The sequence below is a fragment of the Aeromonas sp. R7-2 genome, from assembly GCF_040908105.1.
Classification (GTDB): Bacteria; Pseudomonadota; Gammaproteobacteria; order Enterobacterales; family Aeromonadaceae; genus Aeromonas; species Aeromonas caviae.
The window spans coordinates 1-55,164 of record NZ_JBFODC010000019.1; the positions used below are offsets into that span (position 1 = coordinate 1).

Here is a 55,164-nt window from a genome sequence, read left to right on the forward strand (position 1 = left end):
GGCCTTGGCCCGGGCGATGGCGGCGGCAATGGCCGCCTTCTTGGGGTCCACCTCTGCGGCGGGTTCGGATGCGGCGGCCGGGGCCTCAACGGCGTGTTCGGTTGTGTTCACAGATGTCTCACCTGCGACCACCGGCCCGTCACCTTGCGCCTGGGCGGCCTTCTTGGCCTTGGCACGTGCCAGGGCGGCGGCGATGGCGGCCTTCTTGGGATCCAGCTCTGCCTTGGGATGTTGCTCCCCAGGTGCCGGGGTGTCAGCCAGCCCATTGCCCTCGCCATTGGCGGCCTTGGCGGCACGACGTGCGATGGCCTCCTGCTTGCGTGCCTCACGGGCGGCAATCATGGCCTCGTTGTCCGGTGCGGGTTCACTCACGGCCACCTGGGCCGTCTCCTGTTTGGCCTTGATGCGGGCCAGGGCGGCGGCGACCGGATCTTCGCCCCCGGCCGTCGTCATGGCCTGGCGACGCTGGGCTGCGGCCTCGGCGTGGCGGGCTTCGCGGGCCGCCTTCTCACGCTCGAAGCGAGCCTGCTTGGCCTCGAAGCGCTGCTTGGCACGTTCGGCCTTCTCGGCCTCGGCACGGGCCTCACGGATGTCATCCTTGGCGATCTTGTAGTACTGCACCAGGGGGATTTCGCTCGGGCAGACCCAGGCACAGGCGCCGCACTCGATACAGTCAAAGAGGTTGAGCTTCTCGGCCTTGTCGTACTCCTTGACCCGGCTGTACCAGTAAAGCTCCTGGGGCAGCAGGGTGGCGGGGCAGGCATCGGCGCATGCACTGCAACGGATGCAGGCCTGTTCCGGGCCGGGGGGCGGCAGTTCGGCGCGGGTGGGGGAGAGCAGGCAGTTGGTGGCCTTGACCACGGGGACCATGGCGTGGGGCAGGGTGAAGCCCATCATGGGACCCCCCATGATCACCCGCTGATCCGCCTCCGGTTGCAGCTCGAAACGCTGGAGCAGCCAGCGTACCGGCGTGCCCAGACGCACCCAGGCATTGCCGGGCTTCTTGAAGGCGTCGCCGGTGAGGGTGACGATGCGCTCGATGAGCGGCTCCCCATCGATGATGGCGCGCTTGATGGCAAAGACGGTGGCGACGTTGAGCACCATGATGCCCATGTCCACCGCCCGGCCTCCCTTGGGCACCTGGCGTCCGGTGAGCAGCTCTATGGTCTGTTTGGCGCCGCCGGAGGGGTACTTGGTCGGTACCGACTTGACCAGCACGTCGGCGTCGCTGGCATGGCGGGTCAGGGCCTCGATGGCCGCCGGTTTGTTGTCTTCCACCCCGATCAGGGTGAGCTTGGGCTTGAGCAGGTGCTTGAGTACCCGGATGCCGTCCATGATCTCGTCGGCGTACTCCTGCATCAACCTGTCATCCGTGGTGATGTAGGGTTCGCACTCCAGCCCGTTGACGATGAGGATCTCGGTGAGCTGGCCACGGCCGTCGAGCTTGCTGTGGGTCGGGAAGACGGCGCCGCCGAGCCCGGCGATGCCGGCCTGCTGGATGCGCTCGAGCAACGCCCCCCGCTCCAGGTTCCAGTAGTCAGTCTGGGGTGTGCGCTCGCCCCAGGCATCGTCTCCGTCCGGGGTGAGGAGGATGCAGAGATCGTCAAGACCGGAGGGGTGCGCCACCGTGTGCTGCTCGATGGCGGTGATGGTGCCCGAGGTGGAAGCGTGCACCGGCACGATGCGTCCCTTGTCAAAACGGGTGAGGGGTTGCCCTTTCTTGACCTTGTCCCCCACCCGCACCAGCAGTTCGCCGGCCGGACCCGCGTGCTGGCGCACCGGAATGATGAGCTGTGGGGGAAGGCCCGCGTCAACGACGGGGGTCAGGCTTGACTGGTGCTTGTTCTCGGGGGGATGGATGCCGCCGTGAAAATCCCACAGAGTGCCGGCTTTGATGCGTTCGAGCAGATGCTGCATGGTTACTCCGCTGTTTATTCCACTATCTTGACCGGAATGGCGACCTTGGCCAGATCCCATTTCCAGTTGTCGACCGTGGTCGGCACCGGGATCATTTCAATACAGTCGGTCGGGCAGGGGTCGACGCAGAGGTCGCACCCGGTGCACTCGGCCGCGATGACGGTATGCATCGCCTTGGTGGCACCCAGGATGGCGTCGACCGGACAGGCCTGGATGCACTTGGTGCAACCGATGCACATGTCTTCGTGAATGAAGGCCACCTTCTTGACGGGGATTGCCGCGTCTTCACCGCCGTCCAGAGACTGGGGCTCGACCCCCATCAGGTCGGCAATCTTGCGCATGGTGGCGTCGCCACCGGGCACGCACTTGTTGATCTTGTCGCCATTGGCCAGGGCTTCGGCGTAGGGTTTGCAGCCCGGGTAACCGCACTGGCCGCACTGGGTCTGGGGCAACAGGGCATCGAGCTGATCGACGATGGGATCGGCCTGCACATGAAACTTGACGGCGGCAAAGCCGAGAATGATGCCGAAGGCCAGGGCAAGCAGGGCCAGCACCAGAATGGCAAAGAGTATGTGAATCATAGCGTTATATCTTGATGAGGCCGGTAAAGCCCATGAAGGCCAGCGACATCAGGCCAGCGGTGACCATGGCGATGGAGACGCCACGAAACGGTGCCGGCACGTCGGCGGCCACCAGCCGCTCACGCATGGCGGCAAAAAGGATCAGCACCAGGGAGAAGCCGACGGCGGCCCCGAAGCCGTAGATGATGCTCTGGATGAAGTTGTGGCGCTCGTTGATGCTGAGCAGCGCCACGCCGAGCACGGCACAGTTGGTGGTGATGAGCGGCAGGAAGATGCCGAGCAGGCGATAGAGGGTCGGGCTGCTCTTGCGGATCACCATCTCGGTGAACTGGACCACCACGGCGATCACCAGAATGAAGCCCAGGGTGCGCAGGTAGGCGATCTCCAGCGGGATCAGGATGTAGTGCTCCATCAGATAGGAGCAGGCGCTGGCCAGCGTCATGACGAAGGTGGTGGCCAGACCCATGCCGATGGCGGTTTCCAGCTTGCCGGAGACACCCATGAAGGGGCAAAGGCCGAGGAACTTCACCAGCACGAAGTTGTTGATCAGCACGGTGCCGACCAGTAAAAGCAGGTACTCAGTCATTGAAGATGGGTTATCCGGTATGAAGGCGGCCGTATTATCTGATGTTAGGTGCCTTTAGACAACCGCAAGGCCGTATGGTTATTATTCGAATGCCCAATTCATGGAGGCATTGTGCGCCCTTTACCCGTCTTGACGCTGACCCTGGCCATGCTGCTCTGGTCCAGCTCCTTCATCGCCCTCAAACATGTGCTGGAAATCTGGTCCTTCGGTCAGGTGCTCTTCATGCGGATGGGGGTGGCGTCCTGTTGCTGGCTGCTCTGCTACCGCCAGCTTGGCCGCGTCACTTACCAGAAGGGGGATTGGCGCTGGTTGGCCCTGATGGGGGCGCTTGAGCCCTGCCTCTACTTTCTTCTTGAAGTCAACGCCCTGCGTTACACCAGTGCCGGCCAGGCCGGTATGGTCTGTGCCCTGCTTCCCCTGATGGTGGCTCTGGTGGCCTTCGTGCTGCTTGGAGAGCGGGTGAGTCGCCGCCAGCTGCTGGGCTTTGCCATCGCCATCGTTGGCATCGCCCTGCTGGGGTTGGGGGAGGGCGCCGACGAGTTCGCCCCCAACGCCCTGCTCGGCAATAGCCTGGAGATGGGCGCCATGCTCTGCGCCGCCACCTATTCCGTGGTATTCAAGAAGCTCTCCAGCCGCTACGGCGTGATGACACTGACAGCGTTGCAGGCCTTCGTCGGCATGCTCTTCTTCGCGCCCTTTGCCTTCAGTGCGCCCTGGCCCGCGAGCTGGGCCTGGCAGGACATGGGGGTCATCCTCTTCCTCGGCGCCTTCGTGACACTTGGTGCCTACCTGCTCTACAACTGGTCGGTGACCCAGGTGAAGGTGACCCTGGCGGCTGCCTATGTGAACCTCATCCCGGTCTTTACCCTGCTGCTCGCCTATCTGCTGCTGGGAGAGACGCTCACGGCCCTGCAATGGGTGGCCTGTGCCGCCGTGCTGGCCGGCATCGGGGTGGGCCAGCTGCCGTCCGGCAGGAAGCGTGCGCAGGCCGTCGCCGCCGGGGGATGAGTCGCCGCCATTGGGCTACAGTCTGGGCAGGGAAACACGCTGTCGAAGAAGGAGCCGACCGATGAGCGACATGCACTTGCTGGCCGCGGCCAAAAGCCTGTTGAGCCATCCCCCCTTTACCCTGGCCGATGCCAGAGCCCTGGAGGCGCTGGAAGAGGAAGCGGTGGGGGAGGAGGGGCTCTGCATCGCCGCGCTATGGGACATCGCCCTCGCGCTGGCGGACGAGGAAGCCAGACACTATCTCCTGGGGGATGGCTGAGCGGGTTTCGGGTGGGCGGACAGCAATGACAACGGGGGGCCTGGGCCCCCCGTTGTCATTGGCAGCTGTCGCTCAGATGGAGAGGCTCTTGACGGTGTCCGACACCGAGTTGGCGTCCTCGATGATCTCCTTGATGACGTCGGCGATGATGGTGGCCTGCTCCTGACCTGCCACCGCCTTGTCGGAGACGACGGAGACGGTCTGGGTGATCTGTGAGGTGATCTCCGAGTTGTGCTTGATGACGGTGACGATCTCGCTGGTGGAGCTGGAAGTGCGCGCCGCCAGTTGCCTCACCTCGTCGGCCACGACCGCGAATCCCCGTCCCTGTTCCCCGGCGCGGGCCGCCTCGATGGCCGCGTTGAGGGCCAGCAGGTTGGTCTGATCCGCGATGCCGCTGATGGTGGAGATGATGGATTCGATGCTCCTGGATTGCTGGTTGAGCTGCTCTATCTGCTTGCTGACCGCATTGACCGAGGTGTTGATGTGAGAGGAGGTGTCGAGCACCCTGTCGATGACCTCCCGCCCCCTGGCGGCGCTCGCGACGGTTTCGCTGGCGATGGCACACGCCTTCTGGGCCGCTTCCCGGGTGGAGATGGATTTCTCCACCCGCTCGGTGATGTCGCTCGCCAGCTTGATGATTTTGACCACCTTGCCCTCGTGGTTGAAGATGGGGTTGTAGGTGGCCTCCAGCCATATCTTCTCCCCCCGGTGACCCAGACGCATGAAGAGCCCGGATTTGATGTCACCCGAGCCGAGATCCTGCCAGAAATGGGGGTTGTTCTGGTAGAACTCGGTGTCACAGAAGAGGCGATGATGCTTGCCGACCACCTCTTCCAGCCGGTAGCCAAAGCAGTTGAGGAAATTCTGGTTGGCGGTGATGACGGTGCCATCGGGTTGGAAATCGATGACCGCCAAGGACTTGTCCAGGGCTGCCAGCAGGGCCTGGGTGCGCTCCAGGGTGGATTGCTGCTGGGTCACGTCGGAGGCGACCTTGGCGATCCGCACCACCTTGCCGTCGATCACGATGGGGAAATAGGTCGCCTCCAGCCACACGGCCTTGCCGGATTTCGACTGGCGAATGAAGCGACCGCTGCGGGAGACGCCGTGGCGCAGATCCTGCCACAAGGTCTCGTAATCCCGGGTATTGACATCGTCGGGGAAGCAGAGGGTGCTGTGATGCTTGCCAATCACCTCGTCACGTTCAAATCCCACGATCTTGAGAAACAGCGCGTTGGCGAAGGTGACCACTCCCGCCGGGGTGAACTGGACGAAGGGGACCTGCAACTGGATAGCCTGTTCAAATGCCCCCAGTTCCACCACCCTTGCCGCTTGCTCACTGGCTTCCTTGCTTGCTTTTTGATTCCAGAACATGACAGCGCTCCTCCATGAGACCCTTGAATGGGATAACGACCAAATATGAGTAAATTAACAATAGCATTGCGTCCTGATGAGTCGTCATCGTACTCAAATTAACTTTTTATTTTTCAATGTTGATAAATAGCTTCTTAATTGTAGGGTCTCGTACCAAGGTTATTTATCTCGTGGACCACTTTGGGCCCCAGGGAATATTGGCATGAAGGCGCCTCTTTTGGCACTGACAATTGTCACGATGCCCCTATATATCGCCCTCATATGAACCCTGTGGCACGTCAGGGATCTCGGTGGGGATAACGTGAGTCTTCTGGAACGCGGTGAAATTAGGTGGCTACGGGGATCGGGAAAAAGCCGCTATCTGATCCTCTGGTGTGAGAAATAAACGGCCAAGGATGTGATGTTCTGGATGTGCGGCATGTGTGAACCCGTGACGACATTGCCACTTCGGTATATTTTCTGTCCCGAAACAGGGAGTGTTTATTTTGCCTGCAAGGTGGAGAGTTTCTGGTTCAGGGACTCAATCTCTTTCTGATATCGGGTAGTGACCGACTGCATCTCTGCCGAGACATTGCGGGATCTTGCCTTGTTCTCCGTGATCTGGGTCATCTCGTTGTTCATCTTCTGCTTTTTGGCCTCGATCTCGGTGCGCAGCGCCTCTGCCTGGCGTTGTTTCTGGCCGTTTGCCAGGCTCTGCTCTATCTCCCGGGTCTGGTTGGCCGCCTGCTCCACCGCCTCGGGGGAGGGGGTATAGACATTGAGTGCCATGGGTTTGGCGTCGCTGCTGCAGGGGATGTCGCTGAAGGTGATCCGCCCGTCGCGGGCGCATTGATAGACAGCCGCCTGGACAACGGGGACGGTGGCAAGCCCCAGGCAGGCGAGAGAGATGACCAGCATGCGTGACATAGACTCCTCCTTGAATCCTCTTCCTTGCACACTAGTACATGGCGCAAGGTCAGACAACGGCCCCGTTTCGGGAGCGACATTCCGGTCCTCACGTTGCCTCTCTCTGGTCCATGGCGGGGAGATCTCCTGCGTAATGGGTGTGCCATGGCGGCATAAAGCGACGGATCCCAGCCTGTTTCCCCGCAGTTCAACACATCAGAGCACCATAACGGGCCGCAATGAGGTATCTTATGCCCCGATTTCATCCATCAAACGGATAAGAGACAACACATGATCATCAAACCCAAGGTTCGCGGCTTTATCTGCACCACCACCCACCCGGTCGGTTGTGAAGCCAATGTTCGTCGCCAGATCGCTTACACCCAAGCCAAGGGCGCCATCGAGAATGGCCCCAAGAAGGTGCTGGTGATCGGCGCTTCCACCGGCTATGGTCTGGCCTCCCGCATTGCCGCAGCCTTCGGCAGCGGAGCTGCTACCATCGGTGTCTTCTTCGAAAAGCCGAGCTCCGAGACCAAGACGGGCTCCGCCGGCTGGTACAACTCCGCCGCCTTCGACAAGGCCGCCAAAGAGGCCGGCCTCTACGCCAAGAGCATCAATGGCGATGCCTTCTCCCACGAGTGCCGTGCCAAGGTGATCGAGCTCATCAAGCAGGATCTGGGTCAAATCGATCTGGTGGTCTATTCCCTGGCCTCTCCGGTGCGCAAGCTGCCGGATACCGGCGAAGTGGTGCGCTCCGCCCTCAAACCCATCGGCGAGGTCTACACCTCCACCGCCATCGACACCAACAAGGATCAGATCATCACCGCCACCGTCGAGCCGGCGAATGAGGAAGAGATCCAGAGCACCATCACCGTCATGGGCGGCCAGGACTGGGAACTGTGGATGGCGGCTCTGCGCGATGCGGGTGTGCTGGCTGACGGTGCCAAGTCCGTGGCCTACTCCTACATCGGTACCGACCTGACCTGGCCCATCTACTGGCACGGTACTCTGGGCCGTGCCAAGGAAGATCTGGACCGCGCCGCCACCGCCATCCGTGGCGATCTGGCTGCCAAGGGGGGGACCGCCCACGTGGCCGTGCTCAAATCCGTGGTGACCCAGGCCTCCTCTGCCATTCCCGTGATGCCGCTCTACATCTCCATGGCCTTCAAGATCATGAAGGAGAAGGGCATTCACGAGGGCTGCATGGAGCAGGTGGACCGCATGATGCGCACCCGCCTGTACGGCGCCGACATGGCGCTGGACGAGCAGGCCCGCATCCGCATGGATGACTGGGAACTGCGTGAAGACGTGCAGCAGACCTGCCGTGATCTCTGGCCCTCCATCACCACCGAGAACCTCTCCGAGCTGACTGACTACACCGGCTACAAGCAGGAGTTCCTGCGCCTGTTCGGTTTCGGCCTGGACGAGGTGGACTACGATGCGGACGTGAATCCGGACGTGCAATTCGACGTGGTCGAGCTGTAAGTCGGTCGCCAGCACAGACAGGGCCCTGCGGGGCCCTGTTTTTTTGCAGCAGACTCAACCTGTTGCCTCAGGTTTATTATCCGCGATCACCTTTTTCCCCGAACAAACCCGCTAGGCTTGCGCTGTCCGGATCACAGACGGCACCGCCGAGGTACGAAAGTCATGACCACATCCCATGAGGCGCCTAAGAAGCGCCAGCTCCCCACGGTTTATACCCTGCTTTTCATCATCATCGCCCTGATGGCGGCCCTCACCTGGGTGCTGCCGGCGGGAAAATACAACTATGTGACGGCCAAGACCCAGCAGCCGGTGGCGGCAGCCGCCGTGGCCGACTACAGCGGTGACGAGCGACTGCTGCCGGTACCCGGCAGTTACACCGAGCTCCCTTCCCAACCGCAGGGGGTATTCGATGTGCTCAAGGCGCCCATCCAGGGCTTTCACAAGGCGGCGGACGTGGCACTCTTCGTGCTCATCATCGGCGGCTTTCTGGCGGTGACCATGCAGAGCGGGGCGCTGGATGCCGGGGTCGGGGCCATAGTGCGTACCTTCGCCGGGCGCGAGCGGCTGCTCATACCGGTGCTGATCGCCCTGTTTGCCCTGGGTGGCTCCACCTTCGGCATGGCGGAGGAGACGGTGGCCTTCTGGGCGCTCATCGTGCCGGTGATGATGGCGGCGGGCTTCGATCGCATGGTGGCGGCGGGGATCATCCTGCTCGGCTCCGGGGTCGGGGTGCTCGCCTCTACCGTCAATCCGTTTGCCACCGGCATCGCCTCCGGTTTTGCGGGTATCCCCATCGGTGAGGGGATAGGGCTGCGGGTCATCCAGTGGCTGCTGCTGGTGATCTTCGCCTCCTGGTTCGTGATGCGCTACGCCAGGCAGGTGCAGCAGGACAAATCCCGCTCCGTGCTGGCTGACATCGTTTATGACGACGAGTTCTCCCAGATGAAGAGCGGCAACCTCGCCTTCAGCGGCAAGCAGAAGCTCACCATGCTGGTCTTCTTCGGCACCTTCCTGCTGATGATCTATGCGGTGGTGCCCTGGTCGGATCTGGGCATCGATCTGTTGCCCACCCTGGGCTGGTGGTTTGACGAGCTCTCCACCCTGTTCTTCAGCGCCTCCATCCTGATCGCGCTGATCAACCGGATGCCGGAGTCCAACTACGTGGCGACCTTCCTCAACGGGGCGCGAGACCTCATCGGGGTGGCCCTGGTGGTGGCGGTGGCGCGCGGCATCTATGTGGTGATGGAGCACGGCGTCATCATCGACACCATACTGCACTGGGCCGAGGGGCTGGTGAGCGGGCTGTCGTCGTCGGTCTTCATCCTGATGGCCTATCTGGTGCACATCATCCTGAGCTTCTTCATTCCCTCCACCTCGGGGCTCGCGACCGTCTCCATGCCGCTGATGGGACCGCTGGCGGACTTCTCCGGTATCTCCCGGGATCTGGTGATCACCGCCTATCAGTCCGCCTCCGGCTGGATCAACCTGTTCGCCCCCACCGCCGCTCACCTGGTGGCGGGGTTGGCGCTCGCCAGGATCCCCTACGATCGCTTCGTGCGCTGGGTGCTGCCCTTCATCATCGGGGTGGCCCTCATCACCATGGCGGTGCTGGTGGCCGGTGCCCTGCTGCACGGCTGATGGCACGGATAGAAAACGACAGACAACAAAAAGGCTCCCGCGGGAGCCTTTTTCATGAGCCTTGCTTACTGCTTGTAGCCCTTGAGGAAGCGGGCGAGGCGACCGATGGCCTCTTCCAGCTCCTCTTCCCGGGGCAGGAACACCAGGCGGAAGTGATCCGGTGCCGGCCAGTTGAAGCCGGTGCCTTGCACCAGCAGGAGCTTCTCCTGCTGCAGCAGGTCGAACACCATTTTCTGGTCGTCGCGAATGTCGTACACCTTGGGGTCGAGGCGCGGGAACATGTAGAGCGCCCCCTTGGGCTTGACGCAGGAGACCCCGGGGATCTCGTTCAAAAGCTCCCAGGCCTTGTCCCGCTGGCGACGCAGGCGGCCCCCCGGCAGGATCAGCTCGTTGATGCTCTGGTAGCCCCCAAGGGCGGTCTGGATGGCGTGCTGCATGGGCACGTTGGCACACAGCCGCATGGAGGCCAGCATCTCCAGTCCCTCGATGTAGCCTTTGGCGCGGCCCTTGGGTCCGGTGATGACCATCCAGCCCTGGCGGAAGCCGCAGGCGCGGTAGGCCTTGGAGAGGCCGTTGAAGGTCACCACCATCACATCGTCGCACAGGGTGCAGACGCTGGTGTGGGAGATGTCGTCGTAGAGGATCTTGTCGTAAATTTCGTCGGCGAAGATGATGAGGTTGTGCTGACGGGCGATCTCGATCACTTCAAGCAAAAATTCGCTGCCGTAGACGGCGCCGGTCGGGTTGTTGGGGTTGATCAGCACCAGGCCGCGGGTGCGCGGGGTGATGCGGGCGCGGATGTCGTCGAGATCCGGATACCAGTCAGCTCCTTCGTCACAGCGGTAGTGCACCGCATGGCCGCCGGAGAGGGTGACGGCCGCGGTCCAGAGCGGGTAGTCGGGGGAGGGCACCAGCATCTCGTCGCCGTTGTTGAGCAGCGCCTGCATCGCCATCACGATGAGCTCGCTCGCACCGTTGCCGATGTAGATGTCGTCGATGTCGACCTTGCGCATCCCTTTTTGCTGGTAGTACTGCATCACCGCCTTGCGGGCCGAGAACAGCCCCTTGGAGTCGCAGTAGCCCTGGCTCTGTGGCATGTTGAGGATCACATCCTTGATGATCTCCTCCGGTGCTTCGAAGCCAAACGGGGCCGGATTGCCGATGTTGAGCTTGATGATGCGGTGACCTTCGTCTTCGAGACGGCGAGCTTCTTTGTGCACCGGGCCGCGGATGTCATAGCAGACATCGTCGAGCTTGTGCGACTTGTCGATTGTGAACATGGTGAGCGTGATTCCTTCCCCGTGGGGCGCGTTGGCAGAAAAGCTGTTTTTAGTATCAAATTTCTCTGCCCCTATTCTTCACAGAATTGAATGCTAGAACAATCTAATTTATGGAATAAATCCCTGATATTTACCCCTGAAACAGGGTTGTTGAAATGTTAAATTCAGCATGATCGTTTGCCTCTCTTTGGTAGATCAGTGAAAGATGAGGAGCAGATTCATAAAGCAACATGAGTGTATTGAAATATCTCCCCCATCTGGCACGATTGGCTGGGGTAAAAAAGGCCCCGACCCGTCGGTCTGCCAGGGGAGCACGCAGGCACGGGGGCTCATCTTTCCGCTCTCGAGGTTCACTCATGCAGGCACCCGCCACCGGTCGCTACCGCCATTTCAAGGGGGGCTATTACCAGGTTCTGGCCCTGGCCTTGCACACCGAAACCCAGGAGCAGCTGGTGATCTATCAATCCGAACAGGATGGTCAGGTCTATGCCCGCCCCGTCGCCATGTTCATGGAGTGGATTGAACATCAGGGACAGGTGGTGAGCCGCTTCACGCCGGTGGCCTGAGGCAGACTTGGCGACATGAAAAAAGGCGCCAGAGGCGCCTTTTTTCATGGTGTCGGGGCTTACAGACCCAGATTGGCTCTGGCATAGGCCTCAAAATCGGTGCAGCCGCCGATGTGCTGCTCATCCAGGAAGATCTGCGGCACAGTGGTGACCGGCTTGCCCGCCTTGGCGGCGAGATCGTCCTTGGTCAGCCCGGCCACGTTGATATCCACGTAGCGGAACTCGAAGTCATCGCGCTCCTCGGTCAGCTGCTCGGCAATCTGCTTGGCACGCACGCAATAGGGGCAACCGGGACGACCAAAAATCTCTACAAACATCTTTTCTCTCCATTAAACAAGCCGTTGAAGAAGGCCATTGAGATGAGGCTGGGCACAGCATAGCCGTGGCGCCCTGTCAGTCAAAGCTGAAAATTGCGATGCTTCCGTTCGCCATCTCCGATTGCGCCCGCTGCTGATGATGGCGCCAGCGTCCCCCAAGGCCGGGGAATCGGGCCGCCTTGCCGGCAAGGCAGCCCGTCTATCACTGCTCGACGATCTGGATGGGTTGCTGCTGGTAGATGCTCTCCAGCACGCCTTTTTCGAAGACGGTCCAGGGCCAGGGCGCCTTGCTGGCGCGGTAGCGCTCGTGGGTTGCCGGATCCTGGGAGAGACCGCGCTGGAACATCACGAAGGCCTTTCGCTGGCCACCGGCGGTGTCGATGAAACCGGCGAGGTTCGAGGTACCTGTGATGGTACCGGTCTTGGCGTGCACCTTGTTCTTCATCATGGGGGCGGTGACGCTGCGTCGCCAGGCCAGGGTGCCGTCTACCTGGGAGCTTGGCAGCAGCTTGATGAAGTCGAGCTCGGCATCGTTCTTCTGGATGAAGTTAAGCACCGACAACATCTGGCGCGCGCTGATGAGATTGTGGGCGGAGAGGCCGGAGCCGTCGGCCAGGGTGGCGTTGCCAAGGTCAATGCCGTGCTTGGTCAGGATGGCGCGCACCGCCATGGTGCCGCTGCGATAGCTGCCCGGCTTGTTGTAGTAGTGACGCCCCACGGTTTTGAGGAAGGTATCGGCGTAGAGGTTGTCGGACTTTTTCAACATCTTGGCGAGCATCACCGGCAGGGAGACAGAGTAGTGGGTCGCCAGGGTCTGGGCACCGACAGGGGCCTGATGGGTGACCCGCAGCAGGCCGTCGTGGCTGATCCCGGCGCGGTTCATGGCCCAGCGGATGTTGTCCCAGCCCCAGGCCTCCACGTCATGGATGGCAAAGCGCAGCCCTTGTGGCTCCTTGTTCGGGGTGATGCAGCCCTTGAGCTCGTAGAAGTTGCCCTTGGCCATGTCTACTTCCAGAGCGCAGAACTGACGCGCCATGTCGCCATAGCTCATCACCTCCACGTTGTCGGCGCCGATGCCGATGGGCACGCCGGTGGCCACGTTGCCCACCGCAGGCTTGCCAATCTGGGTGGCGGTGATGGTGCCGTAGGCGCAGTTCTTGTCGATGATGACCGAGGAGACGGGAGCGGCGAAGCAGAGGGTCTGATCCCCCCAGGACCAGCCGTTGCCACGCTCATAGCCGTTGTAGGCACCGGTGTTGACATAGACGTTGCCCTGAATGCGGGTGACGCCCAACTGTTTGAACAGGGCAACCAGATCCATGCGCGACAGGGTCGGGTCGCCGACGAAGTTGATCCAGATGTCGCCGTTGATGGTGGTGCCCTGTTTGGCGCCGGGCTGAGCCTGGATGTCGGTGGCGAAGCGGAAGTCGGCACCGAGTTCGAGGCGTGCAGCGAGCGCGGTGAGCACCTTCATGGTGGAGGCGGGGGCTATCATGTCATCGGCGTGACGGGCAAATTCCACCCCGTTGTTGCCCTGTACGATGACGGCGTACTGGCCCCCCTTGGGCGGGGTCAGCGGGGCGGCGTGGACCGCCAGAGAAAAGAGAGCACAAAAACCAATCAACAGCCGCTGCATAGGATCCTCTAACTGAACGAAAGGGCGGCATCAGAAACCGCCCCGATAATCAAACCGGGTGACTGCCGGGTATCGCCTGCCATGGGGTCAGGCCGGGGCGTTGGCAGTCCGGTAACGCCCCTCGTAATCGAATATTTTTTCCTTCACCTGCCAGAAGCGTCCCGACTTGCGGGCGATGACGAAATCCGGGTGACGGAACTGGTCTGCCGCGAGCATCACGCTCGCCAGGGTCGTGAATTCGGGCTCCAGGCCCGGGGCGGGCCAATGATGACGCACAAAGCGTTGTTGAAACAAGCGCTGTGCACCCCGGGAGTGAAAGGGGAAGTACTCCGTCAGGGTCAGGCCATCCTCGTCGTGGTAGGTCACCTCCAGCCGCTCCCCCTGCTTGCCGCGCCCGGCACTCAGGGTCAAACCGGCGCAGCGGATCACCATGCAGTCCTTGAGATTGAGGGCCTCCTTGAGCTTGTCGTCAGGGTCCACCAGCAGCTGGTCACAGCTTTGGCAGCGGCGGGCGGCGATGTCGTTTTCAGCACCGCAACCTGGGCAGATCTTGGCGCGAAAGCGGTAGTCGCACTCCTCGCGGTTGCCCTCGTCATCTTCAAACAGTCCCTGACAGCGGCGGCCGTAGTGTTCGACCACCTTGCCATCCTCGTCGGTCTTGCCCCAGAAAGTGTTGGCAAAGCCGCAGGCGGGGCAGGGCACCTGAACCGGCTCGGTGCCGGCGTGGGGCCTGGGTTCCCCCACTTCGGGGGCAAACAGGTTGAAGTTGTTGCCTGCGTAGTCGAGCACCAGGCAATCGCTCTTGCCGGGTGAGAGGCGCAGGCCCCGTCCCACAATCTGCTGATAGAGCGACACCGATTCGGTGGGACGCAGCATCACGATAAGGTCGACGTGGGGGGCATCAAAACCGGTGGTGAGCACCGCTACGTTGACCAGAAACTTGAGCTCGCGCGCTTTGAAGGCACTGATTAGAGCGTCGCGCTCCGGTCCCGGTGTCTCGCCGGTGACGAGGGCGGCCTGCTGGTCTCTGGCATCGAGCAGGCCATGAATTTCCCGGGCATGTTCGACTGTGGCGGCGAAAATCATCACCCCCTGCCGGTCGGCCGCATACTCCAGCACCTGGCTCAGGATATGGGGGGTGACCCGCTCCTGGCGCTTGATCTCGCCGTTGAGCTGCGCCTCGCTGAACAGGCCGTTCTCCCGCGGCACCAGCTTGCTGAAGTCGTAATGGACGATGGGGGCGTCCACCAGGCGCGGCGGGGTCAGGTAGCCGTTTTTCACCATGAAGCGCAGGGGCAGTTCGAACACGCAGTCACCAAAGAGCCGCTCGCCGTGGCTCTTGACCATGCCGTGGTAGTGGCGCCGGTAGATCCAGCCCAGCCCCAGCCGATAGGGGGTGGCGGTGAGCCCGAGGATCTTGAGGGCCGGATTGGCGGCCTTGAGATGCTCGATCACCTGATGGTATTGGCTGTCGTCATCGAGCGAGACCCGGTGGCACTCGTCGATGATGAGCAGCGAAAAAGCGCCGTCGAAGGCATCCAGATTGCGCGCCACCGACTGCACCGAGCCAAACACCACCTGGGCGCTCGCCTCCTTGCGTGCGAGCCCGGCGGCGAAGATGTCGGCCCGGAGTCCCCAGGCTTCGTACTTGGCGTGGTTCTGCTCCACCAGCTCCTTGACGTGAGCCAGCACCAGCACCCGGCCACGGGCCTTGCGGGCCAGTTCGGCGATCACCAGGCTCTTCCCGGCCCCGGTGGGCAGCACCACCACGGCGGGATCCGGGTGTTTGCGAAAGTGGCTGATGACGGCGTTGACCGCGTCGGTTTGATAGGGTCTGAGAACGAACATGGGGAACGGCTGTGGTGCAAGATGGCGCCATTATAGGGATCTTGCGGGGAAAATGCAGCGAGGGGGCGTGCTGACAGGAAGCGGGCCGGCAGGATGCCGGCCCGTGCAGGTCAGGGACCTCAGTGGAAGGGGAACAGGTAGTTGAGCCAGCTACCCATGCGCATCAGGATCTTGCGCATGATGGCCACGTGGTGGAAGTGCTCGGTATAGATGGCGGCCTGACCGCTGGAACCCGCGATCACCTGGTAGTTTGCCCACTCGGGATCGGTGATCTCGAGCACGATGGGCAGGCGACCCGGTACCTGTGCCGAGGTCTGATCGATAAGACCCGCCTGTGCCTGGATATTGCCCGGTGCCATGGCCGGGATAACGGACTGCACCTTGGCCTTGAAGATGCGACCCGGAATGCCGTCGAGCACGACTTCGGCCTCGTCACCCGCCTTGAGCCGCTGCATGCTGTTCTGCCAGAACCAGCCGACATAGGCATTGGCATCTTCATGAATGAAGGTCATCACGGGGCGGAACATGAAGGGGGCGGCAATCATGCCCGGGCGCAATGCCAGTTGTACGACATGACCGTCACTCGGGGCGTAGACCACGGTCTGCTCCAGATCGTACTTGGCGATGTTGAGCTGGGCACTCAGGTCATTGAGGGTCGCTTTCTGCTGATCTATCTGGGCGACGATGTCATCCACGTTGGCTTGGGTGACGTCGAGGTCGCGCTGTTTGCCGATGCCCCGTCGCATCAGCTCCTGGGCGCGATCCCTGTCCAGGCTGGCGGAGCGCAGGCGGGCGTCCAGAGCCTTCAGAAAATCGGTGTTGGAGGCGAGGCGCGCCGTCAGGCTGGCGACCTTCTCCTGGAAGGGCTCAGCGTCGATGCGAAACAGCACATCCCCTTTCTTGACCGGTTGGTTGGGCTTGACCGGGACGTCGGTGACTCGTCCCTTGACCAGGGGCACGACCGGGGTGGAGACATAATAGTTGCGAGCCAGCTCGGAATAGGGGTGGTTGTAGTTCATCAGCATGATGAGTGTGCCGATGATGATGACGCCACCCAGCACGGCGGTCGGCACGGTCCACTTGTTGAGCGGGATCTTGAAGATCTTGAAAATACCTATGCAGAGGGCTGTATAGGTGAGAATAAGTAGCAGGTCCATGGGGCGTTACCTATTTGTCGGTCTGTTCGAGCGTGGTCATGCGAGCCTGCAGTGCTGCCAGCTCCTCTTTGAGTGCGCTGATCTCTGTTTCGTCATGTTGTAGGCGTTGCGAGAAGCCCCAGCCGCGATCGGGGCGATAAATCGTGGCCCAGATCCAGAGGAAGGGCCAGAGCACGTGCAGGGTGAACAGGCTGACCCAGCCTGCCACGTGAATGGCGTCCTGGTGGGGGTGATTACGGTGCTTGGCAATTTCATATGGAATATCGTGAATGACGATAATGCCATAGAACATGACCAAGACGACAAACACCAGGATCCCCAGGGCAATGTAGTCAAGTACCATCGATTTCTCCCGTCTGAGTCGCTAACAATGCTTCGATTGTCGAGTCGAGGCTTCGGCAATAATGACAGCATATGCCGTCGGTGCAAGTCTGCAATCGGAGAGTTGGTGTGGCGGTACAGGCATGGTTCATCGGTTGCTCATTTAACACACAAAATTGATTTGGTTAGATAAAATCAAACAGCAATGGATGCCCGGGCAAGGTGAGAGGTGAACCTGATGAACGAATGGTGCAGTGGCAAAGGATGGCGGCTTGGCCTGTTGCTGATCTGCCTGTTGTGGTCCCGCCTCGGCTGGACCGCCGAACCCAGAATGGAGCCCAATGAGCAGGAGCGGGCACAGACCCTGGTCCTGCTTCATGAACCCATCGTCATGCTGACGGCTAAATATGGCAACCTGGATGGGGCGGCCAGGGTACGGCTGGCCCATGAGCGAGTTCAGCGGATGGAGCCAAGCGACCTCATGACGCCTGTGACCGTGACGAAAGGCAGCCGGCACGGCCAGGAGAGCCGGGAGTTTCTGGTCAATGGCAAGCGCATTCTGGTGCTGTTGGAAGGGGACCTTGATGAATTCGACGAGCTGACCCTGGATCAGGCGGCCGAACGCGTCCTGCATCGGCTCGACGGCGTGCGCATCAAGTATCTCGAGCTGCACTCGACCCCCTATTTGCTCAGAGCCGTCGGCTTGGCGGTGGTGGTCAGCCTGATCTTCTTCGGTCTCATCTGGCTGTTGCAGCGGGGGCATCGGCGAGTCAGAAAGTGGCTGGCCAACCGCCTGTTGCTGCAGAAGGGGCTGGTCCCCCACTCCTGGCGCCAGGTCACCGGGAATGTCGAGGTCCGCTTGCTCGGCCTCATTACTCTGCTGCTCATCTTCATGCTCACCTATGGCTGGCTGACCTATGTGCTCGGCCTGTTCCCCCAGACCCGGGCCTGGAGCTATCAGCTTGGGGAATCCCTGTTTGCCCTGTGTGGCGACATGCTGGAGGGCATGATTGCCGCCATGCCCGGTCTGGTAACCGTGCTGCTTATCGTGGTCATCACCCGTTTCTTCATCAAGATGCTGGCCATCCTCTTCGACCGCATCGAGCGTGGCCAGTTTCGGGTGCAGGGTTTGCACGCCGAGACCATAGGCGCCACCCGGCGACTGCTGTCAGTGGTGATCTGGCTGTTTGCCCTGACCGTGGCCTACCCCTATCTGCCGGGTGCGGATTCCGATGCCTTCAAGGGGATCAGCGTCTTCTTCGGTCTGATGGTGACACTGGGATCGGCCGGTATCATGAACCATGCCATGAGCGGCCTGGTGCTCATTTACTCCCGCGCACTGCGGCCAGGGGATCTGGTGCAGATCGGCGAGGTGGAGGGGATGGTGAGCGAGCTCAACGCCCTCTCGACCAAGCTGGTGACGCGACAGGATCACGAGGTCACGCTGCCCAATGCGGTGGTGGTGGGGGGCAAGGTGGTGAACCTGACACGGCTGGCGGGCGAGAAGGGGGTGGCCCTGCTGACCAAGGTGACCATCGGTTATGACACCCCCTGGCGTCAGGTACATGCCATGCTGGAGCTGGCCGCGCGGCGCTGCACCCGGCTCAATCAGGATGAAGCTCCCCTGGTGCGGCAGTTGAATCTGCAGGATTGGTATGTGGAGTACGAGTTGCAGGTAAGAATGAAGGCGAACGAACTCCCTGCGGTGGTCAAGACGGAACTCCATGGCCATATTCAGGATGTCTTCAACGAGTTCGGGGTGCAGATCATGTCCCCCAACTTCATTGCCCAGCCGGAGCAGGCTGTGCTGGTGGCCAGGGAGCAGTGGTATCAGGCGCCAGCCCGGGCGCCCGATTCCGCCGAGCCCCCCGTCAGGGAGTGACCACAAAAAGCAGAGGCCCGGCAGCAATGCCGGGCCTCTTGTCATGAAGAGAAGCTGACGCCTCAGCTCTCCTTGGCCTCTCTCAGTTGGGAGGGCCTGAATTTCACCAGGAAGGCGAGGGTGATGAGGGCGGTGCTCACCAGACCGATGATGGTGGAAACATTCATCTCGAGGCCGAAACCGATGGGGGCGTTGGCCAGGTAGGTGATGACCACTGCGGTCATGAAGATGGCGGGAATGGTGCATACCCAGTGCAGCTTGCCTTCCTTGATGAGGTAGGCGGCCGCAGCCCACAGCATGATGACGGCGGTGGTCTGGTTGGCCCAGCCGAAGTAGCGCCAGATCACCCCGAACTCGGCTTTGGAGATGATGAAGCCAAGGATGAACATGGGGATGGCGATGAGCAGACGCTTGGCCATGGGCTTCTGGGTCAGGTTCAGGAAGTCCGCCACGATGAGGCGGGCGCTGCGAAACGCGGTGTCACCGGAGGTGATGGGTAGGATCACCACACCGAGGATTGCCAGGATGCCGCCCACGGTACCGAGCAGGCTGGTGGAGACTTCGTGCACCACGGCAGAGGGGCCGCCGCTGGCCAGGGTGGCGTTGAGTGCCTCGGTGCTGTCGTAGAAGGAGAGACCCAGGGTGCACCAGATGAGGGCGATGACCCCTTCCCCTATCATGGCGCCGTAGAAGATGAAGCGACCGGAGCTCTCGTTCTGCATGCAGCGCGCCATCAGCGGGGACTGGGTGGCGTGGAAACCGGAGACGGCACCACAGGCGATGGTGATGAACAGCAGCGGCCAGAGCGGCAGGTCCGTCGGGTGCAGGTTGGAGAAGTCCATCCCGGTGTTGTAGAAGCCCTTGCCGGAGACGATGAGGCCGATGATGAGGCCGACGGACATGAAGACCAGCAGCGCGCCGAAGATGGGGTAGAAGCGACCGATGATCTTGTCGATGGGGACGATGGTCGCGAGGATGTAGTAGGCGAAGATGGCCGCAATCCAGTAGACCAGATCGGTGGAGGTGAGGTTGGCGAGCAGGCCCGCCGGGCTCAGGACAAAGACCACGCCCACCAGCATCAGGAGCACCACGGCAAAGAGGTTCATGAAGTGCTTGGCGGCGGTGCCGAGGTGCTCACCGACCACGGTCGGCACCGAGGCGCCCCTGGCGCGTACCGACAGCATGCCGGAGAAGTAGTCGTGGACCGCACCGGCGAAGATGCAGCCAAAGACGATCCAGAGCATGGCGACCGGACCATAGAGGGCACCCAGGATGGGGCCGAAGATGGGGCCGACGCCTGCGATGTTGAGCAGTTGAACCAGGTAGACCTTCTTGTCCGACATGGGGACATAGTCCACCCCGTCCGCCATGGTGATGGCGGGGGTCTTCAACTCGGGTTTGGGCCCGAATATCCGTTCGATGAATTTGCCGTATATGAAGTAGCCGGCTATCAACAAGCCGACACAGAGGAAGAACCAGATCATTGCTACGCTCCTGCTTTGTTATTTTTTGGTGTGCGCAGCCAGTGTAGGGGGGGACTTCTGTTAACGGCAGGTGAAAGAGGGTGAGCGGCGACATGGCGACCCGAGCGGTTGCCCGCTGTGATCCGGCGCACATCGCGCACCGTTTTATTCCAGTCCCAGCTCGTCTTTGAGCTCCTTGAGGTAGCGGCGGCTGACCGGTACCCGGGCCCCGCTCGGGGTCACGATCTCCGCCAGCTGATTCTCCAGCAACCGGATTTCGAAGATGGCGGTCGGGGCTACCAGATACTGGCGGTGGCAGCGCAGCAACGGGGTCTTCTCCTCCAGGGACTTGAGGGTGAGCTGGGTGTGAAACAGCTCGCCCTGGCAAGCGACATGGACGCCGCCGAGATCGGAGAAGGCGTACTCCACCTGGGAGGTTGGGAGCAGCCGTACCCGGTTGTGCAGGTATCCGGGGATATGGTGGATGGTCGGGGCCAGGGTCCCGACCGGTTGCGGGGTGATGTCCTGCCTGAGCCGCGCCAGGGTCTTGGCGAGGCGCGCCGGCTCCACTGGCTTGAGCAGGTAGTCGAAGGCGTTCTCCTCGAACGCCTGGATGGCGTAGTCGTCGAACGCGGTGACAAAGACGATGCGGGGCAGGGGATCGAGCATGGCCACCAGCTCCATGCCGCTGAGCTTGGGCATCTGGATATCGAGAAACACCACATCCGGCTTGAGTTGCTGGATGAGGCCGAGCGCCTCGATGGCGTTGCCCGCCATGCCCAGGATCTCGATGTCGGGATCGCTGGCCAGCAGCTCTGCCAGCTCTTCGCGGGCATAGGGCTCGTCATCGACGATCAGGGTGCGGATCATGTCATCTCCTTGGCGGTGGTGCGGGGTTGTCGTGGGAGTGTCAGGGAGACCCGGGTCCATTGCTCCGGCTCCCACTGGACGTCAATGCCATAGCGCTCGCCAAAGGCGCTCTTGAGGCGCTTGTCCACCAGGCTCATCCCCAGGCCATCCCCCTGGCCGGATGGCTGCCAGGCCCCGGCGTTGTCTTCGACGCAAAGGGTGATCGCCTCGGGGGTTTCCCTCGCGAAGAGGCGAAGTCGCCCCTCTCCCAGCAGGGAGCAGATGCCGTGCTTGATGGCATTCTCGATGAGGGGCTGCAGGGTGAAGCTCGGCAGTTGCACCTCGGCAAGGTGGGGCGGGATCTCGTTGATGACGGTGAGCCGCTCGCCAAAGCGGGCCTGCTCTATCTCCAGGTAGGAGAGGCAGTGCTCCTGCTCCTCACGCAGCGTGGTCAGGCCGCTCTGGCGCTTGAGGTTGTTGCGAAAGAAGCGGGAGAGGTGCAGCAGCAGCTCCCGTGCCCGTCCCGGATCGCGGCGGGTAATGGCGCTGATGGTGTTGAGGGTGTTGAACAGGAAGTGGGGGTTTATCTGTGCCTGTACCAGCTTGAGCTCGGATTGCACCAGCAGGCGCTGCTGCTGCTCCAGGCGGCCTGCCAGCAGCTGCTGGGACAACAGGTTGGCGATCCCTTCTCCCAGGGTGTGATTGATCTTGAGGAAGAGCCGCTTCTTGGGCTCATAGAGTTTGATGGTGCCGATCACCCCCTCGTCACCCTGCAGGGGGATCACCAGCACGGAGCCGAGCTGGCACTGGGGGGAGATGCTGCAACGATAGGGCTGGCTGTTGCCATCTGCGAACAGCACCTTGTTCTGGGCGATGGCTTGCAGGGTGATCGCCGAGGTGATGGGGGTGCCCGGCTTGTGGTGATCTTCCCCGGTGCCGATGAAGGCGAGGATTTTGTCGGTGTCCGTGATGGCGACGGCGCCGACGCCGGTCTCTTCCTGAACGATATGGGCTATCTTGCCGCTGGCCTCCGGAGTGAACCCCTGGCTCATGATGCCGACGGTACGGTTGGCGATGGTGAGCGCCTTGGCGGAGAAGACCCGGGAGAACTTTTCGTACATCCGCTGCTGGTCGCGGATCATGCTGATGAAGAGCGCCGCCCCGCAGGAGTTGGCGAGGATCATGGGGGTGGCGATGGTGCGCACCAGCAGCAGGGACTTGTCGAAGGGGGTGGCGACCAGCAAGATGATCACCATCTGCATGATCTCGGCCACGAAGGTGGTAAAGAAGGCGACCCTGGGCGCAAAGAGGTCATTGACCCTGCCTGCCCGCATCAGCCGCCAGTGAACCAGCCCCCCCAGCAAGCCTTCGCAGGTGGTGGAGATGGCGCAGGCGAGATCGGTGAACCCCCCCAGAGTATAGCGGTGCAGGCCGCCGGTCAGCCCCACCAGGAATCCCACCAGGGGGCCGCCCAGCAGTCCCCCCAGTACGGCACCGACCGCCCGGGTGTTGGCGATGGCGTCATCGATGTCGAGGCCCACATAGGTTCCCAGGATGCAAAAGCAGGAGAAGATGACATAGATGAGCACCTTGTGGGGCAGCCTGACGGAGTAGTTGGCCAAGGGACGCAGCAGGGGACTCTTGGAAAAAAGGTAGGCGATGACCAGACTGACGCTCATCTGCTGGAGCAGAGAGAGGACTAGTTGCATAAAAAAGCTTCCTCAAAAACCACGCCGGAGCCGGGCGTTGTCATGACGCAGGGTGAGCCTGAGCCCGTCTTGATGCGGGCTGCGGGCTGAACGCTGCGGCAGTTTGCCAGAATGGAAAAATAAAACCATATAAAATCAGCACGTTAAATTGATATTTGTGTAATCGATGCCCGCTTGATATTGCTGATGCGAGCATGAAGGTATCCACCGGATACGCCACACGGAGGTGGCATGCTCCGCCCGGCCATCGGCTGGGCGTTTTTTATCCAGCTCCAATGGTGGACGATTTCGAGGGGACCTGAGCAATTATTCAGGTTTGTCCAATGAGTTATCCCCAGCTTCTGGGGATAACTCAGAAGGCGAAATAGTAACAGACCCGCCGACCCAGACCGAAAAAGGCGCGCTGCGCGTCGTCCAGCTCTTCCTGTCTGAGGGTGGCGACGATGCTTCGCGCATCTTCCCGCAGATCGATCATGGCCACCCCTTCCGGCCGCTGCCCCTTGAGGTAGGGCAGCACCTTGGGTCTGAGGGGCATGCTGGGCTCGGTGGAGAGCACCAGGGCCAGGGCATCGTCATCCAGGCGCACCAGGGAACCCGGTGGATAGACCCCCAGCACCTTTATCAGCAACCTGACCTGGGTTTGCTCGAACTTCTTCTGGGAGAGCTTGTAGAGCTGGCCGATCACCTGGCTGGGTCCCGGCGGGTTGAGGCCGCTGCGCGGGTGAAGCAGCTCGTCATAGTGGTCCACCAGCCCGATGAGGCGGGCGAGGGGGGGGATCTTGTCGCCCTTGATCCCGAGGGGAAAACCGCTGCCATCGAGGCGTTCGTGATGCAGGTAGGCGACCTCGCGGATTCTGGGTTCGAAAGCCTGCAACTGGTTGAGCATCTCCAGTCCGTACTGGGGGTGCATGTTGAGGAAATTCTGCTCCGCCTTGCTGAGCTCCCCCCGCTTCTGGATGATCTGGCTCGGGATCCTGAGCTCGCCGATGTCGTGGATCAGGCCCGCCAGACCGGTTTCCTCGATCTCGACGGGATTCATGCCAAGCTCCCGTGCCATCAGCATGGCGATGAAGGCCACGCTCAGGCTGTGTTGCAGCAGGGTATCCGTGTTCTGGCTGCGGATGAGGTGCAGACCGAGTGGCCCCTGGTGTTCTGCCAGACGGGCGGCGGTGCTGCGCACTATCTGTGCGGTATTGGCCAAGCCTTCGTCCGGTTTGAGGTTGAGGGCGCCAAGGGCGTCGCGAAGATCTGACAGGGATTGACCGAACGCCTTGTCCGCGATGCGAAGGGAGCGCCTGAACGCCTTTTCGTCGAAGGTGGGGCCCTCAGAAGAGGAGGTGGTATTCCCGGTGTCGCTCATCTCAAGAGAGGGAACGGGTTCGGCCCGCAGCAGGGGCTCTACCGGCAGATCGCTCTTGTCGGGATCCACCATCAGCAGGGTCAGGTCGAGGTGGCGGATGATGTCGAGCTGCTGCTGGTCCTTGATTTTGAAGGCGTTGAACATGAAAGGGTGGCTCGTCCATCCCGTGGGAAGATGGATGTAGTGGCCGACTCTCAACTGCTCGATGGAGGCCTGTATCAGCGCCATGGACTAGCTCTTCTGTCGAATTTGCCTATCAACAAGCTAGCAAAATTAAACAGATAGACAAACAAAAAAGCCCGCGCATGTGCGCGGGCTCTTGTCATCCGTGGCGTTTATCAGGCCTTGGATTTTTTCTTGTTGTCCACCTTGGCGTCGACCTTGGCTGCAACCGGGGCGGCAGCAGGGGCTTCCTCGATGAAGGGACGGCCGTAGTAGGTGTCCATCAGGATGGCTTTCAGCTCGGTGATCAGCGGGTAGCGCGGGTTGGCGCCGGTGCACTGGTCATCGAAGGCTTCCAGGGCCAGCTGGTCTACCTTGGCCAGGAAGTCCGCTTCGTTCACGCCGGCTTCGCGGATGGACGCCGGGATCCCCAGGGTAGCCTTCAGCTCGTCCAGCCAGGTCAGCAGCTTCTCGATCTTGGCGGCGGTACGGTCACCGGCAGCGGTCAGGCCCAGGTGGTCAGCCACTTCGGCGTAGCGACGGCGAGCCTGCGGACGGTCGTACTGGGAGAACGCGGTCTGCTTGGTCGGGTTGTCGTTCGCGTTGTAGCGGATGACGTTGCTGATCAGCAGGGCGTTGGCCAGACCGTGGGGGATGTGGAACTCCGCACCCAGTTTGTGGGCCATGGAGTGGCACACACCCAGGAAGGCGTTGGCAAACGCGATACCGGCGATGGTGGCGGCGTTGTGCACCTTCTCGCGGGCAACCGGGTCGTTGGCGCCGTTGATGTAGCTGGAGGGCAGGTAGTCCTTCAGCAGTTTCAGGGCTTGCAGCGCCTGACCGTCGGAGTATTCGTTGGCCAGCACGGAGACATAGGCTTCCATGGCGTGGGTCACGGCGTCGATACCACCGAAGGCACACAGGGATTTGGGCATGCCCATCACCAGGTTGGCATCCACGATGGCCATGTTCGGGGTCAGCTCGTAGTCGGCCAGCGGGTACTTCATGCCGGTGGCGTCATCGGTCACGACCGCAAACGGGGTCACTTCAGAGCCGGTACCGGACGTGGTGGTGATACAGACCAGTTCGGCCTTCACGCCCATTTTCGGGAACTTGTAGATACGCTTGCGGATGTCCATGAAGCGCATGGCCAGGTCTTCGAACGCAGTGTCCGGGTGCTCGTACATGACCCACATGATCTTGGCGGCATCCATGGGTGAACCACCACCCAGGGCGACGATCACGTCCGGCTTGAAGGAGTTGGCCATCTCGGCGCCCTTGCGGACCACGGACAGGGTGGGGTCGGCTTCCACTTCGTAGAAGATCTCCACTTCCATGTTCAGCTTCTTGAGCAGGCGAACCACTTCATCGGCATAGCCGTTGTTGAACAGGAAGCGGTCGGTCACCACCATGGCGCGCTTCTTGCCTTCCAGGTCGCCCAGGGCGATCGGCAGGGAACCACGACGGAAGTAGATGGATTTCGGAAGTTTGTGCCACAGCATATTTTCTGCCCGTTTTGCGACTGTCTTCTTGTTGATCAAGTGCTTGGGACCGACGTTCTCGGAGATGGAGTTACCACTCCAGGAGCCGCAACCCAGGGTCAGGGACGGGGCCAGCGCGAAGTTGTACAGGTCACCGATACCACCCTGGGTGGAGGGGGTGTTGATGAGGATACGGGCGGTCTTCATCTTGTCGCCGAAGTACTTGATGCGGTCGGCATTGCGATCCTGGTCGGTATAGAGACCGGAGGTGTGGCCGATACCACCGATGTTGACCATGTCGCAGGCCATTTCGACGGCTTCTTCGAAGTTCTTGGCACGGAACATACCCAGCGTCGGGGAGAGTTTCTCGTGAGCGAACTCGTCTTCTGCGCAGAGTTCCAGACCTTCACCGATGAGGATCTTGGTGGTGGCAGGCACGGTCACACCGGCCATGGCGGCGATCTTGGTGGCCGGCTGGCCCACAATGTCGGCGTTCAGGGCGCCGTTGATCAGCAGCACTTTACGCACCTTGTCCGCTTCGTCCTTGGAGAGGATGTAGCCGGCGTGGGTCGCGAAACGCTCCTTGACCTGGTTGTAGATGGAGTCGACCACGATGACAGCCTGCTCGGAGGCACAGACCACGCCGTTGTCGAAGGTCTTGGACATCAGGATGGAGGCGACGGCACGCTTCACGTCGGCGGTTTCGTCGATGACGATGGGCACGTTGCCCGCACCCACGCCGATGGCGGGTTTGCCGGAGGAGTAGGCGGCCTTCACCATGCCCGGGCCACCGGTGGCCAGGATCAGGTTGATGTCGTCGTGACGCATCAGGGCATTGGAGAGTTCGACGGAGGGTTGATCAATCCAGCCGATGATGTCTTTCGGCGCACCGGCAGCCACGGCTGCATCCAGTACCAGCTTGGCAGCGGTATTGGTGGAGTTCTTGGCGCGGGGGTGCGGGGAGAAGATGATGGCATTGCGGGTCTTCAGGGAGATGAGGGCCTTGAAGATCGCAGTGGAAGTCGGGTTGGTGGTCGGTACGATACCGCAGATGATGCCTACCGGCTCGGCGATGGTGATGGTGCCCATCTCGTCGTCCTGGCTCAGGATGCCGCAGGTCTTTTCATCTTTATAGGCGTTGTAGATGTATTCGGAGGCGAAGTGGTTCTTGATAACCTTGTCTTCGATGATACCCATACCGGATTCAGCCACGGCCATCTGGGCCAGGGGGATACGGGCGTTGCTGGCGGCCAGGGCGGCGGCACGGAAGACCTTGTCTACCTGCTCTTGCGAGAAGCTGGCGAATTGACGCTGTGCTTCTTTGACGCGGGCAACCAGTGCATCCAGTTCAGCCAAATTGGTTACTGCCATGTTTATCTCCTGATGATTTGAAAACTGTTTAGTAAGACCTTGGCAATGCCCGGCAATTATAGCCACCTTGTCAAGGCGAGAATCACCATAACGGGGTATTTACATGCCTTAGTAAACTGTTTTCTGGCTCGATTATAGGGTCGGGATGTGTCAGAAAAGATTGATCTGGATCATATGTAACAAAAGAACAAAAGAAATTTTGTTTCACCCCTTGTCGCACCATTATGTTACGGGAGTGTGTCATCCTTTCTTGGCACCACGAGCTGCTGTCACGCGCCCTTGGAATATCTGCTCAGGGAAGGGGATCCGATGAATTCTCGCCTTGGCCGGGATGGGAGGAGGCGGTATCGCCGTGATGGTGGCAGAACGTCCACTCCCCTGACGTTTCATTTATGTTGAGAAAGGGGTTGTTGTTTTCATCCAGTCGCCCTGGCGAAACAGCACATCTGGCGGTGGCAGGGAGCTTGTCACCTCTTCACAGCCGGCCCCACTGGCGCCGCACCAGGGTGAGAAAGGCCAAAAATCGGGGTCACAGGAGCGGGTGGGGGTGGCAAGCAGGCGTGGTGAGAAGCAAGGGTGCCATTTGCCAAAAATATCGTTTCTTGGCTGAGGGCTGATATAACGCGCTGCCATGGCACCCGGCGATGTTAATGGCGGCCTCTCTCCCTTAACAACCCGATATGTTGAATTTTGTCGCTACATTAGCGGAACTAACTGAAAAGCCCCGGTAAGGGTGAGATTATTTGATTGGAGAAGGGAAAAGCCATGGTGTAAATTTACGCGCAGTTTGGGGGCTGACCCCTTGTGGCTCGTATTGGTTCTGGATGGCGCCTATGGCAGCAATAGACTTCTCTTTATACCTGAAATTTTTCGTCGGCCTGTTTGCGATCATCAACCCGCTGGGTCTGTTGCCAGTCTTTGTGAGCCTGACGGGCCACATGTCGCCGGAGGAGCGACGCAAGACCAACACCACCGCCCACATTGCCGTGATGATCATCCTGATGGTCTCCATGTGCATGGGACAGCTCATCCTCGACAGTTTCGGCATCTCCCTGGCGTCGTTTCGCATTGCCGGTGGCTCGCTGATCACCCTGATCGCCTGGTCCATGCTGCAGGGCAAGCTGGGGGAGGTGAAGCACAACAAGCAGGAGAAGGGTGAACTGGCTGCGCGTGAATCTATTGCCGTGGTGCCCCTGGCACTGCCGCTGATGGCCGGACCCGGTGCCATCTCCTCTTCCATCGTCTATGCCAGCCAGAAGACCCTGCCCCAGATGGCCGGCATGTTCGTGGTGGTGGTGGCGTTTGCCTGCTGTTCCTGGCTCATCTTCCGGGCTGCTCCCCTGCTGTTCAAGCTGATGGGCAACACCGGCATCAACGTGGTGACCCGTATCATGGGTCTCATCATGATGTCCCTTGGCATCGAGATCATCGTGGCGGGCATCAAGGGAGTCTTCCCCGGTCTGGTGTGAGCCAGGTCCGTTTTTGTCGGAGCCGGTCCTTGTGACCGGCTTTTTATTGTTTCTTTTTTGTTGGTCATTTCCTAGAATCGAGCGGCCTTGTACGAAAAATGACCGCTGCGGGATATTTAAATGCTGAATAAATGGTTTTAAGTTGTTTTTTTGACCATGAAAGCGGCCTGTTCCTGATGATATCTATTGCATTATCAGAATTGTCAGGGAATTATGCGGGCAGCGAGGTGTTTGTCTCGTGGATAACAAATGCATGGAATGTTCTTGTTGGAGTATGGAAATGACTCATAGAAAAACAATTATTAATACCCTTTTATTGACTGCACTTTTCGGTGGCGCCACCCTGGCTCACGCCGCCGATGTCCCCGCCGGTACCAAGCTTGCTCCCGAGCAAACCCTGGTGAAAGGCAATGGTTCCGAACCCGCCACCCTGGATCCCCAGAAAGTGGAAGGTACCCCCGAATCCAACGTATTGCGTGACCTGTTCGAAGGTCTCGTCTCCTCCGGCCCCAAGGGTGAGACCCTGCCCGGCGTCGCCGAGTCCTGGGAAACCAAGGACAACAAACATTACGTGTTCCACCTGCGCAAGGATGCCAAGTGGTCCAACGGGGATCCCGTCACCGCGCATGACTTCGTCTTTGCCTTCCAGCGCGCGGTGGATCCCAAGACGGCCTCTCCCTACTCCTGGTACATGGAGATCCCGACCATCATCAATGCCTCCGACATCATCGCGGGCAAGAAGCCGGCCGACACCCTGGGCGTGAAGGCGGTGGACGATCACACCTTCGAGGTGCAGCTGGAGAAGGCGGTGCCTTACTTCGTCAGCATGCTCTCCCACACCACCACCTATCCGGTCCCGAAGAAGGTGATCGAGAAGTTCGGTGACAAGTGGACCCAGCCCGGCAACATGGTATCCAACGGCGCCTACGTGCTGAAGGACTGGGTGGTCAACGAGCGCGTCGACGTCGAGCGCAACCCCAACTACTGGAACAACGGCAAGACCGTCATCAACAAGGTGACCTACCTGCCCATCCAGTCCACCAACGCCGAGCTGAACCGCTATCTGGCTGGCGAAGTGGATCTGACCTACAACATGCCCATCGAACGCTTCAAGCAGATGAAGAAAGAGCTGCCGGACGAAGTAAAGGTCAGCGGCTATGTGGGCACCTACTACTACACCTTCAACACCAAGCGCAAACCTTATGACGACGTGCGGGTGCGTACTGCACTCACCTACGCTATCGATCGCGACGTGATCGCCGACAAGGTGATGGGCAAGGGTGAGACCCCGGGTTATGCCCTGGTGCCCGACTTCGTGGACGGCTTCAAGCCGGTGGCACCATCCTGGTCCAAGCTGACCCAGGCAGAGCGCGATGCCAAGGCGAAAGAGCTGCTGACCGAAGCCGGTTACGGCCCGGGCAACCCGCTCAAGTTCGAGCTGCTCTACAACACCGACGACAACCACAAGAAGGTGGCCGTGGCCGTCGCCTCCATGTGGAAGAAGCTCGGCGTGCAGGTGAGCCTGGTGAACCAGGAGTGGAAGACCTATCTGGAGACGCTCAAGCAAGGCCAGTTTGATGTGGCCCGTCGTGGTTGGATTGCCGACTACAACGAAGCCTCCTCCATGCTGGATCTGATGCAGACCACTCACGGCAACAACGACGGCAAATACTCCAACCCGACGTTCGACAAGCTGATGAGCGAGTCCCGCAACCAGGTGGATGCCGAGGCGCGCAACAAGCTCTATGTCCAGGCCGAAGAGATCCTGGCCAAGGACATGCCGATCGCCCCCATCTATCAGTACGTGACCTCCCGCATGGTCAAGCCCTACGTGGGCGGCTACCCGGCCAACCCGCTGGACAACATCTACAGCAAAGACATGTACATCGTTGCTCACTGAGTAAAGAAACAAGTCGCATAACAAGCAGGGCCCGCCAGACGGCGGGCCTTTATTACAACCGCGACCCTTTGGAAGCAGTACAGGACAGGAAATGTCTATGTTGAAATTCATCCTTAAACGTCTACTGGAAGCGATCCCGACTCTGCTGGTCTTGATCACCGTCTCCTTCTTCATGATGCGCTTCGCCCCGGGTAACCCCTTCACCAGCGAACGCGCCCTGCCGCCGGAAGTCCTGGCCAACATCGAAGCCAAATATGGCCTGGACAAGCCCATCGGCATGCAATACCTCACTTACCTCGGCAACCTGGTCCAGGGGGATCTGGGGCCCTCCTTCAAATACAAGGACTTCACCGTCAATGATCTGGTGAGCCAGGCCCTGCCTGTCTCCGCCAAGATAGGCTCGGTCGCCTTCCTGCTGGCAGTGACCCTGGGGGTCACCTTTGGCACCATTGCGGCCCTGAAACAGAACACCCTCATCGACTACCTGTTGATGTCGTCGGCCATGGCAGGGGTGGTGATACCCGGCTTCGTGCTGGCACCGCTGCTGGTGCTCTTCTTCAGTATCTATCTGGGCTGGTTCCCGGCGGGGGGCTGGCAGGGGGGCGGCGCCCAGTTCATGGTACTGCCGGTGTTCGGCATGATGATGTACTACATCTCGGCCATCTCCCGCATCATGCGCGGCAGCATGATCGAGACCATGAACTCCAACTTCATCCGTACCGCTCGCGCCAAGGGGCTGCCCCTGCGTCACATCATCCTCAAGCACGCGCTGCGCCCGGCCATGCTGCCGGTGGTCTCCTACCTGGGACCGGCCTTCGTGGGCATCATCACCGGCTCCGTGGTCATCGAGACCATCTTCGGCCTGCCGGGGATCGGCCAGCTGTTCGTCAACGGTGCCCTCAACCGTGATTACTCCATGGTGCTCGGTCTGACCATTCTGGTCGGTGCCCTCACCATCACCTTTAACGCCGTGGTCGATATTCTCTATGCCGTCATCGATCCCAAGATCCGTTACTAAGCCGGGAGTTCATCATGGTAGTCACAACTGAAAAGCGCGAAGCCGTCGAGGCGTTCGCCCAGAAAGTGGAAGTGGTGGAAGGACGCTCCCTGTGGAAGGATGCCCGTCGCCGTTTCCTGCGCAACAAGGCGGCCCTGACCAGCCTCATCATCCTGACCATCATCGGTCTGGCGGTGATCGTGGGGCCCCACCTGTCCCAGTACACGTTCGATGACCCGGACTGGGGGGCCATGCAGAGTGCCCCGGACATGGAGACCGGCCACTGGTTCGGCACCGACAGCCTGGGGCGCGACCTGTTCGTGCGTACCCTGCTCGGCGGACGCATCTCCCTGATGGTCGGCATCATGGGGGCCCTGGTGGCCGTCATCATCGGCACCCTCTACGGCGCCGCGTCCGGCTTCATCGGCGGTCGCGTCGACAGCCTGATGATGCGCGTGCTTGAGATCCTCAACGCCTTCCCCTTCATGTTCTTCGTGATCATGCTGGTGACCTTCTTCGGTCGCAATCTGGCCCTCATCTTCCTCGCCATCGGCGCGGTGAGCTGGCTCGACATGGCGCGGATCGTGCGCGGCCAGACCCTGAGTCTCAAGAGCAAGGAGTTCATCGAGGCGGCCCACGTCTGCGGCGTCTCCAAGTGGAAGATCATCACCCGTCATATCGTGCCCAACGTGCTCGGCATAGTGGCGGTTTACGCCACCCTGCTGGTGCCGGGGATGATCATGTTCGAATCCTTCCTGAGCTTCCTGGGTCTGGGCGTGCAAGAGCCCATGACCAGCTGGGGCGCCCTGCTGGATGAAGGCTCCAAGTCGATGGAAGTGGCCATCTGGCAACTCCTGTTCCCCGCCGGTTTCATGGTGGTGACCCTGTTCTGCTTCAACTTCCTCGGGGATGGTCTGCGTGATGCCCTGGATCCCAAGGATCGCTGATACCCAGGGACCGGCAAGACGCCAAGGGGCCATCAGACCCGTTCAGGGAACGCACCGCGTTCACCACGGGCAGGCCCCCATCACGACAGCGCGATAAGGAGTACTGAGATGAAATTACTGGATGTGAAAGATCTGCGGGTCGAGTTCAAGACCCCGGACGGCAATGTGGTGGCCGTCAACGACCTCAACTTTTCTCTTTCTGCTGGCGAAACCCTGGGGATCGTCGGGGAGTCAGGCTCAGGCAAGTCCCAGACGGCCTTTGCCATCATGGGGCTGCTCGCCAAGAACGGTGTCATCACCGGCTCGGCCAAATTTCAGGGCGACGAGATCCTGAATCTGCCGGAGCACAAGCTCAACAAGATCCGCTCCGAGAAGATCGCCATGATCTTCCAGGACCCCATGACGTCGCTCAACCCCTACATGAAGGTCAAGGATCAGCTGATGGAAGTGCTGATGCTGCACAAGGGGATGACCAAGGCTGCCGCCTTCGAGGAGTCGGTGCGCATGCTGGATGCGGTGAAGATCCCCGAGTCGCGCAAGCGGATGAACATGTATCCCCACGAGTTCTCCGGCGGCATGCGCCAGCGGGTGATGATCGCCATGGCGCTCCTGTGCCGGCCGCAGCTGCTCATCGCTGACGAGCCGACCACGGCGCTGGACGTGACGGTACAGGCCCAGATCATGACCCTGATGAACGAGCTCAAGCGCGAGTTCAACACCGCCATCATCATGATCACCCACGATCTTGGCGTCGTGGCCGGCATCTGCGACAAGGTGCTGGTGATGTATGCAGGCCGGACCATGGAGTACGGCCGGGTCAACGATATCTTCTATCGCCCGAGCCACCCCTATACCGAAGGCTTGCTGCGCGCCATTCCCCGCCTCGACACCGAAGGGGAAGAGCTGCCCACCATTCCGGGCAATCCGCCCAACCTGCTGCGTTTGCCCACCGGCTGCCCCTTCCAGGAGCGTTGCCACCGGGTGAGCGAGATTTGTGGCCAGCAATCGCCGATCCTGACACCGTTCAACGACGGCCGGGAGCGGGCGTGCCACTGGGTATCGGATGCCATGATCAAGGGAGTGAACTAAATGGGTACTGACAAGAAACTGCTGCTGGAAGTGTCCGACCTCAAGGTTCACTTCAGCATCAAGAGTGACAAGGCCTGGCCCTGGGCCAAGCCCTCCGCCCTGAAGGCGGTGGACGGGGTGACCCTGCGCCTCTACGAAGGGGAGACCCTGGGCGTCGTGGGGGAGTCCGGTTGCGGCAAATCCACCTTCGCCCGTGCCCTCATCGGCCTGGTACCGGCCACCGACGGCAAGGTGGTGTGGCTTGGGCAGGACTTGACCAAGCTCGAGCAGAACGCCCTGCGGGAGAAGCGCAAGGAGATCCAGATGATCTTCCAGGACCCGCTGGCCTCCCTGAACCCCCGCATGACCATAGGCGACATCATCGCCGAGCCCCTCATCACCTTCTACCCGACCCTGCCAAGGGAAGAGGTGAAGGAGAAGGTGCGCGCCATGATGACCAAGGTGGGTCTGTTGCCGAACCTGGTGAACCGTTACCCCCATGAGTTCTCCGGCGGCCAGTGCCAGCGCATCGGCATCGCCCGGGCGCTCATCCTCGAGCCCAAGATGATCATCTGTGACGAGCCGGTCTCGGCGCTGGATGTCTCCATCCAGGCTCAGGTGGTGAACCTGCTCAAATCCCTGCAAAAGGAGATGGGGCTCTCCCTCATCTTCATCGCCCACGACCTCTCCGTGGTCAAACACATCTCCGATCGGGTGCTGGTGATGTACCTGGGCAACGCGGTGGAGCTGGGGACCGGCAAGGAGATCTTCGCCAATCCCCTGCACCCCTATACCAAGGCGCTGATGTCGGCGGTCCCCATCCCGGATCCGGATCTGGAGCGCAGCAAGGTCATCCAGATCCTGGAAGGGGACTTGCCATCCCCCATGAATCCGCCCTCCGGTTGCGTGTTCCGTACCCGCTGCCCGGTGGCAGGTCCGGAGTGCGCCAAGACCCGGCCCCAGCTCGAGGGCAACTTCGACCACGCGGTCTCCTGCCTCAAGGTGGACCCGCTCTGAGAACCTGTTAACGATCTTGCTGCGAGGCCGTGATCAAGGCTCATGCGCTGCTCGCTTGTTTGTAACAAAGAGTGCTCATGTATTCATATACATTCCGGTTCCTGCGCTGCTCTTTACCTTGTTGACGACCTCTCGTGACAGCTCGTCGACAGGTTCTAAGGAGAGCCATATTGCGAGGGGCGCCCAGGTGGCGCCCCTTTTTCATGGGACGGTGAAGATGCCCCTTGGCGTCACCTTTCGAGGCTGTTACTATCCGCGCAACAAGGGGAGTAACTTCTCGCCGGTTTGTCGTCATTACGGTGCACCCATATCCTGCAGTGCACCCGGCAGCCGGGCAGTCGATGTCAATCGGCTGTAAGTGAGACCTTGCCGAGAGGCAAGGTGTATCTGCTCCAAACGCGAACCCACTGCCTCCCGGCCGTGGGTTTTGTCGTTTTGGGAGAAGTGAAAATGGGTGAATGGTGGATGTGGACCGGTTTCTTCAGCATAGTGCTGGTCCTGTTGTGGATTGATATCCGCTTTGTCGGTGGCGGCAAGGCGCACAAGGTGTCGCTGAAAGAGGCGGGCATCTGGTCTCTCATCTGGGTCAGCGTGGCGCTCCTGTTCAACCTGGCCATCTGGCTCTGGCTGGATCACAGTGCCGGGCGCGAAATCGCGAACCAGAAGGGGCTGGAGTTTCTCACCGGCTACCTCATCGAAAAGGCACTGGCGGTGGACAACGTCTTCGTCTGGCTGATGCTGTTCGGCTACTTCGCCATCCCGGCGGAGCTGCAGCGCCGGGTCCTGCTCTACGGGGTGCTAGGGGCCATCGTGATGCGCGCCGGCATGGTGTTCGCGGGCAGCTGGCTCATCGAGCAGTTCCACTGGATCCTCTACCTGTTCGGGGCCTTCCTGCTGCTGACCGGTGCCAAGATGCTGTGGGCGGCCGACAAGGAGCCGGATCTCGAGAACAATGCCCTGCTCGGCTGGATGCGTCGTCGCTTCAAGGTGACCGAGACGCTGGAGGGGGAGAAGTTCTTCGTCTGGCGTGACGGTGTGCGCTACGCGACCCCGCTGCTGCTCATCCTGGTGCTGGTGGAGGTGAGCGACCTCATCTTCGCGGTGGACAGTATCCCGGCCATCTTCGCGGTGACCACGGATCCCTTCATCGTGCTCACCTCCAACATCTTCGCCATCATGGGGCTGCGCGCCATGTACTTCCTGCTGGCCGGGGTGGCCGATCGCTTCGCCCTGCTCAAATACGGCCTGGCGCTGATCCTGATGTTCATCGGGGTCAAGATGTTGCTGCTCGATATCTTCAAGATACCGACCGGCATCGCCCTTGGCGTGGTGGCGCTGATCCTGCTGGCCTCCATGGGGCTGAGTCTGCTGATGACCCGCAAAAAGGCGGCGTGAACGGTGCAATAAAAAGGGCTCCCTCGGGAGCCCTTTTTCATGTCAGCAATTTGCTTAGCGCTTGATCTTCTTGGGGTTGGTGTAGCCCCAGACGGTGTACATGTCCGCCAAGAGGGCACCGTTGTACTCCTCCAGATCGGATTGTTTCACTTCGGCATCACCCTGGCGTCCGAACAGGACCACCTCGTCACCGGGTTTGATCCCCTTGATGTCGGTGACGTCCACCATGGTGGTGTTCATGGAGGTCTTGCCCACGACGGGGGCCTTCTGGCCATGGATCAGCACATAGGCCTTGTTGCTCATGGCGCGGCGGTAGCCGTCGGAGTAGCCCATCGGCAGGTTGGCCAGCAGGGAGTCGCGCTTGAGGGTGAAGGTGCGGTCATAGCCGACGGTGTTGCCCGCTGGGTAGTGGTTGACGGAGGCGACCTGGGTCTTGAACGCCATCACCTTCTTGTACTCGGTGTAGGAGGGAATGGTGTCGCCATAGATGATGCCGCCCGGGCGCACCATGTCAAAGTAGGCTTCCGGCACTTCCAGGGTGGCGAAGGAGTTGGCGGCGTGGATGGTGAGCTTGCTGCGATCCAGCTTGCCGGCGTCGATGAGCCACTGGTAGTCCAGCTTGAACTGGGCCAGCCCCAGCTTGACGTCCTCTTTCTCCTCCACCGGGAAGTGGGTCATGATGCCGACCGGGGTGATCCCCTTGAGCTTGAGCATGGCCAGGGCATCGGCCTTGGCATCGTCCTGGCGCAGATCGATGCCGTTGCGGCTCATGCCGGCGGAGTTCAGGCCGATGTGCACCGGGATGTTGGTGTCATGGCGCTGGGCGATGTCGGCGATCCCCTTGGCGCTCTCCAGGCTGCCGATGAGCTCCTCCAGCTTGTAGGGCAGGGCCTGCTCCACTTCATCCGGGGTGGCGGCACGCACCCGCATCAGGCGACCTTCGAAGCCCTTCTCGCGGGCAACACGTGCTTCTTCGTTGCTGGCGATGCCGATGCAGGGGATGCCTGCCTTGACCACGGAAGGGACCAGCAGCTCGATGCCGTGACCGTAGGCGTCCGCCTTCATGATGGCGCAGATCTGCGGGCCCTTGTCACCCAGGCGATTCTTCAGGGTCTGGATGTTGTGCTCGAAGGCACCGAGATCCACTTCCAGCCAGGCGTTGGCGGCGGTCTGTTCCTGACCGTTGCGGTGGTCGTCGGCGAGCGGCAGATAGGGGGCGGCGACCGCCTGGCCGGCCAGCAGGCCAAAGATCAGGGTCGCGAGCAGTGTTTTCTTGTGCATGGGGCAAGTCCTTTCTTATTGTCTTGAGTTGAGGCTGGGCTCATCGCTGAGGCGAGCTGCGGCAGGTCTGGTCATGGCATGTTGCTATGCTAATGATATATTTCACTTTTTATCCAGATGCCGACTCTGGGAGTGTATCTCAACGGCGTCAATCGTGGCACGTGTTGCAGGAAGAAAATATGAAGCTGACGTTGCGGATTCCACCGCTGCTGCTGTTCGTCGTCATCGTGCTCGCCATGTGGCTGGGGCGGGGCGAGGGGAGGGCAGCGCCCCTGTGGCTGGTGCTGGTCGCCACGCTGTGGCTGGCGGGAGCCCTGCTGGGGGGCGGTGCGCTTCTGCATTTCTGGCAGCAGCGCACCACTGTGCACCCCCTGCGGCTGGAGAACAGCCGGGTGCTGGTGACCCGGGGCGTCTATCGCATCAGCCGCAATCCCATGTACCTGGGGCTGCTCTGCTGGACCCTGGCGCTGGCTTGCTATCTGGAGGGCATGGCAGTGTGGCTCGGGCCGCTGCTGCTCTGGGGCTGGCTTACCCGCTTCCAGATCCTGGCGGAGGAGCAGGCGCTGCGGCGACAATTCGGCGATGCCTATGACGACTATTGCCGACAGGTCAGGCGCTGGTGCTGAGGCGCGGTGTGCCCCATCAGGCATATGACAACGGCCCGCAGAGGCGGGCCGTTGTCATGGGGGTCAGGGGGGATCACGCCTTGGCGGTGTCCACCTCGCCGAGGGGGGCGGTCTCACCCAGGCTGTCTTCGCTCTTGGCTACCACGCTCGCGGCGATGGCGTTGCCCAGCACGTTGGTGGCGGAGCGCCCCATGTCGAGGAAGTGGTCGATACCGAGCAGCAGCAGGATGCCCGCTTCCGGGATGTGGAACTGGTTGAGGGTGGCGGCAATCACCACCAGGGAGGCGCGGGGCACCCCGGCCATTCCCTTGGAAGTAACCATCAGCAGCAGCAGCATGGTGATCTGCTGGGCCGTGGAGAGCTCGATGCCATAGGCCTGGGCGATGAACATCACCGCGAAGGTGCAGTACATCATGGAGCCGTCCAGGTTGAAGGAATAGCCCATGGGGAGCACGAAGCTGGCGATGCGCTTGTCACAGCCAAATTTCTCCAGCCTGTCCAGGGTCTTGGGGTAGGCCGCCTCGGAGCTGGCGGTGGAGAAGGCCAGCAGGATGGGCTCGCGGATGAGGGCGAGCAGGGTCAGGATGCGGCGGCGGATGAAGAGGCTGCCCATGGCGATGAGCAGCAGCCAGAGGCAGCCGAGCGCCAGATAGAACTGGGCCATGAAGGTGCCATAGGTGGCGAGGATGCCGAGCCCCTCCTTGGCGACCATGGCGGCGATGGCGCCAAACACCGCGAACGGGGCGAAGTTCATCACGTAGCCGGTCACCTTGAGCATGATCTCGGCGCCGCTGGCCATCAGCTTGACCACGGGCTTGGCGTCGTCCCCCAAGGCGGCGGCGGCCAGCCCGAAGAAGAGGGAGAAGACCACGATCTGCAGGATCTCGTTGGTGGCCATCGCCTCGACCACGCTTTTCGGGATGGCGTGGGTCACGAAATCCTTGAGGGAGATGGCGGTGGCAACCACGCCTGAGCTGGTGCCGTCATCGGGCAGGGAGAGGGAGAGCCCCACCCCGGGTTGCATCAGGTGGACCATGACCAGCCCCAGGGTCAGGGACATCAGGGAGGCGAGCATGAACCAGCCCAGGGTCTTGACGCCGATGCGGCCCACGGTGCGGGTGTCGCCCATCTTGGCGATACCGACCACGAGCGTGGTGAACACCAGGGGGGCGATGATCATCTTGATGAGGCGCAGAAAGATGTCGGTCAGCAGGGTGATGTCATCGGCAAAGCCTGCGGCCTGTGCGGGAGCGAGCAGGCGATAACCCTGCCCGGTCACGATGCCAAGCAACATCGCAATGAGGATGGCAACGGTCAACTTGTTCATTTTCATGGGGGAGTTCCGGTTTCGATAGGTGCAATGCCTGTGCAGGCGGCGAGGGGCCGCCTCAGTCCTTTTTTGTGATCCGGGCGGTGGAATCCAGACAGCCGGTGTGCTGGAGCATGCCTAATCGCGAAGGGGAAATCCAGTGACTTGTTTCGGAGTTTTGTGCTGTTGTTAGCTGTATTTGATATGCATCTTGTGATTTATTTGTATTAATCGCTGTTTATTTTAATTTTCGCGAGATAAACGGCTTCCATGCTCTGCGCGTCCCGGGGGCTGGCCTCCAGGGTGAAGACGAGCAGGGCCGAGGTGCGGTGTTCCACCTGCATGTCGTCCATGAAGGTGTCTGGCTCGTACTCGTCGAACCCGAATTGGGGGCGGGTCGGGGTGACCCTGACGGCATCCCGCGACAGGGTCAGCGTCTCGACCTGAATCCAGGGGTATCCCTTTGCCAGTGCCACCTCACCGGCCCGCTTGAGCACGTATTTGCGCGCCGTTTCCCTGTCCACCAGATCGTTGCCCACAAACTCCAGTTGCCAGCGGGCCGGGCCAAGCTGGGTCTGTGAAAAACCGGTCTGGCCATTCCAGAACGATTTTTCACTGTCATAGGCGGTGGCGCAGCCCGCGAGCTGGCCGACCAGCAGGGCGCTGAGGGCAAGGGTGCAGAAAGTACGAAGGGAAGGCAACATGATGCGGGCCGCTTGGCAAAGGGGGTTTTACTACAGCATAAAGGGGTTGGAGAGACAATCGCGGCGGAAGACCATAAAAGAAAAGGCCTTGTCGTCTGACAAGGCCTTTCTCGGGGAATTTGGTCGGTGTGAGAGGATTCGAACCTCCGACCCTCTACACCCCATGCAGATGCGCTACCTGGCTGCGCTACACACCGACGGAGTCAGCTCGGCTGACGGGGAGGGAGTTTATGGAGATGCCCCGACCCTGTCAACAGGGGAAATTCAGGTTCGAGATCGTTTGCCTGCTTTGCGAGCAACTTCGGATCAAAGTGCGACCAGTGGTGCATTTTGTCGGCACCTCACCGCTGTCTTGCAGGAAAAACGGCCACCCGGAGGTGGCCGTTTGGCGTGATGCTCTCAAGCCGAGATCAGCGGTTGAAGGTCAAGCGCTTGCCCAATACCTTGCCGGTGACCTGACCGTGCTGCCAGGCTATTTGCCCGTTGACCAGGGTCATCTCAAGCAGGGCGCGCTGGAAGCAGTCATCATCCAGATCAGCGGTTGAAGGTGAGACGCTTGCCCAATACCTTGTCGGTGACCTGACCGTTCTGCCAGGCAATCTGGCCGTTCACCAGGGTCATCTCGATGGTGCTCTGGAAGCGGTAGCCGTTGAACGGGGACCAGCCGCACAGGTAGAGCAGGTTGCTGTCGGTGACCACGTAGGGCTTGCCGAGATCCAGCAGCACCAGGTCGGCGAAGTAGCCTTCCCGGATGTAGCCGCGATCCTGCACCTGGAAGCGCTCGGCCACCGCATGGGAGGTCTTCTTGACGATGGTTTCCAGGCTGAAGACCCCGTTGTGGTAGAGCTCCAGCAGCGCCTGCAGGGAGTGCTGCACCAGGGGCACGCCGGACGGCGCCTTGAAGTAGCTGTTCTGTTTCTCTTCCCAGGTGTGGGGAGCGTGGTCGGTGGCGATGATGTCGAGCACGTCGTTGCGTACCGCATCCAGCAGGGCGTGCTGGTCGGCAGCGCTCTTCACCGCCGGGTTGCACTTGATCTGGCTGCCCAGGGTGTCGTAGTCCGCCTCGTTGAAGAAGAGGTGGTGGACGCACACTTCGGCGGTGATGTTCTTGTCCTTGAGATCCTTCAGATCCGGGGTGGCGGTAAAGAGTGAGAGCTCTTTCGCCGTGGTCAGGTGCAGCACGTGCAGCTTGGCGCCGTACTGCTTGGCCAGGGAGACCGCCATGCTGGAGGATTTGTAGCAGGCGTCCGCGCTGCGGATGCGGCCGTGCTCGCGCATGGGCACGTCTTCGCCCCACTTGGCGCGAGCTTCGTCTTCCAGCACCTTGATGGACGGGGTGTCCTCGCAGTGGGTGACGATCATCACCGGGCTTTCGCGGAAGATGGCTGCCAGGGTCTCCTGGTTGTCCACCAGCATGTTGCCGGTGGAGGCCCCCATGAAGATCTTGATGCCACAGGACTGCTTGGGATCGAGTTTCTTGATCTCTTCCAGGTTGTCGTTGGTGGCACCCAGGTAGAAGCTGTAGTTGGCGGCGGCGGAGTTGGCGGCTATCTGGTATTTGGCTTCGAGGGCGTCGATGGTGGTGGTCTGGGGATTGACGTTGGGCATTTCCATGAAGCTGGTGGTGCCACCGGCCACGGCGGCCCGGGATTCACTGGCGATGGTTCCCTTGTGGGTCAGGCCGGGCTCCCGGAAGTGGACCTGATCATCGATCATCCCGGGGATGAGATGACGGCCCGTTGCATCGATCACCACGGCATCGGGGGCACTGATGTCCGGGGCGACGCGGGCGATCCGCTCACCCTCGATCAGGACGTCGGAGGCATAGATGCGGCCTTCGTTGACCAGGGTGGCATTCTTGATAAGCAATTTGTTCATGGGGGGTTCCAGTTCCTTTGCCGGGAATTGTGGGGGTTGACTATTTATCTAATAAATCAATCGCTTACTGTTGGATCTTTTTTTCTTGGGGCGTCATTGGGGCAAAAAGGCCTTTTGATTGCATCTGCTCCCAGATCCTGACCGCCTCAGATTTGCTCGCCGAGGCGATCCACTTTCCGTAGACGGATTGTAACATTTCAAGGTCAGCGTGACCCATTTGCGCTGCAATATACGCGAGATTTCCATGCGACGTCAGGTTCCAACTAGCAAACGTATGCCTAAGTTGATAGAAGCGCCGATATCTTACTCCGGCTCTCCTCATGATGTTGCTCCAGGCATGAGACACCCCGGCGGCGGTGAAGAACTCCTTGGCGTGTGGAACATGGGGGCCCGTCACCTTAGGCGTGAATACCGGCCTGATGCTCTGGCGCTCGATGCGACCGTTCATGTCCACATCTACCGACACCACAGCACGCATGAACGACAATGCCATCTGTGACCTGAGAGCTGCGATCACGGGCGGTTGCAGATCAACCTCCCGGGGCTCGTTGGTCTTGGGCAGTTTGAAATAGTCCGATTCGTTACTGATGTTCCTGCTGATGACCATGACCCCTTTTTCGAGGTCGATGTCCTCCCAAGCAAGAGCCCTCAACTCGCCTGTTCTAAGGCCAGTATAGATGGCAAGGGTGATCATGTTTCGTTGCTGCTCGTGGGAGCATGCTTCCAGCAGCCGGGTGTATTCATCAAATTCGAAAGGGTCTGCCGGTGAGGTTTTTCTGGTGGTGACGGGCCTCACACCTCCTGTGAGTCTTGCTGCATCCGCAAGTAAGTTGTTCTTCTCACACCAGCGAAGCAACTGCCTGAATCGCCCAAGGTAGGTGACGATGGAGTTTGGTTTGAGTGAGATGTGCAGCTCATTGCGGATCAGCTCAATGTCCTTGGGCATCAGCGTTGATACCTGTCGGTCCTTACCCAGGACATTGATGCACGCCTCAATGGCGAACGGGTAGCCATGACGAGAGGTAGGCTTCAGCATAGGTTTGTGAAGCCGCCAGAAATCCTGATAGGCCTCCCAGATGGTGACGTTTCGCCGGCTTCCTCCAAATCGAGTCAGTGCAGGGCTGTCAGGGAAATGATGTGCGTAGCTGAAGGTGCCGATCGCAATCTCATGCTTGATGGTCGCCAGCTTGTTGGTGGCAAACTTCACGTTCGCTTTGGTGATGGGGAGGTCGAGGACCTCCCGGCAGCGCGCCCGTTTATAGGTGAAGGTAATGCGCAGCTTTTTGCCATGAACCTCCAATCCAGTGACTCCAGCCACTAGATCATCATGTTTGACTCGACCCACTTGTCATACTCCGCAACGTTGTAACGAATCTGGTTATCCGGGGCTCGGCACCATACCCGCCCTTCCGGCCACTCTCCTTTTAAGCGCCGTCCCTCGGCGGCTTTTTCTGTCATGCCTGTCAGTTCGGCGAATAATTTCGGCCTCACCCACCTGGCACATGGGTAGACGAATTGCTGCATCTGTTGGTCCTCATTAGTCTGGTTATTTCATCCCGGCCTGCTCGGTTGTAGAGGAAGCATTCAACCTGCTTCCTGCTGCTGACCGCCTGGTCAAGGCGGTACTCCCCGAACGCCGGGCGTTTGAGTTGGTGCTGGTTGGCCAGCCGTCCAATGGCCTGGGCACTGACCCCCAGCTCCTTGCCCAGGTCGGTGGCGCTCCAGAGCTGGCCAGCAACTCGGGGCGCTTCGATGGGCAGATCGAAGTGCGCCAGGATGCGGCCGATCTCGGCGAGCTTGGCCGATCGGGAAAGGGTGGGGGAGCGCACGGCGCTGACCAGCTCATTGAGAAGCTGGCTGTCCTGGTCGATGGTCAGTTGAAGTTGCTGCATGGCGTGGCCCTCCTGTCCCAGAGGATGGGGCGCCGGTTGAGTTGAAGGAAGGGCCGTTATTTCTTACTCCCCAGATCCAAGGGAGCAAGACTGGCTCGGCGGCAATGCATGCCTGCCGCCGAATCAGATTAAGCCAAAATTAAACCATGGATAAACAGCGGTATGGATTAGTCTTCGTATTTCCGGGTGATTGACACGGTAAGCGGGGTATCTTCTTCTCCAACTTGTTCTAGCACCATATTCACGGTGGAGTCTTTGGTTTTAAATGTTGATGCCCACCTTCCACAATCTTCGGATGAGATGCAGGCGAAAAATGGCTGTTTGGGATCAGTGATGTAGGTGTCTTTTGCGGTCACACCAAGGCCCGTGGCAATCTTCTGTTTAATACGCTCATAGTCGGCTTTCGCCTTCTCGACCGTAGCAGGGGAATCGTCACGATAGCTGGCTACATGGAAGGAGACCTTAACCAATCGATCTTTAAAGAAGTCATATCGGGTTGGTTTGATGGCGTGTATGTCGAGGAATCCGATGCTAGGATTTGGTGTAGCTCTGATGGAATTGGCATCCCCCATGGGATAACCCATTACCGGTTTTACATCCGTCACCTGCTTAAGAACTGTAGCGGTCGTATCATCCCATCCCAAGCTTTTAAAACCATTATCCCAAGCAAAAGCGGTTGGTACCCAGAACACGGCTGCGATCGAGAGCGCCCCTCCGATAAGTATTTTCTTTTGCATTAATATCCCAGTCTTGTCCGACTGATTTTGTTGGATTTGATGCTGGCCTTTCCTTGACATAATTTGAGTACCTTTCTGTTTATAAGTACAGCTGGTTGCAGATGGGCTTCTGGCTCATTAGAGCAAAGCCCTCGCTAAGACTCAATCAACATCACCTCACCACCTAGAGCAGAAAATAGTGTAGGAATGAACTGGGCCAGCTCGGCGGTCACCAGGGCGAAGTCGGCGTCCAGGCGGGCGGCCGGATCTTCGCTGGTAATGTCGTCGTTCTGCTCGCGCATGTCCTCGCTGAACTTGAGGCGCTTGATGGAGAGGTCATCACCCAGCACGAAGCTGAGGCGCTCACCCCAGTTCAGGGCCAACTTGGTGACCAGCTTGTCGTTGGCGAGGTGGTTTTTTACCTCGTCGGTCATCAGGTCTTGCTGTTTGAAGCGGGCGATCCCGCCGTGCTCCATGGCGCTGCGCAGCTCGGATTCATCCTCCAGGGTGAAAGCTGCTGGCAGATTTCCCTCTTGCAGCCATGCGGTCATGGTGATCTCGGGTGGGTTCTTGAGCGCCACCGGCACCACCGGCAGGCTGCCAATGGACTTGCGAAGCAGAGCCAGCACATCGTCCGCCTTCTTGGCGGAGGAGGCATCGACCATCAGCAGGCCGTCGGCCGGGTTGATCCAGGCGAAGGTGTTGGCGGTACGGCTGAACGCCCGGGGCAGCAGGGTGTGCAGCAGCTCCTCCTTGAGCGCATCCTTTTCTTTCTTCTTGAGGGCGCGGCCCTGCTCGTACTCGATGGCCTCCACCTTCTCTGCCAGCGCTTCCTTGATGACGGCGGTCGGCAGGATCTTGTCCTCGCGGCGGGCGCACAGCAGGATCTGGCCGTTGGCGGCATGGGTCAGGGTGTGGCCGAGCTTGCCGAAGGGTCGGGTCCAGCCAAAGCGGGAAATATCCTGGCTGCCGCAGGGGGTGAAGGCGCACGCCTCCAGTTGGGTTTCCAGTTGTTCGGCGGTCAACTCGAACTGGCGGGTGAAACGGTAAACTTGAAGGTTATTAAACCACATGGTCTGGGTCCTTTGGTCGGTTAGTTGCGGGCTTTCTTGGCCTGCAGGTCGTGGATCTTCTTGGCTGCGGCCTCGGCGGTTTGCCGGTCGCAGGTGATGCCGCCGGGCAGGATGAACTTGCCGGGCTGCTTGGGATCGGGCATGACGACGCCCAACCCGATGACTACTGCACCGCAGTAGGGGTTTTCCGTGGCTTTCATGGGGGTCCTCGACTTATCCACCGTTTCTGTGTGGCTGGCGGTGGATGGGTTGGGGGTATCAGGCGGCAGCGCGGATGGGCTCCGCTCCGGCAAGCAGCAGGGTGAGCTTGCTGACATCGCGGATCCGGCATTCACCGCGCCAGTTTGGGGCGAAGATGAGGAACATGGAGCCCTTGGGGTTTCCCTTCATCTCCTCGCCGGTTGCCTTGTTGATGAAGCTCACCCGGCCGTTGCGCCACTTGCCGTTCTCATCGTGGTAACCAGTGATGTGGCGGACCTCGCTGGCGCGCTCACAGGGGTACCATTCCGTACTGGTGTCCTGGGGGACCAGCATGACGGTGCCGATGCCGCGCCCCTGCTGCTCGATGGCTTTTTCCACCCACGGTCCGATATCGGAGTAGGGCGGATTGAGCCATGTCCAAGGCGAGCGCACTGACGGGCTGATAAAGTCGCCCCAGTCCACGCTCAGGGCGTCGATATCCGGTGTCAGGTACTTCTCGCAGAGCGCAGTTTCCGGCAGTGCGGCGGCATCAAGGGCGAAGTTGAATTCCAGATCCAGCGCCCGGAACAGCCAGAGCGGTGTCTGGGTCATGTCCCGGGTGCCGGTGGGGGTAGTGGAGCCACGGTAGTCTGCCATATTGGAACCTCTCCTTTTGGAACCGTGTCATCAGTAGTTGATTGTCAGGTGGTCGATCTTGTTGCCAGCGATGTGCTTGATAAGGTTGATGGCTTTTTCTTCCTCAATTCCCAGGCCCATCAGGTCCATCAGGATGGCGTTGTTGATGGTGCGGCGGTGCTCCATATCGGCGGCGCGTGCAGCATCCTCTGAGGCTTTCTGGCGCTGCTCGTCGGCGATGCGCTGACGCTCTTGCTCAGCAGCGCGAGCGGCGGCCTCTTCCGCCTGGCGTGCAGCGTTTGCTTCGGCCTGCTGGCGGGCCAGCTCGGCGGCTTCGGAATCACGCCGGGCCTGCTCTGCAGCCTGCTGTGCCACCTGGGCTTGGCGTTGGGCCTCTTGCTCGCGGTGCTGGGCGGCTTCACGCTCCAGGCGCTGGCGATTCTCTTCCTCCCGGCGGGCTTGCTCCGCCGCCTGCTCGGCTATCAGGCGCTCGCGGTCGATGCGATCCTGTTCGGCCTGCTTCTGGCGCAGTTGCTCCAGCTCTGCCTGCTCGGCTTCGTACTTCTGGCGGGCTGCCAGGGCCTCGCCGAGGCGCTTGGTTGCGAGCTCCTTGGCGACGGTCGCCTGGGGCAGCAGCTCTTTCCAGGAGTCGTCCAGGGCGTTCTGCTCGACCTCCTGCAGCATGACCTGCAGGTCAGCGGCGGCGATCTCGATGCTGGCAGAGGATCCCAGTTCATTGAGGCGGGCCAGTCGGGATTGCAGTGCTGCCACTCGGGCTTCCTCTGCCGCTTCGTACTGGGTGAGCGGGGCGCGCACCTCGTCTTTCAGGGCGTCCAGGGTGTCGCGGATCTGCTTGCGATTGGCGTCGATGCGCTTGGGGATCTCCTTGAACTTGTCCGTTTGCTCTTTGCCGAGCCCGTCCAGGTAGGTCTTGGTGCGGGCGACGGCATGGGCGATGCTGGCGACCTCCTTGCGGCCCTTGGCGGTGGTGATGTCGGGCACCAGGCTGGTTGCCTTCTGGCGAATGTCAGCCAGCAGTTCAGCAATCCCCTGGCCCTCAGTGAACAGGGCGACGGCGGAGGTGGGTTCGATGACAACCAGTTGGGCCTGGGTTGTCTCTGTTTTGGCTTGTTCGGTCATGGCGGGTCCTTAGGATTGAAAAGGCCCGCAGTGAGCGGGCCTTGTTGGTTATTGCTGGGCGCTGTGCCCGGTACTGAGCTGCTTCTTGCGCTCGCCGGCGATCTGCTTGATACCTGCGATGATATTCTGGTCGCCGGTTTCGTTGGCCCAGGTCCAGGCGGTGGTGTAGGTCTGCTGCCATTCGGTGGTATCACATGCCCCCTCGATGGCGGCGCAGTGGTCGGCGTAGGCGTTGGCGTGGTCCGCCTGGGCGGGTTCGGCCATCTGCTCATGCTCCAGGGTGACCGATTCGATGCTCTGGCCGCGGATGGCATCCAGGGTGCGGCTCTTTGCCGGTGCGCCATGCTGCGGTTGGCTACCTGGGATCTCGTTGATGATGATCTCCTTGCCCTCCATCTCCTCGGCGGTGGGCTCGCTACCGATCTCCGGCCAGGCCTTGCGTAGCGCCTGCGCCTCGGTGCATTTGGCGAGCTGGGCATAGGGCCGCTTGCGCCACATGGCGTTGGGGCACTCGGTCTTGCCGCTCTGGGTGGCGTAGTTCTCCTTCCAGCGCTCCAGGGCGTGGAAGGCAACCCGCTGGCCGTTGACCATCTTATAGACGGTGTACTTGCACCACTGCGGGTAGGTGACCTTGATCTTGGCGCTCTGGTTGTAGGGGTCTTGGAACTCTTCGGTCACATCCGGCCCGAACACGGGTTCGTCGGCACCGGCGTAGTTGCCGGAGCGATCAGCCTGGATCCGGTACATGCCGATCCCGGGCATCGGCACATCCCGCCAGACCTTCTCTTTGGTGCGGGCATCGGTGACCTGCATGGGGACAAGGTGGACCGGCTTGAGCAGAATATCCAGGCCGCGGGCCCTGCAGTAGTCGATGGCCATGACCACCGAATCGGGGTTGGCTCCCGGGTAAATGGTGTTGCACAGGGCGTTCCAGGTCGGCTCGTCGATGCCACGCTGGACGAGGATGGGGAACTGGGCGGCGAAGTTCTCGACCGCCTGCTGTTTGATGCTGGTGATGTTGCTCATGCTGCTTTCCTTGTCGCCCAGGCTGGGCGCTGGAGGGGTTTGAAGTCGTGCCAGTCGTTGTTGACCCGGCAGTCGTGGAAGCGATGGAGGTCGCGGCGGAACAGGTCCTTGCCCGCATCCTTCCAGTCATCCGTCAGGGGGCGCACCCGCACCGGGTAGCGGCCACAGTTCACACTGGTGCTGACCGCCAGAAAGACGAATTCCGGCTCCTCGCCCATCACCCGGTGGAAGCCTTCGGAGTACATGGCATCCTGCACGTGGTAGCGGAAGTCCTCGACATGGCGCTCGAAGCGCCCCATATCGTCCACCGACTTCACGTCGATCATGATGGGGTGATTGCTCAGGTGGCGGTCTGGTCGGATCCGGCACAGCTCCTGGGTCTGGGGGTCAATCCAGTAGAAGGAGACCTCGCTGTGCCCTTCCTGCTCCAGCAGCCAGCGGGCGTCCGGGTGGGCCATCACGCTGTCGCGCATCAGGTAGAGCTTGCGTCCCTCCTCGGTATCCATCACCGTCTTGCCCAGCTCTGCGCAGCCTGCCAGGAACTCGGCCTCTTCAGCCTTGCCGGCGTTGGTGCGGCGGTTGAACGGTGGGGCGATGATGAAGCGGCTTTCGAACTCGTCCGGTTCGAGCAGTAGGCAGTGGATGGCGCTGCCCATGTCGAAGGCTTTGAGCTTCTCCTGGTCGAGCGGGGCGTTCTTGGCCCAGATGTAGGTAGCCGGGCTCTCGGCTATTTGGTCGAGCTGGCTTTTGCTGACCCCGGGGCCAGCGTGGTACTCCTCGTTGGAGAGGCCGAACACCCGACCAAGCGGGTGCGCGGCGGAGGTGTCGGCGATGGCGTTCATGCTGCGCTCCTGTGCTGGTACTGCTCCCATTGCTCCTCGCTCATGGCGTCGTGCAGGGCGGCGAGGTGACTGCGCCAGGCGGCCTGGGCCAGGGCGGCCAGGGCGGCGTCCATCAACTGCTTGGTGAGCTGCATCAGCGGGGCAGGATCGCCCTCGGTCATCAGCAGGAACATCGCCTGGTTGAGCTGCAGGCCCTGGTCGTGGTTCACCTCGGCCAGCAGGGTGGACAGGTCGGTATCGAGCTGGCCGGCCAGCAACAGTGGCAGGTTCTCTTCGCTCCACTCGGCAATCCACTCAGCCCTGGCGCTGGCCTCGGCCTCGCGGCTTTCCAGCAGGGTGAGAAGAGCTGTTTCGTTGGTCATAGCTACATCTCCATTTCCAGTCGCAGGGTGCGCCGTTCGTGATACTCCTCGATGGCGCGGCGGGTTGCAGTGCGTTGGTGGGCAAGCTGGCGCTCTGCTGCGCCGGGTTCGACGGTCACGCTGTAGTGATGCTGGGTGCGGGGCGGCATTGAGCCGCGAAATCCCATCATCTGGGCTTCGGTCAGTGGCTTCATGGTCTGGGTCCTGGTGGTAATCGCCAGCAAGAAACGTTAACTTGGAATCATTTGACGCTTCATTTGCTGGGGGAGTTATGGCGTGGTTTAAGGTGGTTACGGACAGCACTAGCAGTGCTCAATACAAGCGAATTTCTGAGTGGGACAGTGTGTTAATTGCTCAGGGCACTGTTGGGCACAAGGTGTTCTCGGTTCTCAGTGACGACCATAAGCAGGTGACATACTTTCTGTCTGATGAGTTTGAACCGATAGCGTTGGCGCTTAAGGCGGTGCCTTGCGAGATGCCCTCAAAAGCCAGCGAAAATTCGCTTAAGCTCGTCATCGGGGATCCCTCTGTCCTTCACTCGAGCGAGTAACCCTCTGATTGCATCGAACCGAGGGGTGAAGTAGTTCCTGACGAAGTTGAACTCCGCAGCCCCATCGCCATCGATGAAGCCATTGCTGTAGATGTTGATGACTCTCCCGTCACGACTTGTGAGCTGGAAGATAAGCAGTGGTTCGTCTCTATCCGTCTGAAGTGGCATTGCGAGCTCCTCTTGCGGGTTTAGCCTTGCGTCACGGGTCCTTCACCTTGGCCGGTCGTCAGCCAGGCGAAGTGGGCCGAAAGCTCGGGGTGCTGTGCTATCAACAGCAGGGTGCCGCCGCTGATGTCCCGGTAGTTCAGCTCGTAGTTCTTGAGCGTGGTTGCCGGGATGCCCAACTTGTCGGCGAACTCCGGCCGGCTGAAGCCGAGGCGTTCACGCAACTGGCGCAGGCGCTTGCGGCAAGCATCATTGAGCGGAGGGATGGTCAGGTTGCTTTGGTCGGTACGCTTTTTCATGGTCTGGGTCCTGTGGTGGTGCAAACAAAAAAACCGGCTCGAGGGCCGGGGGGGGTGGTGAACTGGGATGGTTGAATAAGGCAATAAAAAGCCCAGCGGGTGCTGGGCTTTCGGTAAGACAATTTAATTACGGTTGGCGTTTAATAAATGCAACAGCCAGAGTACCGAGTGCTGCCGTGGCTATGGTGCCACCTAGCCAAGGTTGGCCGTGAAGGCCGACATACCCACCGCCAACTACGCCGATCATGCAAACGGCAACGGCGCATAACATGCCGAATAGTCGTTCGCTCAATATGTATCGGTCAACTCGTCTACTTCTGGCTCGACGGTGCTCAGCTTCGAGCTTGGTCTGTTCCACAACAAAATCGACAAGGTCAGGTCGGAAGGTATGCAGTTGCTCAAGTTGAGCCACTGGTAAAATAGGTGAATCTGAATCGTGCGAGCTGACGGCCACTTCGCTGCCGTTAGCGCTCTTTGCTCGCATCTGATGTTGCTTTGCCATAGACGGTATTGGCACTCTTGGTGAAGTCCCGACCGAGAATCTTCACGTCTTTACTTAGGTTCTCGGCATCTTCTTTAAACCCATTTGAATGGGCATAGGAACGAGGCTGGAAGCCAGTAAAAAGGCTCGAAAATCCAGACAGGATGTTACGTAAATTGTTCATATATTCTCCAGTCAACGGGTAACTTGAGGTTACATTGACACTATCAGTATCTTTTTTTAATACCATAAAAGCAATGTTTTGTGCCCCTAGCAGGTTCATTTTGTGAGCTGGTTAGTCCCCTCCGGAGTAAGATAAATCAGCCTGCAACCCCCTGATGCAAGGGGCTCCAGGCTGGCCACTGTTGCCAGTGGCCACCGTTCACGTTCACGCACCGCCTTCCGGATTGAACGGGGTATCGGCGCATCCCTACCGGCATCGGGATTCGTGGTTGTGAGCCGGTTCCATGTTGTTAAAGAGCAGGCCCAGCCGAATTTGGCGTGAGCGAAGCCAAAGCATCCTTGCGGTGCTTGAGAAAGAGGCTTTGGCTACGGCGCTATGAGGGAAGCGCCAGACCCGGGTCAGATGGCGTTGCGGTGGAACTCGGCCCGCCAGTGGAGGAGGGCGCTCTGCTTGGTGATGCCGGCGGTGCGCTTCTGGGCAGCACGTGCGGCGACGATGTGGTGTTGCTCGGTGGCCATCATGGCCAGATGCAGGCGCTGTTTGATGGCTCGGCGGCGAGCGGTATTGCCGTTCAGGCGGTCAGCGATGGCAGTTACAATCTGGTCTGCGCGTTTCGCGGCCCTGGAAAAAATGCGCTTGGTCATGGTACATTCACTCCTGTTGGCGAGTTGGTCCTCGCTAATTCCCACGTGATTCGTCATGCTGGGTCCTGTTGCTAGGGTTGGTCCCCTAGCAACATCCGATTGGGGTGGTACCCCAGTCCTTCAAAGCCCGCCTCGTGCGGGCTTTGTCGTTCTTACGCGCTGGTGAGGCGCCTCACTTCTGCCCTGGTCAGGGGCCGGGTCCTGTTGCTGGTTGTCGATGATGCTTCTCAACCGGTTGAACACTGAGCCAATGCTCATGCGGTTGAGTGCTCCCGCTCTTGGCGGGAGCGACTCGTTACGCAGCCGCTTGCAAGCTGGCTGCCCGGGCCCGGTGTTCCTTACCCGCCTCGGTCTTGACGGTGTAGAACAGGCCACCCCCGCGGCGTTTGCCGAGGTCGGTGATGTCGGTGATCACGGCCGGCACGGAGACGCGGGTACGGGGGTTGGTGTATTGCACTTGGTCATTCACTTTCATGAGTTGGTCCTCTGTTTGGTTCTGTTTGTGCTCAAGCTATGAGCGGTTCGATTGTTTTACCGAACAAGGTGAAGGTTAATCTTCGAGAACGTAAGCGTCAATGAAAAATGTTCGTTAAAGCGAACTTTTTTTGAGAGCGGTGCCGTCGCCCCTAAATGACAGGCACAAAAAAGCCCGCGTGAAGCGGGCTTGATGGGGGGAGGGGCAGGCTACTCCTTTACGTCACGACGTAGTTCAACCATCCGACCATAAACAATTGCATCTTTGATTGGCACAGTGCCGAGACGCTGATCATCTGTTACGAGGCTAATGCCTGATAGGCCATCAAGGGCTTTGAGAAGCCTGCGCTGCTTGTTGTCACCCAACTGGACCAAAAGTATGTCTTCATGACTGGGGGTTCTGTCTGCCAAGTCAATTACGCAGATATCACCAGTCTTAATGCCGGAGCCAGCGAGATTGTCATCGTTGGCAACCACTCCAATGAGTTGCCCGTCCAACTCGCTAAATATATGGCGCCCGCTATCCAGGGTAGAGAGCGCATCAGACGGATGCTTCCCCAGTTCTGACATCTCCCATACAGGTACTTTCCCGAGGTTGGTGTCGGTCACGTAGGTACCACTTTCTTTGCCGGTGTAGAGCCAAAGCGGGTCACAGCCAAGGGCTTTGGCAATAGAGAGAAGGCTACTCACTCGCAAGTCTTTTAACGGGTCCGACAGCAGGACGGAGATCACGGCCTTGCTGATCCCTGATTTGCGAACCAGGTCAGCCTGCTTGTAGCCACGCTCCTTCATCATGTATTCCAGTCGATCTCTAAAAGAGGTCATGTCGTTCCCGTTCGCTAATTAAAACACAGATGTATTTTCACCTATTACATGTCCGGAATGTCGATGGTTGACTTGTTCGCAAAAGCGAACCAAAATGACGCCTCCACTCAAGGGAGCAACAAAGGACCCTGACCAATGAAAAAACAGGACGCCATCAATTTCTTTGGCGGCAATAACGCTCTTGCCCGGGCGCTTGGTGCAGGCAAAAGCACTGTGTCCGAATGGCCTGAAGTCATCCCAGAGCAGTTTGCAACCCGCATCCACTTCAAGTCAGGCGGAAAGCTGGATTTCGGCTTGGAAGATTACCGTCCTGTTCAACAGGACTCCCAGCAGGCCGCCTAACCACCGGCCTGTTTTTCCACCCAACACAGAGGACCAACTCCATGGGAAGAATATCGCTCCCCGATCATGAAAAACTCGACACGCTGTCACCGCTGAAGGTGCGTGGCACCCCGGGCCAGCGTCAGGTGTGGCAGGAAGTCGGTGCAGAACTGCGCATGACCGAAACCGCATTTGCCCGCACCTCGTTGCTGATCCTGCTCAAGGCCATATCTCAACATGAGCCACAAATCCTGGCGAGGGCCGTGAAACGGGCCAATCGGAGCCTGCTCGACCAGGGATATCCGCCCGTGACCGTCGAGGAGATCCTGGACGGCTCCGGCCTTCCCGAGCGCGGCTTGCTCCAGTTCAGCCCGGATGACGAGGCCGCCTACAACGAGGAGCGCCCCCTTCGCCCCCTGCAAAAACTCATCAACTTCGTCCTCGGGAGGTAACCCATGACCACGCAACTCCGCCCGCCGCGCCCGGCTTCCCAGCATGTCAGCGATCGGGACAACATCATCTTGAAATCGGTCATGCATGAGCTGGCCCTGGCCCTCGATGAGCCGCTGATTTCGACTGCCCATGCCGCCGGTACCGACCGGCAGGCCCTGCGCCTGGCCCGCGAGCTTGAGGCTCGCACCCTTGAACGCGCCGAGAACCAGCCTAGCGCCTAATTTCCCTGGCCCGCCTCACCACCGGGCTTTACAAACCAGGACCCAGCCAATGACCAATTCAACCATGGCCCATGGGGGCCACCCATTGCCTCATGATCTCGACCACTGCCCGCGATGCGGCAGTGAACTGCGATCCAGTACCGATGACCACGTATTTGAGTGCCCGGCCTGTGCCTACACCGAGCAGGAGGTGCTTCATGCGTAAGTCACAAGTCGCCTCAATCTGCCGCCACACCTTCAACCTGTTCGACGAAATCGTCGTGGACAACTTCGCGGGTGGCGGCGGGGCATCTACTGGGATCGAAATGGCGCTGGGCCGTAGCCCGGAGATCGCCATCAACCACGACCCGGATGCAATCTCTATGCACACCGTCAACCACCCTGACACCGAGCACTATTGCGAGTCGGTGTGGGATATCGTGCCGCGCGATGTCGTTGCTGGTCGCCCTGTGGGGCTGGTCTGGCTGTCACCTGACTGCAAGCACTTCTCCAAGGCCAAGGGCTCGACCCCGGTCAGCAAGAAGATCCGGGGCTTGGCGTGGGTCACTCTGCGCTGGGCCGCCACAGTACGCCCCCGGGTGATCATGCTGGAGAACGTCGAGGAGTTTCAGACCTGGGGCCCGCTGCTGATCGACTCGGAGGGCAACGCTCGCCCTGACCCTGCAAAAAAGGGCCGCACCTTCAACAGCTTCATCAACGCCCTGCGCCGCCAGGGCTACAAGGTGGAGTGGCGGGAGCTGCGTGCCTGCGACTACGGCACCCCCACCATCCGCAAGCGCCTGTTTCTGATTGCACGCCGTGATGGCGCCCCCATCGTGTGGCCCAAACCGACCCATGGCGACCCCGCCAGTGCTGAGGTGAAGTCCGGGAAGCTGCTGCCGTGGCGGACCGCTGCTTACATCATCGATTGGTCAATTCCTTGCCCCAGCATCTTCCTCACCAAGGAAGAAGCCAAAG

General features: G+C 60.4%; 56 protein-coding genes, 1 tRNA gene and 1 pseudogene (1 of these 58 only partly in view). 19 read left to right on the top strand and 39 right to left on the bottom strand.

Translation table 11 applies throughout. The features are described from left to right. From rsxC to rsxA, 3 genes are all read right to left on the bottom strand, one after another. On the bottom strand, nt 1–1,917 hold a 1,917-nt coding region (rsxC, locus tag AB5Y47_RS04550; RefSeq protein WP_368219898.1), incomplete at its 3' end, for an electron transport complex subunit RsxC. Between the two features lie 14 nt (nt 1,918–1,931). After that, nucleotides 1,932–2,498, bottom strand: a complete 567-nt coding sequence (gene rsxB, locus AB5Y47_RS04555) for an electron transport complex subunit RsxB (protein WP_042017194.1) — start codon at nt 2,496–2,498, stop codon at nt 1,932–1,934. 4 nt (nt 2,499–2,502) lie between these two features. Continuing rightward, nucleotides 2,503–3,084, bottom strand: coding sequence for an electron transport complex subunit RsxA (gene rsxA / locus AB5Y47_RS04560; protein ID WP_039038677.1), 582 nt, complete (start codon nt 3,082–3,084; stop codon nt 2,503–2,505). Nucleotides 3,085–3,195: 111 nt separating this feature from the next. Here rsxA and AB5Y47_RS04565 point away from each other — a divergent pair, with 111 nt between their 5' ends. Together AB5Y47_RS04565 and AB5Y47_RS04570 are read left to right on the top strand one after the other, a co-directional pair. Further along, entirely contained in the window at nt 3,196–4,092 is an 897-nt protein-coding gene (locus AB5Y47_RS04565; protein ID WP_323925970.1) for a DMT family transporter, read from the top strand. Between the two features lie 61 nt (nt 4,093–4,153). Further along, nucleotides 4,154–4,351, top strand: coding sequence for a hypothetical protein (locus AB5Y47_RS04570; RefSeq protein WP_039038678.1), 198 nt, complete (start codon nt 4,154–4,156; stop codon nt 4,349–4,351). Between the two features lie 72 nt (nt 4,352–4,423). Here the strand turns inward: AB5Y47_RS04570 and AB5Y47_RS04575 are convergent, their stop codons facing one another. From AB5Y47_RS04575 to AB5Y47_RS04585, 3 genes and pseudogenes are all read right to left on the bottom strand, one after another. Continuing rightward, a complete protein-coding gene (locus tag AB5Y47_RS04575; RefSeq protein ID WP_257978395.1) occupies nt 4,424–4,957 on the bottom strand; it encodes a methyl-accepting chemotaxis protein in 534 nt (177 codons plus the stop codon). A 6-nt stretch (nt 4,958–4,963) separates the two neighbouring features. Continuing rightward, nucleotides 4,964–5,722 (bottom strand): annotated as a pseudogene (locus tag AB5Y47_RS04580) (PAS domain-containing protein); the annotation flags it as partial. A 480-nt stretch (nt 5,723–6,202) separates the two neighbouring features. Continuing rightward, nucleotides 6,203–6,628 (bottom strand): DUF4124 domain-containing protein, encoded by a 426-nt coding sequence (locus AB5Y47_RS04585; RefSeq protein ID WP_201968824.1) that lies wholly within the window; start codon nt 6,626–6,628, stop codon nt 6,203–6,205. Between the two features lie 270 nt (nt 6,629–6,898). Here AB5Y47_RS04585 and fabV point away from each other — a divergent pair, with 270 nt between their 5' ends. Both fabV and AB5Y47_RS04595 read left to right on the top strand, forming a co-directional pair. Then, nucleotides 6,899–8,092 carry an enoyl-ACP reductase FabV gene (fabV, locus tag AB5Y47_RS04590; RefSeq protein WP_041212832.1) on the top strand — a complete coding sequence of 398 codons (1,194 nt, stop codon included), beginning with the start codon at nt 6,899–6,901 and terminating at the stop codon, nt 8,090–8,092. A 162-nt stretch (nt 8,093–8,254) separates the two neighbouring features. Continuing rightward, entirely contained in the window at nt 8,255–9,730 is a 1,476-nt protein-coding gene (locus tag AB5Y47_RS04595) for a YfcC family protein (protein WP_010674027.1), read from the top strand. Nucleotides 9,731–9,795: 65 nt separating this feature from the next. Here AB5Y47_RS04595 and AB5Y47_RS04600 read toward each other — a convergent pair whose 3' ends face one another. Then, the gene (locus tag AB5Y47_RS04600; RefSeq protein ID WP_005302243.1) at nt 9,796–11,010 is read right to left on the bottom strand and encodes a pyridoxal phosphate-dependent aminotransferase; all 1,215 of its coding nucleotides are present in this window, start codon (nt 11,008–11,010) and stop codon (nt 9,796–9,798) included. A gap of 356 nt (nt 11,011–11,366) precedes the next feature. Between AB5Y47_RS04600 and AB5Y47_RS04605 the strand changes: the two genes are divergently transcribed. Further along, complete coding sequence (locus tag AB5Y47_RS04605; protein ID WP_010674028.1) at nt 11,367–11,576, top strand: DUF1653 domain-containing protein; 210 nt, start codon at nt 11,367–11,369, stop codon at nt 11,574–11,576. Nucleotides 11,577–11,635: 59 nt separating this feature from the next. On the opposite strand, the gene AB5Y47_RS04610 is transcribed toward AB5Y47_RS04605, so the two are convergent. The 5 genes from AB5Y47_RS04610 to AB5Y47_RS04630 all read right to left on the bottom strand — a co-directional run bounded on the left by AB5Y47_RS04610 (nt 11,636) and on the right by AB5Y47_RS04630 (nt 16,877). Beyond that, nucleotides 11,636–11,893 (bottom strand): GrxA family glutaredoxin, encoded by a 258-nt coding sequence (locus AB5Y47_RS04610; protein ID WP_010674029.1) that lies wholly within the window; start codon nt 11,891–11,893, stop codon nt 11,636–11,638. 202 nt (nt 11,894–12,095) lie between these two features. Continuing rightward, nucleotides 12,096–13,529, bottom strand: a complete 1,434-nt coding sequence (gene dacB / locus AB5Y47_RS04615; RefSeq protein ID WP_042017206.1) for a D-alanyl-D-alanine carboxypeptidase/D-alanyl-D-alanine-endopeptidase — start codon at nt 13,527–13,529, stop codon at nt 12,096–12,098. 87 nt (nt 13,530–13,616) lie between these two features. Next, nucleotides 13,617–15,377 (bottom strand): DEAD/DEAH box helicase, encoded by a 1,761-nt coding sequence (locus AB5Y47_RS04620; protein ID WP_368219900.1) that lies wholly within the window; start codon nt 15,375–15,377, stop codon nt 13,617–13,619. A 119-nt stretch (nt 15,378–15,496) separates the two neighbouring features. Then, nucleotides 15,497–16,534: an HlyD family secretion protein gene (locus tag AB5Y47_RS04625; protein ID WP_039038992.1), complete on the bottom strand. Its 1,038-nt coding sequence runs from the start codon at nt 16,532–16,534 to the stop codon at nt 15,497–15,499. Between the two features lie 10 nt (nt 16,535–16,544). Further along, nucleotides 16,545–16,877, bottom strand: coding sequence for a DUF3302 domain-containing protein (locus AB5Y47_RS04630; RefSeq protein ID WP_039038991.1), 333 nt, complete (start codon nt 16,875–16,877; stop codon nt 16,545–16,547). 216 nt (nt 16,878–17,093) lie between these two features. Here AB5Y47_RS04630 and AB5Y47_RS04635 point away from each other — a divergent pair, with 216 nt between their 5' ends. Then, nucleotides 17,094–18,737 carry a mechanosensitive ion channel family protein gene (locus AB5Y47_RS04635; RefSeq protein ID WP_263308545.1) on the top strand — a complete coding sequence of 548 codons (1,644 nt, stop codon included), beginning with the start codon at nt 17,094–17,096 and terminating at the stop codon, nt 18,735–18,737. A 62-nt stretch (nt 18,738–18,799) separates the two neighbouring features. On the opposite strand, the gene AB5Y47_RS04640 is transcribed toward AB5Y47_RS04635, so the two are convergent. The 5 genes from AB5Y47_RS04640 to adhE form a co-directional block, all read right to left on the bottom strand. Beyond that, entirely contained in the window at nt 18,800–20,221 is a 1,422-nt protein-coding gene (locus AB5Y47_RS04640; protein ID WP_171865464.1) for a carbon starvation protein A, read from the bottom strand. A gap of 144 nt (nt 20,222–20,365) precedes the next feature. After that, on the bottom strand, nt 20,366–21,070 hold the full coding sequence (gene btsR / locus AB5Y47_RS04645; RefSeq protein WP_039038988.1) for a two-component system response regulator BtsR: 705 nt from the start codon (nt 21,068–21,070) through the stop codon (nt 20,366–20,368). Further along, the gene (locus AB5Y47_RS04650; protein ID WP_041212838.1) at nt 21,067–22,758 is read right to left on the bottom strand and encodes a sensor histidine kinase; all 1,692 of its coding nucleotides are present in this window, start codon (nt 22,756–22,758) and stop codon (nt 21,067–21,069) included. The genes btsR and AB5Y47_RS04650 overlap by 4 nt, the downstream gene beginning before the upstream one ends. A 352-nt stretch (nt 22,759–23,110) precedes the next feature. Then, nucleotides 23,111–24,346, bottom strand: a complete 1,236-nt coding sequence (locus AB5Y47_RS04655) for an HD-GYP domain-containing protein (protein ID WP_103243338.1) — start codon at nt 24,344–24,346, stop codon at nt 23,111–23,113. A gap of 110 nt (nt 24,347–24,456) precedes the next feature. Beyond that, nucleotides 24,457–27,132, bottom strand: a complete 2,676-nt coding sequence (gene adhE, locus AB5Y47_RS04660) for a bifunctional acetaldehyde-CoA/alcohol dehydrogenase (RefSeq protein WP_069652659.1) — start codon at nt 27,130–27,132, stop codon at nt 24,457–24,459. An 833-nt stretch (nt 27,133–27,965) separates the two neighbouring features. Between adhE and AB5Y47_RS04665 the strand changes: the two genes are divergently transcribed. The 7 genes from AB5Y47_RS04665 to AB5Y47_RS04695 all read left to right on the top strand — a co-directional run bounded on the left by AB5Y47_RS04665 (nt 27,966) and on the right by AB5Y47_RS04695 (nt 35,925). Beyond that, nucleotides 27,966–28,601 (top strand): YchE family NAAT transporter, encoded by a 636-nt coding sequence (locus AB5Y47_RS04665; protein ID WP_010674328.1) that lies wholly within the window; start codon nt 27,966–27,968, stop codon nt 28,599–28,601. A gap of 280 nt (nt 28,602–28,881) precedes the next feature. Beyond that, complete coding sequence (locus tag AB5Y47_RS04670; RefSeq protein WP_128272867.1) at nt 28,882–30,501, top strand: ABC transporter substrate-binding protein; 1,620 nt, start codon at nt 28,882–28,884, stop codon at nt 30,499–30,501. A 97-nt stretch (nt 30,502–30,598) separates the two neighbouring features. Further along, on the top strand, nt 30,599–31,519 hold the full coding sequence (gene oppB, locus AB5Y47_RS04675) for an oligopeptide ABC transporter permease OppB (protein WP_010674330.1): 921 nt from the start codon (nt 30,599–30,601) through the stop codon (nt 31,517–31,519). Nucleotides 31,520–31,533: 14 nt separating this feature from the next. After that, nucleotides 31,534–32,445, top strand: a complete 912-nt coding sequence (gene oppC, locus AB5Y47_RS04680; RefSeq protein WP_010674331.1) for an oligopeptide ABC transporter permease OppC — start codon at nt 31,534–31,536, stop codon at nt 32,443–32,445. A gap of 108 nt (nt 32,446–32,553) precedes the next feature. Next, complete coding sequence (locus tag AB5Y47_RS04685) at nt 32,554–33,534, top strand: ABC transporter ATP-binding protein (protein ID WP_039038983.1); 981 nt, start codon at nt 32,554–32,556, stop codon at nt 33,532–33,534. Then, on the top strand, nt 33,535–34,530 hold the full coding sequence (oppF, locus tag AB5Y47_RS04690; protein ID WP_045525464.1) for a murein tripeptide/oligopeptide ABC transporter ATP binding protein OppF: 996 nt from the start codon (nt 33,535–33,537) through the stop codon (nt 34,528–34,530). A 450-nt stretch (nt 34,531–34,980) separates the two neighbouring features. Further along, nucleotides 34,981–35,925, top strand: a complete 945-nt coding sequence (locus AB5Y47_RS04695; protein ID WP_029314355.1) for a TerC family protein — start codon at nt 34,981–34,983, stop codon at nt 35,923–35,925. Between the two features lie 54 nt (nt 35,926–35,979). Here the strand turns inward: AB5Y47_RS04695 and alr are convergent, their stop codons facing one another. Beyond that, nucleotides 35,980–37,206: an alanine racemase gene (gene alr, locus AB5Y47_RS04700; RefSeq protein WP_368219902.1), complete on the bottom strand. Its 1,227-nt coding sequence runs from the start codon at nt 37,204–37,206 to the stop codon at nt 35,980–35,982. A gap of 179 nt (nt 37,207–37,385) precedes the next feature. On the opposite strand from alr, the gene AB5Y47_RS04705 reads away from it, so the two are divergent. Beyond that, nucleotides 37,386–37,832: an isoprenylcysteine carboxylmethyltransferase family protein gene (locus AB5Y47_RS04705; RefSeq protein WP_368219904.1), complete on the top strand. Its 447-nt coding sequence runs from the start codon at nt 37,386–37,388 to the stop codon at nt 37,830–37,832. A 73-nt stretch (nt 37,833–37,905) separates the two neighbouring features. Here the strand turns inward: AB5Y47_RS04705 and AB5Y47_RS04710 are convergent, their stop codons facing one another. From AB5Y47_RS04710 to AB5Y47_RS04720, 3 genes are all read right to left on the bottom strand, one after another. Continuing rightward, nucleotides 37,906–39,165, bottom strand: a complete 1,260-nt coding sequence (locus AB5Y47_RS04710) for a dicarboxylate/amino acid:cation symporter (RefSeq protein WP_045525467.1) — start codon at nt 39,163–39,165, stop codon at nt 37,906–37,908. A gap of 203 nt (nt 39,166–39,368) precedes the next feature. Next, a complete protein-coding gene (locus tag AB5Y47_RS04715) occupies nt 39,369–39,845 on the bottom strand; it encodes a hypothetical protein (RefSeq protein WP_223955526.1) in 477 nt (158 codons plus the stop codon). Nucleotides 39,846–39,965: 120 nt separating this feature from the next. After that, nucleotides 39,966–40,042: transfer RNA gene (locus tag AB5Y47_RS04720), tRNA-Pro, on the bottom strand. 33 nt (nt 40,043–40,075) lie between these two features. On the opposite strand from AB5Y47_RS04720, the gene AB5Y47_RS04725 reads away from it, so the two are divergent. After that, nucleotides 40,076–40,390, top strand: coding sequence for a hypothetical protein (locus AB5Y47_RS04725; RefSeq protein ID WP_368219906.1), 315 nt, complete (start codon nt 40,076–40,078; stop codon nt 40,388–40,390). On the opposite strand, the gene AB5Y47_RS04730 is transcribed toward AB5Y47_RS04725, so the two are convergent. The 18 genes from AB5Y47_RS04730 to AB5Y47_RS04815 all read right to left on the bottom strand — a co-directional run bounded on the left by AB5Y47_RS04730 (nt 40,380) and on the right by AB5Y47_RS04815 (nt 53,212). Continuing rightward, entirely contained in the window at nt 40,380–41,723 is a 1,344-nt protein-coding gene (locus AB5Y47_RS04730; RefSeq protein ID WP_039038976.1) for a dihydroorotase, read from the bottom strand. The genes AB5Y47_RS04725 and AB5Y47_RS04730 overlap by 11 nt on opposite strands. Before the next feature lie 64 nt (nt 41,724–41,787). Then, nucleotides 41,788–43,041, bottom strand: coding sequence for a DUF3596 domain-containing protein (locus AB5Y47_RS04735; RefSeq protein ID WP_368219907.1), 1,254 nt, complete (start codon nt 43,039–43,041; stop codon nt 41,788–41,790). 169 nt (nt 43,042–43,210) lie between these two features. Next, on the bottom strand, nt 43,211–43,615 hold the full coding sequence (locus AB5Y47_RS04740) for a hypothetical protein (protein ID WP_077096152.1): 405 nt from the start codon (nt 43,613–43,615) through the stop codon (nt 43,211–43,213). Between the two features lie 167 nt (nt 43,616–43,782). After that, on the bottom strand, nt 43,783–44,412 hold the full coding sequence (locus tag AB5Y47_RS04745) for a hypothetical protein (protein WP_323920106.1): 630 nt from the start codon (nt 44,410–44,412) through the stop codon (nt 43,783–43,785). A 74-nt stretch (nt 44,413–44,486) separates the two neighbouring features. Beyond that, nucleotides 44,487–45,404: a recombination-associated protein RdgC gene (rdgC, locus tag AB5Y47_RS04750; protein WP_368219909.1), complete on the bottom strand. Its 918-nt coding sequence runs from the start codon at nt 45,402–45,404 to the stop codon at nt 44,487–44,489. 20 nt (nt 45,405–45,424) lie between these two features. Further along, nucleotides 45,425–45,604, bottom strand: coding sequence for a hypothetical protein (locus AB5Y47_RS04755; protein ID WP_109422291.1), 180 nt, complete (start codon nt 45,602–45,604; stop codon nt 45,425–45,427). A gap of 58 nt (nt 45,605–45,662) precedes the next feature. Then, complete coding sequence (locus AB5Y47_RS04760) at nt 45,663–46,241, bottom strand: phage N-6-adenine-methyltransferase (protein ID WP_368219911.1); 579 nt, start codon at nt 46,239–46,241, stop codon at nt 45,663–45,665. 30 nt (nt 46,242–46,271) lie between these two features. Continuing rightward, nucleotides 46,272–47,360, bottom strand: a complete 1,089-nt coding sequence (locus AB5Y47_RS04765) for a hypothetical protein (protein ID WP_368219913.1) — start codon at nt 47,358–47,360, stop codon at nt 46,272–46,274. A 48-nt stretch (nt 47,361–47,408) separates the two neighbouring features. Further along, the gene (gene bet, locus AB5Y47_RS04770) at nt 47,409–48,386 is read right to left on the bottom strand and encodes a phage recombination protein Bet (protein ID WP_368219914.1); all 978 of its coding nucleotides are present in this window, start codon (nt 48,384–48,386) and stop codon (nt 47,409–47,411) included. Next, nucleotides 48,383–49,228, bottom strand: coding sequence for a PD-(D/E)XK nuclease-like domain-containing protein (locus tag AB5Y47_RS04775; protein WP_368219915.1), 846 nt, complete (start codon nt 49,226–49,228; stop codon nt 48,383–48,385). Before AB5Y47_RS04775 ends, bet begins: the two co-directional genes overlap by 4 nt. Continuing rightward, the gene (locus AB5Y47_RS04780) at nt 49,225–49,590 is read right to left on the bottom strand and encodes a hypothetical protein (RefSeq protein WP_368219917.1); all 366 of its coding nucleotides are present in this window, start codon (nt 49,588–49,590) and stop codon (nt 49,225–49,227) included. Before AB5Y47_RS04780 ends, AB5Y47_RS04775 begins: the two co-directional genes overlap by 4 nt. Before the next feature lie 2 nt (nt 49,591–49,592). Further along, the gene (locus tag AB5Y47_RS04785; protein ID WP_202043885.1) at nt 49,593–49,784 is read right to left on the bottom strand and encodes a hypothetical protein; all 192 of its coding nucleotides are present in this window, start codon (nt 49,782–49,784) and stop codon (nt 49,593–49,595) included. A 287-nt stretch (nt 49,785–50,071) separates the two neighbouring features. Then, nucleotides 50,072–50,308, bottom strand: a complete 237-nt coding sequence (locus tag AB5Y47_RS04790) for a hypothetical protein (RefSeq protein ID WP_235674271.1) — start codon at nt 50,306–50,308, stop codon at nt 50,072–50,074. A gap of 20 nt (nt 50,309–50,328) precedes the next feature. After that, nucleotides 50,329–50,604 carry a helix-turn-helix domain-containing protein gene (locus AB5Y47_RS04795; protein WP_368219919.1) on the bottom strand — a complete coding sequence of 92 codons (276 nt, stop codon included), beginning with the start codon at nt 50,602–50,604 and terminating at the stop codon, nt 50,329–50,331. Nucleotides 50,605–51,068: 464 nt separating this feature from the next. Then, nucleotides 51,069–51,269 carry a hypothetical protein gene (locus AB5Y47_RS04800; RefSeq protein ID WP_141227070.1) on the bottom strand — a complete coding sequence of 67 codons (201 nt, stop codon included), beginning with the start codon at nt 51,267–51,269 and terminating at the stop codon, nt 51,069–51,071. A gap of 398 nt (nt 51,270–51,667) precedes the next feature. Further along, complete coding sequence (locus tag AB5Y47_RS04805) at nt 51,668–51,913, bottom strand: hypothetical protein (RefSeq protein ID WP_368219920.1); 246 nt, start codon at nt 51,911–51,913, stop codon at nt 51,668–51,670. Nucleotides 51,914–52,208: 295 nt separating this feature from the next. After that, nucleotides 52,209–52,388 carry a hypothetical protein gene (locus AB5Y47_RS04810; RefSeq protein ID WP_011705891.1) on the bottom strand — a complete coding sequence of 60 codons (180 nt, stop codon included), beginning with the start codon at nt 52,386–52,388 and terminating at the stop codon, nt 52,209–52,211. 209 nt (nt 52,389–52,597) lie between these two features. Then, on the bottom strand, nt 52,598–53,212 hold the full coding sequence (locus tag AB5Y47_RS04815; RefSeq protein ID WP_234921666.1) for a helix-turn-helix transcriptional regulator: 615 nt from the start codon (nt 53,210–53,212) through the stop codon (nt 52,598–52,600). 135 nt (nt 53,213–53,347) lie between these two features. Here AB5Y47_RS04815 and AB5Y47_RS04820 point away from each other — a divergent pair, with 135 nt between their 5' ends. The 4 genes from AB5Y47_RS04820 to AB5Y47_RS04835 form a co-directional block, all read left to right on the top strand. Next, on the top strand, nt 53,348–53,554 hold the full coding sequence (locus AB5Y47_RS04820; protein WP_202043880.1) for a Cro/CI family transcriptional regulator: 207 nt from the start codon (nt 53,348–53,350) through the stop codon (nt 53,552–53,554). Nucleotides 53,555–53,595: 41 nt separating this feature from the next. Continuing rightward, the gene (locus AB5Y47_RS04825; protein ID WP_135319752.1) at nt 53,596–53,985 is read left to right on the top strand and encodes a hypothetical protein; all 390 of its coding nucleotides are present in this window, start codon (nt 53,596–53,598) and stop codon (nt 53,983–53,985) included. Between the two features lie 3 nt (nt 53,986–53,988). Further along, nucleotides 53,989–54,207, top strand: a complete 219-nt coding sequence (locus AB5Y47_RS04830) for a hypothetical protein (RefSeq protein ID WP_045525499.1) — start codon at nt 53,989–53,991, stop codon at nt 54,205–54,207. Between the two features lie 197 nt (nt 54,208–54,404). Beyond that, a protein-coding gene (locus tag AB5Y47_RS04835) for a DNA cytosine methyltransferase (RefSeq protein ID WP_368219921.1) crosses the window boundary here: on the top strand, nt 54,405–55,164 show its beginning. The gene runs 1,154 nt beyond the window's last position; only the first 760 of its 1,914 coding nucleotides appear in the window; it begins with the start codon at nt 54,405–54,407; its stop codon lies beyond the right edge, outside the window.

Excerpts from the sequence above, each read along its gene's own strand:
- dacB (WP_042017206.1), bottom strand. The coding sequence starts at position 13,529 with ATGCAGCGGCTGTTGATTGGTTTTTGTGCTCTCTTTTCTCTGGCGGTC.
- AB5Y47_RS04830 (WP_045525499.1), top strand. The coding sequence starts at position 53,989 with ATGACCACGCAACTCCGCCCGCCGCGCCCGGCTTCCCAGCATGTCAGC.
- rdgC (WP_368219909.1), bottom strand. The coding sequence starts at position 45,404 with ATGTGGTTTAATAACCTTCAAGTTTACCGTTTCACCCGCCAGTTCGAG.
- AB5Y47_RS04695 (WP_029314355.1), top strand. The coding sequence starts at position 34,981 with ATGGGTGAATGGTGGATGTGGACCGGTTTCTTCAGCATAGTGCTGGTC.
- AB5Y47_RS04760 (WP_368219911.1), bottom strand. The coding sequence starts at position 46,241 with ATGGCAGACTACCGTGGCTCCACTACCCCCACCGGCACCCGGGACATG.
- AB5Y47_RS04800 (WP_141227070.1), bottom strand. The coding sequence starts at position 51,269 with ATGAACAATTTACGTAACATCCTGTCTGGATTTTCGAGCCTTTTTACT.
- fabV (WP_041212832.1), top strand. The coding sequence starts at position 6,899 with ATGATCATCAAACCCAAGGTTCGCGGCTTTATCTGCACCACCACCCAC.
- AB5Y47_RS04585 (WP_201968824.1), bottom strand. The coding sequence starts at position 6,628 with ATGTCACGCATGCTGGTCATCTCTCTCGCCTGCCTGGGGCTTGCCACC.
- AB5Y47_RS04595 (WP_010674027.1), top strand. The coding sequence starts at position 8,255 with ATGACCACATCCCATGAGGCGCCTAAGAAGCGCCAGCTCCCCACGGTT.
- AB5Y47_RS04635 (WP_263308545.1), top strand. The coding sequence starts at position 17,094 with ATGAACGAATGGTGCAGTGGCAAAGGATGGCGGCTTGGCCTGTTGCTG.
- AB5Y47_RS04725 (WP_368219906.1), top strand. The coding sequence starts at position 40,076 with ATGGAGATGCCCCGACCCTGTCAACAGGGGAAATTCAGGTTCGAGATC.
- btsR (WP_039038988.1), bottom strand. The coding sequence starts at position 21,070 with ATGATCCGCACCCTGATCGTCGATGACGAGCCCTATGCCCGCGAAGAG.
- adhE (WP_069652659.1), bottom strand. The coding sequence starts at position 27,132 with ATGGCAGTAACCAATTTGGCTGAACTGGATGCACTGGTTGCCCGCGTC.
- AB5Y47_RS04805 (WP_368219920.1), bottom strand. The coding sequence starts at position 51,913 with ATGACCAAGCGCATTTTTTCCAGGGCCGCGAAACGCGCAGACCAGATT.
- oppC (WP_010674331.1), top strand. The coding sequence starts at position 31,534 with ATGGTAGTCACAACTGAAAAGCGCGAAGCCGTCGAGGCGTTCGCCCAG.
- AB5Y47_RS04620 (WP_368219900.1), bottom strand. The coding sequence starts at position 15,377 with ATGTTCGTTCTCAGACCCTATCAAACCGACGCGGTCAACGCCGTCATC.
- rsxB (WP_042017194.1), bottom strand. The coding sequence starts at position 2,498 with ATGATTCACATACTCTTTGCCATTCTGGTGCTGGCCCTGCTTGCCCTG.
- AB5Y47_RS04815 (WP_234921666.1), bottom strand. The coding sequence starts at position 53,212 with ATGACCTCTTTTAGAGATCGACTGGAATACATGATGAAGGAGCGTGGC.
- AB5Y47_RS04685 (WP_039038983.1), top strand. The coding sequence starts at position 32,554 with ATGAAATTACTGGATGTGAAAGATCTGCGGGTCGAGTTCAAGACCCCG.
- AB5Y47_RS04705 (WP_368219904.1), top strand. The coding sequence starts at position 37,386 with ATGAAGCTGACGTTGCGGATTCCACCGCTGCTGCTGTTCGTCGTCATC.
- AB5Y47_RS04610 (WP_010674029.1), bottom strand. The coding sequence starts at position 11,893 with ATGTTTGTAGAGATTTTTGGTCGTCCCGGTTGCCCCTATTGCGTGCGT.
- AB5Y47_RS04810 (WP_011705891.1), bottom strand. The coding sequence starts at position 52,388 with ATGAAAGTGAATGACCAAGTGCAATACACCAACCCCCGTACCCGCGTC.
- AB5Y47_RS04655 (WP_103243338.1), bottom strand. The coding sequence starts at position 24,346 with ATGGCGCTGATACAGGCCTCCATCGAGCAGTTGAGAGTCGGCCACTAC.
- AB5Y47_RS04710 (WP_045525467.1), bottom strand. The coding sequence starts at position 39,165 with ATGAAAATGAACAAGTTGACCGTTGCCATCCTCATTGCGATGTTGCTT.
- AB5Y47_RS04780 (WP_368219917.1), bottom strand. The coding sequence starts at position 49,590 with ATGACCAACGAAACAGCTCTTCTCACCCTGCTGGAAAGCCGCGAGGCC.
- AB5Y47_RS04820 (WP_202043880.1), top strand. The coding sequence starts at position 53,348 with ATGAAAAAACAGGACGCCATCAATTTCTTTGGCGGCAATAACGCTCTT.
- AB5Y47_RS04795 (WP_368219919.1), bottom strand. The coding sequence starts at position 50,604 with ATGAAAAAGCGTACCGACCAAAGCAACCTGACCATCCCTCCGCTCAAT.
- AB5Y47_RS04670 (WP_128272867.1), top strand. The coding sequence starts at position 28,882 with ATGACTCATAGAAAAACAATTATTAATACCCTTTTATTGACTGCACTT.
- alr (WP_368219902.1), bottom strand. The coding sequence starts at position 37,206 with ATGCACAAGAAAACACTGCTCGCGACCCTGATCTTTGGCCTGCTGGCC.
- AB5Y47_RS04740 (WP_077096152.1), bottom strand. The coding sequence starts at position 43,615 with ATGCAGCAACTTCAACTGACCATCGACCAGGACAGCCAGCTTCTCAAT.
- AB5Y47_RS04775 (WP_368219915.1), bottom strand. The coding sequence starts at position 49,228 with ATGAACGCCATCGCCGACACCTCCGCCGCGCACCCGCTTGGTCGGGTG.
- AB5Y47_RS04765 (WP_368219913.1), bottom strand. The coding sequence starts at position 47,360 with ATGACCGAACAAGCCAAAACAGAGACAACCCAGGCCCAACTGGTTGTC.
- AB5Y47_RS04600 (WP_005302243.1), bottom strand. The coding sequence starts at position 11,010 with ATGTTCACAATCGACAAGTCGCACAAGCTCGACGATGTCTGCTATGAC.
- AB5Y47_RS04665 (WP_010674328.1), top strand. The coding sequence starts at position 27,966 with ATGGCAGCAATAGACTTCTCTTTATACCTGAAATTTTTCGTCGGCCTG.
- AB5Y47_RS04605 (WP_010674028.1), top strand. The coding sequence starts at position 11,367 with ATGCAGGCACCCGCCACCGGTCGCTACCGCCATTTCAAGGGGGGCTAT.
- rsxA (WP_039038677.1), bottom strand. The coding sequence starts at position 3,084 with ATGACTGAGTACCTGCTTTTACTGGTCGGCACCGTGCTGATCAACAAC.
- AB5Y47_RS04625 (WP_039038992.1), bottom strand. The coding sequence starts at position 16,534 with ATGGACCTGCTACTTATTCTCACCTATACAGCCCTCTGCATAGGTATT.
- AB5Y47_RS04755 (WP_109422291.1), bottom strand. The coding sequence starts at position 45,604 with ATGAAAGCCACGGAAAACCCCTACTGCGGTGCAGTAGTCATCGGGTTG.
- oppB (WP_010674330.1), top strand. The coding sequence starts at position 30,599 with ATGTTGAAATTCATCCTTAAACGTCTACTGGAAGCGATCCCGACTCTG.
- AB5Y47_RS04745 (WP_323920106.1), bottom strand. The coding sequence starts at position 44,412 with ATGTCAAGGAAAGGCCAGCATCAAATCCAACAAAATCAGTCGGACAAG.
- AB5Y47_RS04630 (WP_039038991.1), bottom strand. The coding sequence starts at position 16,877 with ATGGTACTTGACTACATTGCCCTGGGGATCCTGGTGTTTGTCGTCTTG.
- AB5Y47_RS04790 (WP_235674271.1), bottom strand. The coding sequence starts at position 50,308 with ATGCCACTTCAGACGGATAGAGACGAACCACTGCTTATCTTCCAGCTC.
- AB5Y47_RS04715 (WP_223955526.1), bottom strand. The coding sequence starts at position 39,845 with ATGTTGCCTTCCCTTCGTACTTTCTGCACCCTTGCCCTCAGCGCCCTG.
- AB5Y47_RS04785 (WP_202043885.1), bottom strand. The coding sequence starts at position 49,784 with ATGAAGCCACTGACCGAAGCCCAGATGATGGGATTTCGCGGCTCAATG.
- AB5Y47_RS04730 (WP_039038976.1), bottom strand. The coding sequence starts at position 41,723 with ATGAACAAATTGCTTATCAAGAATGCCACCCTGGTCAACGAAGGCCGC.
- AB5Y47_RS04825 (WP_135319752.1), top strand. The coding sequence starts at position 53,596 with ATGGGAAGAATATCGCTCCCCGATCATGAAAAACTCGACACGCTGTCA.
- bet (WP_368219914.1), bottom strand. The coding sequence starts at position 48,386 with ATGAGCAACATCACCAGCATCAAACAGCAGGCGGTCGAGAACTTCGCC.
- AB5Y47_RS04570 (WP_039038678.1), top strand. The coding sequence starts at position 4,154 with ATGAGCGACATGCACTTGCTGGCCGCGGCCAAAAGCCTGTTGAGCCAT.
- oppF (WP_045525464.1), top strand. The coding sequence starts at position 33,535 with ATGGGTACTGACAAGAAACTGCTGCTGGAAGTGTCCGACCTCAAGGTT.
- AB5Y47_RS04640 (WP_171865464.1), bottom strand. The coding sequence starts at position 20,221 with ATGATCTGGTTCTTCCTCTGTGTCGGCTTGTTGATAGCCGGCTACTTC.
- AB5Y47_RS04650 (WP_041212838.1), bottom strand. The coding sequence starts at position 22,758 with ATGCAACTAGTCCTCTCTCTGCTCCAGCAGATGAGCGTCAGTCTGGTC.